This window comes from Stenotrophomonas sp. (assembly GCF_032061965.1).
In the GTDB taxonomy this organism is placed as follows: Bacteria; Pseudomonadota; Gammaproteobacteria; order Xanthomonadales; family Xanthomonadaceae; genus Stenotrophomonas.
In genome coordinates, this window is the sequence record NZ_DAMBEF010000006.1 from 15460 (window position 1) to 73130 (window position 57671).

At 63.7% G+C, this 57671-nt stretch carries 48 protein-coding genes (1 of these 48 running past the window's edge); 29 read left to right on the forward strand and 19 right to left on the reverse strand.

Translation table 11 applies throughout. The annotated features are described in order from the left end of the window. Positions 1 to 576 precede the first annotated feature (576 nt). Positions 577 to 3774: an Rne/Rng family ribonuclease gene (locus tag RT460_RS04555; protein WP_313317427.1), complete on the reverse strand. Its 3198-nt coding sequence runs from the start codon at positions 3772 to 3774 to the stop codon at positions 577 to 579. 408 nt (positions 3775 to 4182) lie between these two features. Between RT460_RS04555 and RT460_RS04560 the strand changes: the two genes are divergently transcribed. Next, positions 4183 to 5154 carry an RluA family pseudouridine synthase gene (locus RT460_RS04560; protein WP_313317428.1) on the forward strand — a complete coding sequence of 324 codons (972 nt, stop codon included), beginning with the start codon at positions 4183 to 4185 and terminating at the stop codon, positions 5152 to 5154. Positions 5155 to 5496: 342 nt separating this feature from the next. On the opposite strand, the gene zupT is transcribed toward RT460_RS04560, so the two are convergent. Genes zupT through RT460_RS04575 form a run of 3 tightly spaced genes read right to left on the reverse strand, consistent with a single transcriptional unit; the run spans position 5497 to position 7081 of the window. After that, positions 5497 to 6306, reverse strand: a complete 810-nt coding sequence (zupT, locus tag RT460_RS04565; protein ID WP_313317429.1) for a zinc transporter ZupT — start codon at positions 6304 to 6306, stop codon at positions 5497 to 5499. Between the two features lie 9 nt (positions 6307 to 6315). Continuing rightward, positions 6316 to 6732, reverse strand: coding sequence for an energy transducer TonB (locus RT460_RS04570; RefSeq protein ID WP_313317430.1), 417 nt, complete (start codon positions 6730 to 6732; stop codon positions 6316 to 6318). A gap of 1 nt (position 6733) precedes the next feature. Further along, a complete protein-coding gene (locus RT460_RS04575; RefSeq protein WP_313317431.1) occupies positions 6734 to 7081 on the reverse strand; it encodes a 4a-hydroxytetrahydrobiopterin dehydratase in 348 nt (115 codons plus the stop codon). A 91-nt stretch (positions 7082 to 7172) separates the two neighbouring features. Here RT460_RS04575 and RT460_RS04580 point away from each other — a divergent pair, with 91 nt between their 5' ends. Together RT460_RS04580 and RT460_RS04585 are read left to right on the forward strand one after the other, a co-directional pair. After that, positions 7173 to 7772: an NfuA family Fe-S biogenesis protein gene (locus RT460_RS04580; RefSeq protein WP_313317433.1), complete on the forward strand. Its 600-nt coding sequence runs from the start codon at positions 7173 to 7175 to the stop codon at positions 7770 to 7772. A gap of 12 nt (positions 7773 to 7784) precedes the next feature. Then, complete coding sequence (locus tag RT460_RS04585) at positions 7785 to 9581, forward strand: hypothetical protein (RefSeq protein ID WP_313317436.1); 1797 nt, start codon at positions 7785 to 7787, stop codon at positions 9579 to 9581. Positions 9582 to 9616: 35 nt separating this feature from the next. Here the strand turns inward: RT460_RS04585 and RT460_RS04590 are convergent, their stop codons facing one another. From RT460_RS04590 to RT460_RS04600, 3 genes are all read right to left on the reverse strand, one after another. Further along, positions 9617 to 9901 (reverse strand): hypothetical protein, encoded by a 285-nt coding sequence (locus RT460_RS04590; RefSeq protein WP_313317437.1) that lies wholly within the window; start codon positions 9899 to 9901, stop codon positions 9617 to 9619. Between the two features lie 138 nt (positions 9902 to 10039). Beyond that, positions 10040 to 10501: a cytochrome c gene (locus RT460_RS04595; RefSeq protein ID WP_313317439.1), complete on the reverse strand. Its 462-nt coding sequence runs from the start codon at positions 10499 to 10501 to the stop codon at positions 10040 to 10042. Positions 10502 to 10510: 9 nt separating this feature from the next. After that, positions 10511 to 10900, reverse strand: coding sequence for a c-type cytochrome (locus RT460_RS04600; RefSeq protein ID WP_313317571.1), 390 nt, complete (start codon positions 10898 to 10900; stop codon positions 10511 to 10513). A gap of 220 nt (positions 10901 to 11120) precedes the next feature. Here RT460_RS04600 and RT460_RS04605 point away from each other — a divergent pair, with 220 nt between their 5' ends. Genes RT460_RS04605 through RT460_RS04615 form a run of 3 tightly spaced genes read left to right on the forward strand, consistent with a single transcriptional unit; the run spans position 11121 to position 18801 of the window. Further along, complete coding sequence (locus RT460_RS04605; RefSeq protein WP_313317441.1) at positions 11121 to 12260, forward strand: efflux RND transporter periplasmic adaptor subunit; 1140 nt, start codon at positions 11121 to 11123, stop codon at positions 12258 to 12260. Then, positions 12257 to 15724 (forward strand): efflux RND transporter permease subunit, encoded by a 3468-nt coding sequence (locus RT460_RS04610; protein ID WP_313317444.1) that lies wholly within the window; start codon positions 12257 to 12259, stop codon positions 15722 to 15724. Before RT460_RS04605 ends, RT460_RS04610 begins: the two co-directional genes overlap by 4 nt. A gap of 5 nt (positions 15725 to 15729) precedes the next feature. Next, positions 15730 to 18801, forward strand: a complete 3072-nt coding sequence (locus RT460_RS04615) for an efflux RND transporter permease subunit (RefSeq protein WP_313317446.1) — start codon at positions 15730 to 15732, stop codon at positions 18799 to 18801. Positions 18802 to 19120: 319 nt separating this feature from the next. Here the strand turns inward: RT460_RS04615 and RT460_RS04620 are convergent, their stop codons facing one another. From RT460_RS04620 to ykgO, 6 genes are all read right to left on the reverse strand, one after another. Further along, positions 19121 to 20341, reverse strand: a complete 1221-nt coding sequence (locus RT460_RS04620; RefSeq protein WP_313317448.1) for a TraB/GumN family protein — start codon at positions 20339 to 20341, stop codon at positions 19121 to 19123. Positions 20342 to 20345: 4 nt separating this feature from the next. Continuing rightward, the gene (locus RT460_RS04625) at positions 20346 to 20876 is read right to left on the reverse strand and encodes an N-acetyltransferase family protein (RefSeq protein WP_313317450.1); all 531 of its coding nucleotides are present in this window, start codon (positions 20874 to 20876) and stop codon (positions 20346 to 20348) included. An 11-nt stretch (positions 20877 to 20887) separates the two neighbouring features. Next, complete coding sequence (locus tag RT460_RS04630) at positions 20888 to 21775, reverse strand: carbon-nitrogen hydrolase (RefSeq protein ID WP_313317452.1); 888 nt, start codon at positions 21773 to 21775, stop codon at positions 20888 to 20890. Between the two features lie 313 nt (positions 21776 to 22088). Further along, a complete protein-coding gene (locus RT460_RS04635) occupies positions 22089 to 23126 on the reverse strand; it encodes an agmatine deiminase family protein (protein ID WP_313317455.1) in 1038 nt (345 codons plus the stop codon). Positions 23127 to 23195: 69 nt separating this feature from the next. Further along, entirely contained in the window at positions 23196 to 23525 is a 330-nt protein-coding gene (locus RT460_RS04640; RefSeq protein WP_313317457.1) for a hypothetical protein, read from the reverse strand. A 198-nt stretch (positions 23526 to 23723) separates the two neighbouring features. Further along, positions 23724 to 23849, reverse strand: coding sequence for a type B 50S ribosomal protein L36 (gene ykgO / locus RT460_RS04645; protein ID WP_005409283.1), 126 nt, complete (start codon positions 23847 to 23849; stop codon positions 23724 to 23726). A 190-nt stretch (positions 23850 to 24039) separates the two neighbouring features. Between ykgO and cmk the strand changes: the two genes are divergently transcribed. The 8 genes from cmk (at position 24040) to galU (ending at position 32340) form a co-directional block, all read left to right on the forward strand. Next, positions 24040 to 24714, forward strand: coding sequence for a (d)CMP kinase (cmk, locus tag RT460_RS04650; protein WP_313317459.1), 675 nt, complete (start codon positions 24040 to 24042; stop codon positions 24712 to 24714). 194 nt (positions 24715 to 24908) lie between these two features. Then, a complete protein-coding gene (rpsA, locus tag RT460_RS04655) occupies positions 24909 to 26588 on the forward strand; it encodes a 30S ribosomal protein S1 (protein ID WP_313317460.1) in 1680 nt (559 codons plus the stop codon). A gap of 89 nt (positions 26589 to 26677) precedes the next feature. Beyond that, positions 26678 to 26983 carry an integration host factor subunit beta gene (locus tag RT460_RS04660; RefSeq protein ID WP_057632387.1) on the forward strand — a complete coding sequence of 102 codons (306 nt, stop codon included), beginning with the start codon at positions 26678 to 26680 and terminating at the stop codon, positions 26981 to 26983. Positions 26984 to 27071: 88 nt separating this feature from the next. Beyond that, positions 27072 to 27368 (forward strand): lipopolysaccharide assembly protein LapA domain-containing protein, encoded by a 297-nt coding sequence (locus RT460_RS04665; protein ID WP_313317461.1) that lies wholly within the window; start codon positions 27072 to 27074, stop codon positions 27366 to 27368. A gap of 6 nt (positions 27369 to 27374) precedes the next feature. Beyond that, positions 27375 to 28553, forward strand: coding sequence for a lipopolysaccharide assembly protein LapB (lapB, locus tag RT460_RS04670; RefSeq protein WP_293706827.1), 1179 nt, complete (start codon positions 27375 to 27377; stop codon positions 28551 to 28553). A 3-nt stretch (positions 28554 to 28556) separates the two neighbouring features. Then, a complete protein-coding gene (locus tag RT460_RS04675) occupies positions 28557 to 29534 on the forward strand; it encodes a glycosyltransferase family 4 protein (RefSeq protein ID WP_313317462.1) in 978 nt (325 codons plus the stop codon). A gap of 8 nt (positions 29535 to 29542) precedes the next feature. Next, positions 29543 to 31462, forward strand: coding sequence for a nucleoside-diphosphate sugar epimerase/dehydratase (locus RT460_RS04680; protein WP_313317463.1), 1920 nt, complete (start codon positions 29543 to 29545; stop codon positions 31460 to 31462). Then, the gene (gene galU, locus RT460_RS04685) at positions 31462 to 32340 is read left to right on the forward strand and encodes a UTP--glucose-1-phosphate uridylyltransferase GalU (protein WP_313317465.1); all 879 of its coding nucleotides are present in this window, start codon (positions 31462 to 31464) and stop codon (positions 32338 to 32340) included. Before RT460_RS04680 ends, galU begins: the two co-directional genes overlap by 1 nt. 322 nt (positions 32341 to 32662) lie before the next feature. On the opposite strand, the gene RT460_RS04690 is transcribed toward galU, so the two are convergent. The 3 genes from RT460_RS04690 to RT460_RS04700 form a co-directional block, all read right to left on the reverse strand. After that, a complete protein-coding gene (locus tag RT460_RS04690; protein WP_313317467.1) occupies positions 32663 to 33868 on the reverse strand; it encodes an acetyl-CoA C-acyltransferase in 1206 nt (401 codons plus the stop codon). 167 nt (positions 33869 to 34035) lie between these two features. Then, entirely contained in the window at positions 34036 to 36408 is a 2373-nt protein-coding gene (locus tag RT460_RS04695; RefSeq protein ID WP_313317468.1) for a 3-hydroxyacyl-CoA dehydrogenase/enoyl-CoA hydratase family protein, read from the reverse strand. A 34-nt stretch (positions 36409 to 36442) separates the two neighbouring features. Next, positions 36443 to 37096, reverse strand: coding sequence for a TetR family transcriptional regulator (locus tag RT460_RS04700; protein ID WP_313317469.1), 654 nt, complete (start codon positions 37094 to 37096; stop codon positions 36443 to 36445). 210 nt (positions 37097 to 37306) lie between these two features. On the opposite strand from RT460_RS04700, the gene ndk reads away from it, so the two are divergent. From ndk to RT460_RS04765, 13 genes are all read left to right on the forward strand, one after another. Next, positions 37307 to 37732: a nucleoside-diphosphate kinase gene (gene ndk, locus RT460_RS04705; RefSeq protein ID WP_057628193.1), complete on the forward strand. Its 426-nt coding sequence runs from the start codon at positions 37307 to 37309 to the stop codon at positions 37730 to 37732. A gap of 15 nt (positions 37733 to 37747) precedes the next feature. Beyond that, positions 37748 to 38953 (forward strand): 23S rRNA (adenine(2503)-C(2))-methyltransferase RlmN, encoded by a 1206-nt coding sequence (rlmN, locus tag RT460_RS04710; RefSeq protein ID WP_313317470.1) that lies wholly within the window; start codon positions 37748 to 37750, stop codon positions 38951 to 38953. Continuing rightward, positions 38940 to 39737 (forward strand): type IV pilus biogenesis/stability protein PilW, encoded by a 798-nt coding sequence (locus tag RT460_RS04715; RefSeq protein ID WP_313317572.1) that lies wholly within the window; start codon positions 38940 to 38942, stop codon positions 39735 to 39737. Before rlmN ends, RT460_RS04715 begins: the two co-directional genes overlap by 14 nt. 6 nt (positions 39738 to 39743) lie before the next feature. Next, positions 39744 to 40592 carry a RodZ domain-containing protein gene (locus RT460_RS04720; protein WP_313317472.1) on the forward strand — a complete coding sequence of 283 codons (849 nt, stop codon included), beginning with the start codon at positions 39744 to 39746 and terminating at the stop codon, positions 40590 to 40592. Positions 40593 to 40647: 55 nt separating this feature from the next. Then, positions 40648 to 41289, forward strand: a complete 642-nt coding sequence (locus tag RT460_RS04725; protein ID WP_313317474.1) for a tetratricopeptide repeat protein — start codon at positions 40648 to 40650, stop codon at positions 41287 to 41289. Continuing rightward, entirely contained in the window at positions 41289 to 42485 is a 1197-nt protein-coding gene (bamB, locus tag RT460_RS04730) for an outer membrane protein assembly factor BamB (RefSeq protein ID WP_313317476.1), read from the forward strand. The genes RT460_RS04725 and bamB overlap by 1 nt, the downstream gene beginning before the upstream one ends. Positions 42486 to 42497: 12 nt before the next feature. Beyond that, positions 42498 to 43898, forward strand: coding sequence for a ribosome biogenesis GTPase Der (der, locus tag RT460_RS04735; RefSeq protein WP_313317478.1), 1401 nt, complete (start codon positions 42498 to 42500; stop codon positions 43896 to 43898). A 562-nt stretch (positions 43899 to 44460) separates the two neighbouring features. Then, the gene (gene moeB, locus RT460_RS04740; protein ID WP_313317479.1) at positions 44461 to 45600 is read left to right on the forward strand and encodes a molybdopterin-synthase adenylyltransferase MoeB; all 1140 of its coding nucleotides are present in this window, start codon (positions 44461 to 44463) and stop codon (positions 45598 to 45600) included. A 79-nt stretch (positions 45601 to 45679) separates the two neighbouring features. Beyond that, the gene (locus RT460_RS04745) at positions 45680 to 47527 is read left to right on the forward strand and encodes a monovalent cation:proton antiporter-2 (CPA2) family protein (protein ID WP_313317480.1); all 1848 of its coding nucleotides are present in this window, start codon (positions 45680 to 45682) and stop codon (positions 47525 to 47527) included. A 63-nt stretch (positions 47528 to 47590) separates the two neighbouring features. Beyond that, positions 47591 to 48490 carry a bifunctional methylenetetrahydrofolate dehydrogenase/methenyltetrahydrofolate cyclohydrolase FolD gene (gene folD, locus RT460_RS04750; RefSeq protein WP_313317481.1) on the forward strand — a complete coding sequence of 300 codons (900 nt, stop codon included), beginning with the start codon at positions 47591 to 47593 and terminating at the stop codon, positions 48488 to 48490. A 333-nt stretch (positions 48491 to 48823) separates the two neighbouring features. Then, positions 48824 to 50281 carry an IMP dehydrogenase gene (gene guaB / locus RT460_RS04755; protein ID WP_313317482.1) on the forward strand — a complete coding sequence of 486 codons (1458 nt, stop codon included), beginning with the start codon at positions 48824 to 48826 and terminating at the stop codon, positions 50279 to 50281. Between the two features lie 112 nt (positions 50282 to 50393). After that, positions 50394 to 51959 (forward strand): glutamine-hydrolyzing GMP synthase, encoded by a 1566-nt coding sequence (gene guaA / locus RT460_RS04760; RefSeq protein ID WP_313317483.1) that lies wholly within the window; start codon positions 50394 to 50396, stop codon positions 51957 to 51959. A gap of 598 nt (positions 51960 to 52557) precedes the next feature. After that, positions 52558 to 54603 carry an EAL domain-containing protein gene (locus RT460_RS04765; protein ID WP_313317484.1) on the forward strand — a complete coding sequence of 682 codons (2046 nt, stop codon included), beginning with the start codon at positions 52558 to 52560 and terminating at the stop codon, positions 54601 to 54603. Here the strand turns inward: RT460_RS04765 and RT460_RS04770 are convergent. Then, complete coding sequence (locus tag RT460_RS04770) at positions 54600 to 55487, reverse strand: LysR family transcriptional regulator (RefSeq protein ID WP_313317485.1); 888 nt, start codon at positions 55485 to 55487, stop codon at positions 54600 to 54602. The two genes, RT460_RS04765 and RT460_RS04770, sit on opposite strands and share 4 nt — an antisense overlap. A 77-nt stretch (positions 55488 to 55564) precedes the next feature. On the opposite strand from RT460_RS04770, the gene RT460_RS04775 reads away from it, so the two are divergent. Continuing rightward, a complete protein-coding gene (locus RT460_RS04775) occupies positions 55565 to 55978 on the forward strand; it encodes a CidA/LrgA family protein (RefSeq protein ID WP_313317487.1) in 414 nt (137 codons plus the stop codon). Continuing rightward, positions 55968 to 56681: an LrgB family protein gene (locus RT460_RS04780; RefSeq protein WP_313317488.1), complete on the forward strand. Its 714-nt coding sequence runs from the start codon at positions 55968 to 55970 to the stop codon at positions 56679 to 56681. Before RT460_RS04775 ends, RT460_RS04780 begins: the two co-directional genes overlap by 11 nt. Before the next feature lie 9 nt (positions 56682 to 56690). Here RT460_RS04780 and RT460_RS04785 read toward each other — a convergent pair whose 3' ends face one another. Both RT460_RS04785 and murB read right to left on the reverse strand, forming a co-directional pair. Next, a complete protein-coding gene (locus tag RT460_RS04785; protein WP_313317573.1) occupies positions 56691 to 57578 on the reverse strand; it encodes a DMT family transporter in 888 nt (295 codons plus the stop codon). 32 nt (positions 57579 to 57610) lie between these two features. Then, positions 57611 to 57671, reverse strand: the final stretch of a protein-coding gene (gene murB / locus RT460_RS04790) for a UDP-N-acetylmuramate dehydrogenase (RefSeq protein ID WP_313317489.1). The gene runs 983 nt beyond the window's last position; the window shows 61 of its 1044 coding nt (coding positions 984-1044); its start codon lies beyond the right edge, outside the window — the gene reads right to left on this strand; the stop codon is at positions 57611 to 57613.

Genomic DNA, 57671 nt, shown 5'->3' on the forward strand with positions numbered 1-57671 from the left:
TACCGGGATCTGAAAATATTTCGTGCGTCATCCGGCTTTGCGTATCGACGCGAGCTCGGCTTTGGATGTGGTCGTGACAACTCCCGTGCGCGCTTCGTTGCCGACGGTGTCCCGCCACCGCCGTAGCCCGGGTAAGCGCAGCGCACCCGGGAATCGAGTGACGGAAGGTGTTGTCGATGGCGGGCAAAAGCCCCGGGTGCGCTGCGCTTACCCGGGCTACCGGGATCTGAAAATATTTCGTGCGTCATCCGGCTTTGCGTATCGACGCGAGCCCGGCTTTGGATGGGGTCGTGACAACTCCCGTGCGCGCTTCGTTGCCGACGATGTCCCCGGCACTGCCGTAGCCCGGGTAAGCGCAGCGCACCCGGGACTCGGGTAACCGTTGGTGATGTCGGTTGCGGACAAAAGCCCCCGGGTGCGCTGCGCTTCCCCGGGCTACGGTGGCGCGGTTTGATCCAGCCCTTGGTAGGGGGCGGGGCTGTTCGGCGTCTACCGGATCTGGAGGGAAGTACAAAAAAAGAGCGGCCCGAAGGCCGCTCTTTCATTTCGTCACGTTGCGAAAAGGCAGCTTGACGATCAGACGTTCGACTTCTTGTCGGTGTCGTCATTGGCTTCGGCTTCAGCCTCTACTGCAGCCTCGGCTGCTGCGATCGGGGCGACAGGCGCTGCCTGCTGCGCGATCTGCGGCTGTGCTGCAGCTGCATCGGCCGATGCGGTTTCAACCGGCGCTTCTTCGGTCCGCTGCGCGAACAGCTGGCCGTTCTGCGGGGCTGCCGGTGCCACCGGCGGATTTGCAACTTCCGGCGCAGTGACGACGACCGGGGCCTCGACAGCAGTCACTGGCGTGGCTTCAGCGGGAGCCGGGGTTGCCGGTGCTTCGACGACCGGCGGCGCTACTGCGGCCGGCGCTTCCACCACAGGCACTTCCGCGACGACGGGGGGTTCGCTCACGGCGGCGGGTGCCGGCGTGTCGACGGCCTGGGCCGGCAGATCCGCTTTCTCGCGCTGGGTGACCACCGGCGTGGTGATCTCAACGGAAGGTGCGGTGACGGTGCTCGGGGCGGCTTCAATCGCCGGAGCCGGAGCCGGAGCGACAGCTTCGACTGCGACTGCGGCAGCAACTACCGGAGCAACGGCAGCAGGCTTGGCTTCCGGCTTGGGCTCGATGGCAGCAGCTGCGGGTGCAACTGCGGCATCGTCATCAAAGTCGAATTCCGGCTGGCTGCTGGCCTTCGGTGCCGCTGCCTGGGTGGCCTCGGCATCGCCTTCGTTCTCGGCATCATCGTTGCCGTCGATGCTGTCTTCGTCATTGGCGCCCAACTCGGTACCTGTTGCACCTTCGCCATTGCCACGACGACGACGACGACCACCACGACGACCGCGACGGCGGCGGCTGCCGCCTTCACCTGCTGCTTCGTCGGTTGCGGCAGCGGTTTCGTCGGTGCTGCCGGTTACGGCGACGGCGAGGTCTTCGGTGCTGTCGGTCGGGGCAGCCTGCAGCGGCGTTTCAAGCACGGGCTTGTCCTGCACCGGAGCCGGGGCGGTAGCCGGGGTCGAGATGACCTCGTTGGCGACGACGACTGCTGCGGTTACCGGTGCGGCGGCAGTGGCGACTGCGGCGGGATTGCGCACGGCCTCCGCTGGCTGCTGCTGACGCGCCTGCTTTTCGGGCGCTTGCTGCTGCGACTTGTCGGCGTCCTGCTGCGGCTTGGGCTGCTTGGGCTGTTTCGGCTGCTTGGGCTGCTGCTCATTGCGCGGCTTGCCCTGCTGGGCCTGCTCGTTGCGCTGCTTGGGCTGCTGCTGGGCGTTGTTCTGGCCCTGCGCCTGCTGCGGCTTTTCGTTGCCCTGGCGGCGCTCATCACGACGGTCCTCGCGTCGTTCATCACGGCGCTGGTCGTCACGGCGGTTGCCGTTGGCATTGTTGCCGTTGCGCTGCTGGGCATTGTTGCCGGCCCCGCCATTGCGGCCGTCACGGCGCTGGTTGTTGCGATCACCGCGGTTGTTGCGGCCACCGTCCTGGCGCTGCGGCTGGGCCGGCTGCGCGGGCGCGCTGGCTTCGCCACCGAACACACGCTTGAGCCAACCCATGACGCCGCCACCGGCGGCCGGCGCTGCCGGTGCAGCTACCGGGGCAGGTGCCGGGGCGGCTTCGACCACCTCGCGGACCGGTGCCGGCTGGCTGTGCTTGACTTGGGTGACGGCCGGTGCCGGCGGGATGTTCAGCTGTGCCTTGGTCAGTGCGTGCACCGGCAGCTTGCGCGGGGTGCCACGCTGGTAGCTCGGCTTGTTGGACTCTTCACCCAGCTCGTTGTCGCGCAGGCGCGTGACTTCGTAATGCGGGGTATGCAGCTGCTCGTCGGCGACGATGACGATCGGTGCGTCGTGGCGACGCTCGATCTCGCGCAGGGCGCCGCGCTTTTCGTTGAGCAGGAAGTTGGCGATCTCGACCGGGGCCTGTACCAGCACCTGCCCGGTGTTCTCCTTCATCGCGTGCTCTTCAGCAACGCGGATGATGGACAGCGACAGCGACTCGACGCTGCGCATGCGGCCTTGGCCATCGCAACGCGGGCACACGATCTGGCTGGATTCACCCAGGCTCGGACGCAGGCGCTGACGGCTCATTTCCATCAGGCCAAAGCGCGAGATGCGGCCAAGCTGGACGCGGGCGCGGTCGTACTTCAGGGCGTTCTGCAGGCGGTTCTCGACTTCGCGCTGGTGCTTGTTCGAGGACATGTCGATGAAGTCGATCACCACCAGGCCGCCCAGGTCGCGCAGGCGCAGCTGGCGGGCCACTTCTTCGGCGGCCTCCAGGTTGGTCTGGAACGCGGTGTCTTCGATGTCGCTGCCCTTGGTGGAGCGGGCAGAGTTGACGTCGACGGCGGTCAGGGCTTCAGTCTGGTCAACCACGATCGAGCCGCCAGAGGGCAGGCGCACATTGCGCTCGTAGATCGCTTCGATCTGCGATTCGATCTGGAAGCGGTTGAACAGCGGGATGTCGTCCTTGTAATGCTTGAGCTTGCGCAGGGTCTGCGGCATCACCTGCTGCATGAAGTCGCGGGCGGTCTCGTACAGTTCTTCGGTGTCGACCAGGATCTCGCCGACATCGGCACGCAGGTAGTCACGCAGGGCGCGCACGATCAGGCGCGATTCCTGATAGATCAGGAACGGGGCAGGCTTGGTTAGCGCGGCTTCGGCGATCGAGCGCCATACCTGCAACAGGTAGTCCAGATCCCACTGCAGCTCTTCGGCATCACGGCCAACGCCGGCGGTGCGGATGATCACGCCCATGTCGTCGGGGATGTTGAGCTTGTCCAGCGCTTCTTTGAGCGCGGCGCGGTCTTCACCCTCGATGCGACGGGAAACGCCGCCGGCAGAAGGGGAGTTGGGCATCAGCACCATGTAGCGGCCGGCCAGGGAGATGAAGGTGGTCAGGGCGGCGCCCTTGTTGCCACGTTCTTCCTTGTCGACCTGGACGACGATCTCCTGGCCTTCGCGCAGGAGCTCCTTGATGCTGGCCTTGTGGTGGTCCACGCCAGCCTGGAAGTAATCGCGGGAGATTTCCTTCAGCGGCAGGAAGCCGTGGCGGTCCCCACCGTATTCGACAAAGGCGGCCTCGAGCGACGGCTCCAGGCGGGTGATGCGCCCCTTGTAGATGTTGGACTTCTTCTGTTCCTTGGACGGCTGCTCGATATCGATGTCGTACAGGTTCTGCCCGTCGACGATGGCCACGCGCAGTTCTTCAGCCTGCGTGGCATTGATCAGCATTCGCTTCATTGTGCGTTCCTCGCGCGCTGCTACCGCGCGGAACGCCATGGGGTTTCGCCTCTGGTCACGGGTGGCTACCCATTCGCGCACGCGCGGGCAGGGCAGCTTGGGCTTCCAGCGCTACGACACCACGGCAGGCCGCGGGAGCGCTTCTTTCTTGTTTTAGGTGTTTCAGGGCCGGCGGCCGCCCCGACCGGGGCCGGAGGCGTCGCACGGGACATTGGTTTCGTCCAGCACGGATGCTTTTGACATCCGGCGATGGCCGGGAACGCCGACGAGCCGCTAACATGGCCGCCCCGGGGGCGGTGGCCGCGTACTGTGCCGGATCCGTCGGGAGCGGGGCTTCTGGCCCTGACCAACTTCCAACGAAATCAAACCCTTATCTCGCCCCCCGAGTGTAGCAGAATAAATAGGCTGATGACTGACTCCGATAACCGCCAACAATCGCCTTCGGGCAAAACCAGTGTGCGCATGATCAAGGTTCCCGAAGACAGGGCCGGACAGCGCTTGGACAACTTCCTGCTCGGCCAGCTCAAGGGTGCGCCGCGCAGCCTTGTCTACAAGCTGGTACGCAGTGGCCAGGTGCGGGTCAATGGCGGGCGCGCCAAGGCCGAGCGCAAGCTGGAGGCCGGGGACGAGGTGCGGGTGCCGCCGGTCAATCTCATCGAGGCAGGAGAAAAGGCGCCGCCACCGACCAGCTTCCTTGAACGAATGGAGCAGGCCATCGTCTTTGAAGACGCCAAGTTGCTGGTGATCAACAAGCCGACCGGGGTTGCCAGTCATGGTGGTAGCGGCATCAGCCACGGCGCCATCGAGACCATGCGGGCGCTGCGCCCGAACCTGAACCTGGAACTGGTGCACCGCCTGGATCGGGATACCTCTGGGCTGCTGATCATGGCCAAGAAGCGTTCGGCCCTGGTGGAGCTGCAGGCGCTGCTGCGTGAAGACCACGGTGGCATCCAGAAGCGCTACCTGACCTTGCTGGCCGGGCGCATGCCTGATGGCGTGATGAGCGTGGACGCGCCCTTGCATGTAGGTCTGCGCCAGGGTGGCGAGCGCCATGTGCAGGTGAATGCGATCGGCAAGCCGTCGCTGAGTCATTTCAAGGTGCTGGAGCGTCGCGGTGGCCAGTCCTACTGTGAAGTCCGGATCGAAACCGGCCGCACCCACCAGATCCGCGTGCATGCCCAGCATATCGGCCATCCGGTGGCGGGTGACGACAAGTACGGCGATCCTGCGGTCAACAAGCGCTTTCGTGAGCAGATCGGGCTGAAGCGCCTGTTCCTGCATGCGGCCTCGCTGGAGTTCGCGCTGGATGGGGGCAAGACACCTTATCTATTGAACGCACCGTTGGCGCCCGAGCTGGTCGAGGCGATGGATAGGCTTTGAGGCTGGGATCGGCAGTGAAGCGGGGATTGGGGATTGGGGATTCGGGATTCGGGATTGGCAAAGGCCCACTACCTCATGTCCTAACAGCGCCCAGTTGCCGCTTTTAAAAATCCCAGTCGCTGATAGGGGATTCGGGATTTGAGATTGGCAAAGGCCCGCACCTCATGTCCTGTCAGCGGCCAGTTGCCGCTTTTACGAATCCCCAATCGCGGATAGGGGATTCGGGATTCGGGATTCGGGATTTGAGATTGGCAAAGGCCAGTACCTCATATCCTGTCAGTGGCCAGTTGCCGCTTTTTCGAATCCCCAATCCCCAATCCCCAATCCCCAATCCCCAATTCACTACCACTTGAACAGCACCAGACTGACGGCGATGGTCGCCATGCCGATGACCAGACCGTAGACGGTTTCGTGGCCCTTGGCGTAGCGCTTTGCTGCGGGCAGCAGTTCATCCAGGGCCAGAAACACCATGATGCCGGCAATCAGGCCGAACACCGCGCCAAAGGTGGCGTGCGACAGGGAGCCGGCCAGGGCGAAGTAGCCAATGGCCGCACCTATCGGCTCGGCCAGGCCGGACAGCAGGCTGGCGCCGAAGGCGTAGGACTTGCGTCCGGTGGCGAAGTACACCGGCACCGCGATGGCGATCCCTTCGGGGATGTTGTGGATGGCGATGGCAAACGCCAGTGGCAGCCCGACCGATGGGCTTTCCAGCGTGGCGAAGAAGGTGGCCAGGCCTTCCGGGAAGTTGTGGGCGGTGATCGCCACGGCGCTGAGCAGGCCTACCCGGCGGATGTTGCTGCGGTTCTTTTCCTTGAACGCCGGGTCCTGCTTGTCCAGGGTTTCGTGCGGGTTGGGGACGAAGTGGTCGATCATCACCACCAGCAGCACGCCGCCCAGGAACCACAAGGTGCCATAGGTGAAGCCAAGACGGTCGCCGTAGGCCATGGCGAAGGAGGCGACCGACTTGTTCAGGATCTCTGACAACGACACGTACACCATCGCGCCGCCGGCAAAGGCCAGGCCAAAGGCCAGCAGACGCGGATTGGGGCGCTTGGAGAACAGCACCATCAGGCTACCGATGGCCGTTGCCAGGCCGGCAGCGAAGGTCAGCCCGAATGCTATCCAGAGGTTGTCGGGGGGCAGCGGATGCATCAGCTGTGATCAGCCGCCGCGGCGGACGCGTTCTTCAATGGCGAAGCACTCGGTGGGCTTGGGGTCGGGGGGATTGAAGCTGACCGGCACCTGGATGGTGGTCGGCACCGGCTGGCCGTTGCGGGTGGCGGCGTTGAACTTCCATTCGCGCACGCGCTTCGCGGCCGAGTCATCCAGCTGGCTGTTGCCGCTGCTGCTGACCAGCGTCACGTCGGTCGGGCTGCCCTGCGGCCCAACCACGACTTTCAGCACGCTGGTGCCGCCCACGCCGGTGCAGGCCAGTTCCGCCGGATAGTCCGGTGGCGGGGTCTGTACGGCGGCCACTTCGGTCGGTGCAATGACCGGCGCATCCGGTTGGCTGGAGCCGCCACAGGCACTGAGTACGCTGGCGGTAATCAAGGAACTCAACAGCAGCTGCAGTTTCATCTCATTGCTCCGTTAGTGCCGATGCCTTGGCGGCACAGATGAAGTCGTTCTCGCTCAAGCCGCCCACATCGTGGGTGGAAAAGCGTACGACGGCACGGTCGTAGTGCACGCCCAGGTCGGGGTGGTGGTCTTCACGATGGGCGATCCAGGCCAGCGCGTTCACGAACGCCATGGTGCCGTGGTAGTTGTCAAAGCGGAATGTACGGACCAATGCCTGGCCGTTTTCCGCCAGTTCCCAGCCCTGGACCTGCGGCAGCAGCTCCGCCAGCCGGGCTTGGCCAAGGCGTTGCTCGCTGCCTTTGCGGGGAATGCAGTGGGCCTGTACCAGGGGGATCAGGTCGGGAGCCATCGGGAACCTCCATGAAGCAAGTGACTGAACGATGCCGTGCGTGGAATCAGTGTCCCATCAGCGGCAACCGAGACACGGCTAGAATACCCGCATGATCCAGATCTCAGATACCGCCCAGAACTATTTCCGCAAGCTGATCGAGCGCGAGGCCGTGCCCGGCATGGGCGTTCGCCTGACCGCCGTGGAGCCCGGGACCCCGCGCGCCGACGCCCGCCTGGAGTTTGCCGAGCCTACCGATCTGCTCGGCGACGAGTGGGCGGTCGATTGCGATGGTTTCACCCTTTATGTGGCTGCTACCAGCGTGGCCTGGCTGGACGGTGCCGAAATCGATTTCGTCACCCAGACCGCAGGTGCCCAGCAGCTGACCATCAAGGCTCCGAAGATCAAGGGCGAAGCCCCGGGCGAGGCGGCGTCCATCGTCGAGCGCGTGCATTGGGTGATCGAGAACGAGATCAACCCGCAGCTGGCCTCGCACGGCGGTCGCGTGGCGGTGCAGGAAGTGTCGGCCGATGGCGTGGTGCTGCTGCGCTTCGGTGGTGGCTGCCATGGTTGCGGGATGGCGGACGTGACCTTGAAACAGGGGATCGAAAAGACCTTGATGGGCCGTGTGCCGGGCATCACCGCCGTGCGCGATGCCACCGACCACGAGAGTGGTCAGGCGCCCTATATCCCGCGCGACAGCGCGGGCTGAGTCGAGCACTGCATGGCGGTGACATCGGTTGCCGAACTGATCAACCTGCTGGCTGCACGGCGGCAGGTGAGCATCCTGCACGACCGTCGCACCGGCATGCCCTATAGCTGGAGCAACTGGTTGCGCACGCGCGCCTCCAAGGCACTGTCTGCGTTCGCAACCACCGACGTGGTGCAGGTAATGGCAGCGCGAGCGCCTGCGCCGACACCAGGCGTTCCGGCCCCGGTGCCGTTGTGGCGGATCATCGTGGCGATGTTCTGGCATGGCGGCGAACCACCGCCGCGCGATCAACGCGGTACGCGCTGGTTTGCCGGCTTTATCAGCGCCGGCCTGCATCTGCTGTTTGCGTTGTTGCTGCTGTGGGTGGCGATGGTGCGTAGCAACGTGCCCGAGGACACCGGCGAGCAGGGCGAGCGTGTTCAAGTGGAATACATCGGGCGCGGTACGCCTGATCAACAGGGCGGGGGCGCACCCGCAAGCACTGAGCAGGCTGCAGCACAAACCGGCGCGGCCGCGAGCGGAGAGACTGCCGCCACCGATGCGCCGACCGCCGAGCCGGCCCCGGCTCCCGATGCTGCCGCGCAGGCAATGGCGAGCGTAGCGGCATCGATGGCTGACGCCGAGGCTGATTCCATGCCGGTGGACGCCGCAAAGCCGGCGCCAGCGCCGCCGGAAACTTCGGAGCAGCCGTTGCAGGTGACGGAGACGCCATTGCCTACCCGCGATTTCGTGCTGCCGCCGCCACAGGTCGCCGAAGTGGTCACGCGCCAGCAGGTACCGCAGGTGCGCGAGCGCAGTATCGAAACCGTGACCGAGCAGCCTGTGGTTGCCCGGCCGGTGCTGAAGTCCAACGTCGAGTTGCGGCAGCCGGCCATGCCTGAAGTGCAGGTCCGTGAGCGGCAGATCGAGGTTGCGCCACAGCAGGCGGTAGTCATGACTCCGACACGCACTGCGTCGCGCGAGGTGCAGGTGCGCAGTCCCGATATCGGGGTTCGCGAACGCGAGGTGCAAGTGGCACCGCGTCAGTCGGTGGCCATGGCGCAAGTGCGCCCAGGCGAGGCCCAGGTTCGCGCAGTGAAAGCGCCCGACGTGACGGTGCGCGAGCGGCAACTGCCCGGCGTGGCTGAAGCGCCGGCTGCAAGCAATGCGACACCTGCTGCCAGCGCCCCGAGTGGCAGCAGCGGACAATCCAACGCCCAAACGACAGCTGCGGCCGCCACCCAGGGCAGTAGCGCAGCTGCGCGGCCAAGTTCACAGTCCGGTACCAGCGCCGGTGCCGGCCCCAGGCCGCAGGATAGAAGTGGCGGCTGGGATGCGCCGGCGCGCGGCGATGACTGGGGTGCCTCGGCAAGGCAGACGCCCGGCAAGCAGGGCGGTCGGGCCGACCAGGGCAAAGGCTTGTTCAATGCCGACGGCAGTGTGCGCATGGCCGGCGATGCCGGGCAGTCCTCGGCGGCGCCGGCGCGCGGTGCGCCGGGTGGGGATACGGATACATGGAGCAGGGAGCGCATTGCCGAGTCCGGTACCTGGCTCAAGCGCCCCCCGTATGAGTTCACGCCGACCTCGTTCGACAAGTACTGGGTGCCAAACGAATCGCTGCTGGCCGAGTGGGTACGCAAGGGCGTCAAGGACATCAAGATCCCGATCCCGGGCACCAACACCAGCATCTCCTGTGTGGTGTCGATGCTGCAGTTCGGCGGTGGTTGCAGCCTGAGCAATCCCAATATGCAGGAACAGCCGGCCGAAGCACGGCCGCCGCCGGATATTCCCTTCAAGAAAGAGCTGCAGGAAGACAACGGCAGCCGTTGATCGCTGCTTGCTGGCACAGGGCTGGGCCAGCGTTGTCAGGAGCCCATGATGAAGAAGCTGAATCCTGCATCCGGCTGCTGCACGGTGTTGGGTAGCACCTCAACGATTTCCTCGAAGAAAATCCGTGCGTCCTCGCTGCGCAGTTCTTCCGGAATATTGAAGATGTCGTCGTTGCGCAGTTGCTCAAGCACCGCCGCGCTGGCTTCATCGGCATTCGTTGCCTCGATGAATCGCGTTGCGTAGAAGCCAACGGGGTCTTCTTCCCCGATCAATCGACCGGGAAAGTTCTCGCCGCAGATGCGGCATCTGAACAACGGCATGTTTCTGTTCTCCGCAGAGGCTCTGAGCTGTAGCGCGTACGGCGAAGCCTGCTGATGCGGGCGGGTGTGGCCGGCAACTGGTGCCGGCTCTGCTGGCTGTTCTGACGCCCCGCCTCACGGCAACAGGGCGTCAGTCATTCAGTCGACGCCGTGCAGATCGCGCAGCTGGCTAGGGCGGCTGCCGAAGTAGGCGGCCAGGTCGGAGATGTCCTGATCGCTCAGGTCCTTTGCCTGCGGCGTCATCAGCATGTGGTCGCGGGTACCGCCGCGATAGGCCTGCAGCGCATGGGCGAGGTAATCGCCGTATTGCCCGCCAAGCTTGGGATAGGTCGGATCGATCGGGTTGTTGCCGTCGGCGCCGTGGCAGTCGATGCAGCTCTGGCCGGTGGCCTTGCCCTTGGCAGCGGCCAGGTGCTCGCCGGCAGCAATGCGGCCCGCGGGCAGGCCTGCAGAAGAGCTGGCCCCATGTTCACCGCTGGCGTGGCCGGGATCGGCAGCCGATTTGCCGCTGGACTCCACCTCCGACTGGGTGCAGGCGGCCAGCCCCATGGCAGCGAACAGGGCGATGGACAAACGCAATGCGTGCGTGGCTTTCGTCATGATCGGTGCTTATTTGAGGGTGGACAGATAGGCGGAGAGGTCAGCGATGTCCTGCTGGCTGAAACTCATCGATTGCGCCTGCATCGTTGGATGCTTGCGCTTGCCCTCGCGGTATTCGGTCAGCGCCTGGGTCAGGTATTGGGCCGACTGCCCGCCGATCTTCGGTACCCGGTAGCTGGGGTAGGCGTTCTTGTAGCCGGTGATGCCGTGGCAGCCCTGGCAGGTATAGGCCAGGGTCCGGCCGGTGGCGGCATTGCCGCTGCTGGCCGCGGCCGGGGTGGCGGCGGGGGCAGGGGCGGGGGCAACGGCGGGTGTTGCAGACTGCGGATCAGCTTGGGCGGCCCCGAAGGTCAGGGCAAAAGCCAGAGCGAAACAAGCGGCGAGCGGCTGCGGGCGCATGGTTTCCTTATCCGGTGAGCGGGTCTGGGGTTCCGCCGTGGGATACGGAACGGCCCGAGTATAGCCCGCGTATTTACCGGTTCGAAACAGGCCGTCGATGCTGCATTGCGGTAGTCCACGCGAGGTCAGGGTCAACCATGACTTTCGGCGCATGGTGTAGGCGTGGGGTGGTGCAATACTTTGCTACAACACCTGCCTACGCATCCCCAGGGACAAGACGATGTCGCGACTATTCACTCTGCACGCCCGCACCGGAAGCTGCGCTGCTGCACTCCTGATCACCACATCGCTGTTGCTGGGAGGCTGCAAGGCCGGCGGCGAGGAAGCCAAGGCCAAGACGCCGGAGGAGCAGAAGGCCAGCGATGCGGTACCGGTGGAAGTGGCCAAGGCCGAGCGCCGTGCCATCGCCGCCAGCTATGCCGGTACCGCTGCGTTGGAGCCGCGCGCTGAGTCGCAGGTGGTCGCCAAGACGTCCGGCGTGGCGTTGGCGGTGCTGGTTGAAGAAGGACAGCTCGTGCACGCCGGGCAGGCACTGGTGCGGCTGGATCCGGACCGCGCACGCCTGAGCGTTGCGCAGAGCGAGGCGCAGATGCGCAAGCTGGAGAACAGCTACCACCGTGCCGAGAAGCTGGTGCAGCAGCAACTGGTCAGCGCCGCCGACGTCGACCAGCTGCGCTACGACCTGGAAAACGCACGTGCGATGTATCGCATGGCAACGCTGGAACTGTCGTACACCACGGTGGTAGCGCCGATTTCCGGTGTGGTCGCATCGCGCGATATCAAGCCGGGCAACTTCGTGCAGATCAATTCGCCGATCATCCGCATCGTCGACAGCAGCCAGCTGGAGGCCACGCTCAATGTGCCCGAGCGCGAGATCGCCAAGCTCAAGCCGGGCCAGGCAGTGACGCTGCAGGTGGATGCATTGCCGGGCAAGCCGTTCACCGGCACCGTTGATCGTGTTGCGCCGGTGGTCGACAACGGTACCGGCACCTTCCGTGTGGTCACCACTTTCTCTGGTGAAGACGCACTGCAGGCCGGCATGTTTGGTCGCCTGAGCATCAACTACGACCAGCGCGCCGATGCCTTGGTGGTGCCGCGTACGGCACTGCTGGAAGACGGCGGCAAGCCGGCGGTCTTTGTGGTGCGTGATGGCAAGGCCGTGCGTACCGAGCTGGCGCTGGGTTACGACGATGCCGGCTTCATCGAAGTCCGCAACGGCCTGCAGCAGGGCGACGAGGTTGTCATCGCCGGCAAGGCGGCGCTGCGCGAAGGCAGTGCGGTGCAGGTGATCGGCAAGGAGAAGGCCGTCGCGGCAGCAGCCAAGGCGCCGGCCGCAGCGGCACAGGCGAGCAAGCAATGAGTGCGCCCGGCGCCTCGAGTTCCGGTGGTGGCTTCGACCTGATCGAGTTCGCCACGCGCCGGCGCGTCACCATCGCGATGATGACGCTGACCCTGGTGTTGTTCGGCCTGATCTCGCTGTCCAGCCTGAAGGTCGAACTGCTGCCGGACCTGAGCTATCCCACCTTGACCGTGCGTACCGATTACGAAGGTGCGGCGCCGGCCGAGGTGGAAACCCTGATTTCGCAGCCGGCCGAAGAAGCGCTCGGCATCGTCAAGGGCCTGCGCAAGCTCAAGTCGATCTCGCGTACCGGCCAAAGCGACGTGGTGCTGGAGTTCGCCTGGGGCACGGACATGCAGCAGGCCGGCCTGGACGTGCGCGACAAGATGGAAACCCTGCAGTTGCCGCTGGAGGCCAAGCCGCCGGTGCTGCTGCGCTTCAATCCGTCGACGCAGCCGATCATGCGCCTGGCGCTGTCGTCCAAGCAGGACGCCGGCAACGACGCCGATGCCGTACGGCGCCTGATGGAACTGCGCCGTTACGCCGATGAAGACCTCAAGCGCAAGCTGGAGCCGGTCAGCGGCGTGGCTGCGGTCAAGGTGGGTGGCGGCCTGGAAGATGAGATCCAGGTTGATATCGACCAGCGCAAGCTGGCCGCGCTGGGCCTGTCGCTGGATACGGTGATCCAGCGCCTGCAGCAGGAAAACGTGAACCTGTCGGGCGGTCGCCTGGAAGAAGGTTCGCAGCGTTACCTGGTGCGTACGGTCAACCAGTTCGCCACCGTCGAGCAGATGCGCGAAATGCTGCTGACCACGGCCAGCGGTTCCAGTTCCAGCAGTTCGACCGGCGAGAACCGCCAGCTGATGTCGGCCATCCTCGGCAGTAGCGATCCGAACGTGATCGCGGCGCTGCGTAGCGACGGCAGCAGCAGCGCGCCAAGCGTGCGCCTGAAGGACGTGGCCGAGGTGCGCCAGGGCTACAAGGAGCGCGAGGCGGTGATCCGCAGCGCCGGCCATGAGGCCGTGGAGCTGGCGGTCTACAAGGAGGGCGATGCCAATACCGTATCCACCGCCGATGCGTTGGAAGCGCGGCTGGAGCAGATCCGCAAGGAAATGCCCAAGGACATCGAGATGACGATGGTGGAGGACCAGTCGGTCTTCATCCGCCACGCCATCAAGGACGTCAAGGTCGATGCGGTGATCGGCGGCCTGCTGTCGGTGCTGATCATCTTCCTGTTCCTGCGTGATGGCTGGAGCACCTTCGTCATCTCGCTGTCGCTGCCGATCTCGATCATCGCCACGTTCTTCTTCATGGGCCAGCTGGGCCTGAGCTTGAACGTGATGTCGCTGGGCGGTCTGGCGCTGGCCACCGGCCTGGTGGTGGATGACTCCATCGTGGTGCTGGAATCCATCGCCAAGGCGCGTGAGCGCGGCATGGGCATATTGGAAGCGGCGATCAAGGGCACCCGCGAGGTGTTCATGGCCGTGGTTGCCTCCACCCTGACGACCATCGCGGTGTTCCTGCCGCTGGTGTTCGTTGAAGGCATTGCCGGCCAGTTGTTCCGCGACCAGGCGCTGACCGTGTCGATCGCCATCGCGGTGTCGCTGGTGGTGTCGATGACGCTGATCCCGATGCTGAGCGCCTTGAAGGGGCGCCCGCCGCTGGAATTCCCGGCCGAGGACCCGCGCCAGCCGTGGCGTCCGGAAAGCCGTTGGAAGAAGCCGGCGGCCTACGCGGGTCGTGGCATCGGTGCGATGTTCCGGTACGGCTTCTATGCCGCAGCCTGGAGTGTGGTGCGGATCTTCCGCGGTATCTCGGCGGTGGTGGGGCCGCTGATGCGCAAGGCCAGCGATCTGGCGATGGCGCCGTATGGCCGTGCAGAAGCGGGCTACCTGCGCATGCTGCCGGCCGCGTTGAAGCGTCCGTGGCCGGTGTTGGGCTTTGCCACCTTGGCATTCGGCCTGACCCTGGCAGCCCTGCCGCTGCTCGGTGTGGACCTATTGCCGCAGCTGGCCCAGGACCGCTTTGAAATGACCGCCAAACTGCCCCCGGGCACGCCGCTGGCGCAGACCGATGCGCTGGTGCGTGAAGTGCAGCGCAAGCATGCAAACGAAGAAGGCGTGCGCCTGCTGTACGGCGTATCCGGCACCGGCACCCGCCTGGACGCCAGCCCGACCGAGAGCGGCGAGAACATCGGCAAGCTGTCGGTGGTGATGAACGACACCAAGCGCGAGCCGGAGCTGACAGAGAAGCTGCGCGAGACCATGAAGGCCTGGCCGTCGGCACAGGTGGACTTTGCCCGCCCGGAACTGTTCGCCTTGTCGCCGCCGCTGGAAATTGAAATCGAGGGCAACAACCTCGACGACATCCGCATCGCCGGCAATCGCCTGGCCGGCATGCTGCGGCAGAGCCCGCACTACGCCGACGTGAAGTCGACGGTGGAGCAGGGCTTCCCGGAAATCCAGGTCGTGTTCGACCAGGACCGCGCTGCAGCGCTGGGCTTGACCACGCGGCAGATCGCCGATGCGGTGGTCAACAAGGTCAAGGGCAATGTGGCCACGCGTTACAGCTTCCGTGATCGCAAGATCGACGTGCTGGTGCGCGTGCAGGAGTCGGAGCGTTCGTCGGTGGATGACATCCGCCGCCTGATCGTCAACCCGACCGGTGCCAAGGCCATCGAGCTGGGCTCGGTCGCCGACGTGGTCGCCACTACCGGCCCGAGCGAGATCCATCGCGCCGACCAGCGCCGCGTCGCCATCGTCTCGGCCAACCTGCGCGATATCGACTTGGGCGCAGCGATGGCCGAAGTGCAGGACATGGTTGCCAAGAACCCATTGGGCACTGATGTCGGCATGCATATCGGTGGTCAGGGCCAGGAGCTCGGCGAGTCGATCCGTTCGCTGCTGTTCGCGTTCGGCTTGGCGGTGTTCCTGGTCTACCTGGTGATGGCCTCGCAGTTCGAATCGCTGCTGCATCCCTTTGTCATCCTGTTCACCATTCCGCTGGCCCTGGTCGGCGCAGTTGCTGCCTTGCTGCTGGCGCGTTCGCCTGTGTCGGTAGTGGTGTTCATCGGTTTGATCCTATTGGTTGGCCTGGTGGTGAAGAACGCCATCATCCTGATCGACAAGGTCAACCAGCTGCGGGAAGAGGGCGTGCCCAAGCGACAGGCGTTGGTGGAAGGCGCACGCTCGCGCCTGCGCCCGATCATGATGACCACGCTGTGTGCCGTGTTCGGCTTCCTGCCGCTGGCGTTGGCCTTCGGCGAAGGTGCTGAAGTGCGCTCGCCGATGGCGATCACCGTGATCGGTGGCCTGCTGGTGTCGACCATGCTCACCTTGCTGGTCATTCCGGTGGTCTACGACCTGCTGGACCGCAAGCCGGACGAGTACTACGCCGAGCGCGGCCGCCGCGCACGCCAGGCCATGGCCCAGGCTGAGCAGGTGCTGGCGCATGAGCAGGACGCCATCGGCGGCATCAAGGACTGATACGGATGAATATCACCGAGCTGTCCATCCGCCGTCCGGTCACCACCATCATGCTGTTCGTGTCGATGGTGGTGATCGGCCTGATTGCCTCGTTCAAGCTGCCGCTGGAGTCCGAGCCAGAAGCCTCGATTCCGTTCTTCTTCGTGTCCCTGCCTTACCCCGGTTCAACTCCGGAAGAAGTGGAGCGCAACCTGCTGCGGCCGGTGGAAGAGGCCATCGCCACGATGCCCGGCATCAAGACGATGAACTCGCGTGCCAATGCCGAAGGCGGCCAGATCCAGGTCGAGTTCAGCGATTGGAACCGCGACATCGCGATGGCTGCATCGGAAGCGCGCGAGCGCATCGATGCGGTGCGCGATGAGCTGCCGGACGACTTCCGTCGCTATTACGTGCAGCGCTGGAGCACCAGCGACCAGGAAGCGATCAGCCTGCGCTTGAACAGCCAGGAAGACCTGACCGCCCGCGCGGACATGATCGAGCGCACCATCAAGCAGCGTCTTGAACGCCTGCCCGGTGTGGCGCGCGTGGAAGTGGAGGGTGTCGCCAAGCAGGAAGTGTTGATTGCCCTGGACAAGGACCGCATCAGCGCGCACGGGGTGGCGCTCAACGAGCTGGTGCAGAAGCTGCAGGCGGCGAATTTCGCGGTGTCGGCAGGGCAGATCACCGAGGACGGCCGCCGCCTGCGCGTGCAGCCCAAGGGTGAGCTGCTGGAAGTGCAGGAGCTGCGTGACCTGCCGGTCAACAACCGTGGTACACGCCTGTCCGACATTGCCGAGGTCAGCCTGCAGCCGCAACGCATGAGCTATGTGCGGCGGATGGAGGGCAAGCCCAGCGTGGGCGTGGACATCTACAAGGAGCGCTCGGCGAACCTGGTGGACCTGTCGCGCGCTGTCGGCAAGGAAGTGGAGCGGTTGGGTGAGGACCCAGCGCTGCGCGGTGTCGATATCGAAATTGCCTGGGACTCGGGCAAGGCGGTCACCAGCTCGCTGCTGGCCCTGGCCGAAGCCGGCGCCATCGGCCTGCTGTTGTCGGTGATCGTGCTGTATGCCTTCCTGCGGCATTGGCCGTCGACGCTGATGGTGTCGATGGCGATCCCGATCTGTTTCATCATGACGCTGGGCTTCATGTACTTCACCGGTATCAGCCTGAACATCATCTCGATGATGGGCCTGCTGTTGGCGGTCGGCATGCTGGTGGACAACGCCGTGGTGGTAGTGGAGAGCATCTACCAGGAGCGTGAGAAGTATCCCGGGCAACCGGAGATGGCGTCCATCGTCGGTACCCGCCATGTGGCCATCGCGCTGTCGGCCGGTACGCTGTGCCACTGCGTGGTGTTCCTGCCGATGATGTTTGGCGAGAAGAACATCATCACCATCTACCTGACCCAGTTGGCGCTGACCATTTCGTTCTCGCTGCTGGCCTCGTGGCTGGTGGCGGTGAGCCTGATCCCGATGCTGTCGGCGCGGATGAAGACCCCGCCGGCGTTGAAGTCGCCCTTGATCAGTCGCCTGCAGGAGCGTTACGCGCGCATCCTGCGCTGGACCCTTCAGCATCGCGGTTGGAGCGTGGCCGGCATCGTGCTGGTGTCCGTGCTCAGCCTGTGGCCGATGACCCATACCACCGGCGGTGGTGATGACAATGATCCGGATGAGATAAATATCTTCTACCAATGGAAGGGGTCGTATTCCAAGGAAGAGATGGGCAAGGAGGTGCAGCGCGTGGAGGATTTCGTCAACGCCCACCGCGACGACTTCAAGATCAAGCGCGTGTACAGCCGCTTTGCCGAGCAGGGCTGGGCGCAGACCCGGCTGTACTTGAGCATCGACGATCGCGAGCAGAGCAAGAAGATCGAAGAGGAAGTGCGCAAGGGCTTGCCGCAGTCGGCGCGCGCCAAGATCGGTATCGGTTGGCCCGGCGGCATGGGCAGCGACGGGCAGGGCCTGCGCTTCAGCCTGGTGGGGGATTCCAGCCAGACGTTGCGCGAGTTGGCCGATGACATCGTGCCCATCCTGTCGCGCGATCCCAAGCTGCGCGATGTTCGCGTGGACATTGGTGATGCCAATGCCGAGCTTGCCGTGCGGGTGAACCGTGAGCGTGCGGCGTCCTATGGGTTCAGCGCGCAGCAGGTAGCGCAGTTCGTGGGCATGGCGCTACGTGGTTCATCGCTGCGCGACTTCCACCGAGATGACGTGGAGATTCCGGTCAACGTGCGCTTCTCAGGCTCGGAGAACTACGGCATCGAGGATCTGTCGTCCTTCATGGTGCGTAGTGCCAGTGGCAAGGAGGTCCCGCTGTTGGCGATGGTCGACGTCAACGTCAATCCGGCGGCGAACTCGATCCAGCGCCTGAACCGCCAGACCATGCTGCGTATCGAGGCCGGCCTGGCCAAGGACGTACCGATGGACCAGGCGCGCAAGTCGGTGGAAGAAACGCTGGACCGGGTGCAGTTCCCGCCGGGCTACGGATACACCTTCAATGGCGCTGGCTTCAATATCAACTTCGACGGTATGGATCAGATGAAGAATGCGATTCTGATCGCGTTGATTCTGATGATCGTGATCATGGCGGCCGTGTTCGAGTCGTTGTTGTTCCCGGCGGCGATCATGTCCTGCGTGTTGTTCTCGATCTATGGCGTGTACTGGTTGTTCTGGCTGACCGGCACCGAGATGAACATCATGGCGGTGATTGGCATCCTGGTGCTGATGGGCGTGGTGGTGAACAACGGCATCGTGATGATCGAGCACATCAACAATCTGCGACGGCGCGGGGTGTCGCGCACGGAGGCGTTGATCGAGGGCAGTCGCGAACGGTTGCGCCCGATCATGATGACGATGGGCACGGCGATCCTGGCGATGGTGCCGATTGCCTTGAACACGACCACGGCCGATGGCATGCCGCCGTACTACCCGATGGCGCGCGCGATTGCGGGCGGCTTGGCGTTCTCGACGGTGGTCAGCCTGCTGTTCCTGCCGACCATCTACGCGCTGCTGGATGATCTGCGCACCGGTACGGCGCGGTTGACGCGGCGCGCACGCGGCTTGCCGCCGGTGGAGCAGGGGGCTGTTGCGGAGGGCTGATTGCTAGGTTGATGCGGCTGCGATTGAGGCAGCAACTGCAAAAGCAAAAGCAAAAGCTCCCCTCACCCCTACCCCTCTCCCGCATGCGGGAGAGGGGACAGCCGAAGCAAAGGCCGATGCAAAAGCCGAAGCAAAAGCGTAGTCAACAGCCCGAGCAAAAGCTCTGGGTCCTTTTGCCGCCGTAAGCCGAGGTGCCGCAGCAGACGCAGAAGCGAGAGAGCTAATCCCCTCTCCCGCCTGCGGGAGAGGGGTAGGGGTGAGGGCAGCCCTTCAGCTTTTGAAGCTTTCGATGCTCTACAGCTTCAAAAGCCCCAAACCGTCACCCAGCCAACTTCCCATAAACGCTGAAACCGGTCAGCCACAGCCCCAGCATGCTGCCCAGGTTGGTCAGCATGAAGGTCAGCACGATGCGCGTGACCCGGTTGCGATACCAGCCCTTGGCGCTTTGCGCATCATCACGCAGTTGCAGGAAATCCTGATAGGTCGGCTTGCGCAGGCGGGTCTCCACCAAGGCCGCAAATGCGCCGGTAGGAATGCTCAAGCGGAAAGGCTTGAACGGCGCGACAACAATCGCGGTCAGGATGCTCAGCGGATGGCTGGCAGCCAACAAGGCGCCCAAGCCCGCCAGGCCACCGGTATACATCGCCCAGGTCAGCAGCATGTCGGCGCCCATGCCCATCCCGCCCTTCCAGAAGCCAAAACCAATGCCGCCCAGCACGATGGCCAGAATGCCCAACGTGATCCAGGGGATGTTGCGCTTCTTCGGCACCGCTTCCAGCTGCTCGCGCAGCGGACCCGGAGCTTCGCTATCGGTTTCCAGATAGCGGGCAAGGCCGGCCAGATGGCCGGCGCCAACCACGGCCAGCACATTGCGCTGCTCGCTGTTGTGTTCTTCGCGCAGGCGGGTGGCCATGTAGCGGTCGCGCTCGCCGATGATGGCCTGGTACAGCGCGGGGCTTTCATTGGCGAACTCGCCGAAGCTCGATTCCAGCATGTCGCCTTGCTTCAGCTTCTCGATCTCGTCCTCGCCGACATCCTCGGAGGAGAACAGCCCGGCACCCAGGCCCATCACCAGCTTGATCTTGCCGAAGAAGCCCAGGCTCTGCGAGGCGCGGCGGAAGGTCAGGCCGACGTCGCGGTCAATCAGGTGCACCGGCAGGTCGCTGGCCTTGGCCAGTTCCACCGCACGCTTGAGTTCGGCACCGGGTTCGATGCCCAACTGCTCGGCCAGGCGCCGCTGATACGCGGCCAATGCCAGGTTCGCGGCAAACAGTGCCACGCGTCCTTTGCGGATCACCTCAACCAGATCCAGCTGCGCCAAGGCGTTGGGGTTGGTCAGTGCCTGCAGGCGCTGTGGGTCCAGCTCCACTGCAACGGCATCGTACTGGCCGCTGGCGATGGCTTGTTCCACCGCCTGCACGCTGGCAGCGGAGACGTGGGCGGTGCCCAGCAGGGTGTAGCGCACGCCGTCGCGTTCAACCACGCGCACAGGCTGGCCAGCCAGCAGTTCACCGGCGGATTCAACAGAGGAGTCAGTCATTGCTTCATTCATTGGAAGGGGCGCTGTCGGCACCGTCGCCGAGTGCGCGTTGCATCTGCACCGTGTCCAGCCAGCGCCCGTGCTTGCGGCCAAGGCCGCGGAAGATGCCGATCAGCTCGAAGCCGAAGCGTTCGTGCAGCTTGATCGATGCGGTATTGGTGGGTTCGCCGATCACCGCGATCATCTGCCGATAGCCGCGTGCGGTGCATTCGTCGATCAGGGCCTGCATCAAGGCGCGGCCAACCCCTTGGCCCTGGAAGCGAGCATCCACGTAGACCGAGTTCTCAACGGTCCACTGGTAGGCGATGCGCGCACGGTAGCTGTTGGCGTAGGCATAGCCAGCGACCTCGCCGTCAATGGTGGCGACGAGGTAGGGAAAGCCGCGCGTGCTGATGTCCTGCATGCGCTGCGCCATTTCCGCTTCGCTGGGCACCTCGTACTCGTAGGTGTTGACCAGCTCGCGGACTTCCACCGCATAGATCGCGGTGATGGCCGGGATGTCGGCCGGTGTTGCGGGGCGCAGTTGCAGGCTCATCGCAGGTCCAGTCAGTCGATGTAACGCTTGAGCAGATCGCCGTAGGCATCGATGCGGCGATCACGCAGGAACGGCCAGATGCGACGCACGTGCTCGCTGCGCTGCAGGTCGATCTCGCAGACCAGCAGGGTTGGGTCGGTGCCGGCTTCGGCGATGAACTCACCCTGCGGGCCCAGCACATGGCTGTTGCCCCAGAAGTTGATGCCCGACGCCCCCAGTGGCGAGGCTTCGTGGCCGACGCGGTTGCAGCTCAGTACCGGCACGCCGTTGGCCACGGCGTGGCCGCGATGGCTCAGCACCCAGGCATCGCGCTGGCGGTTCTTCTCGTCCTGCATGTCGTCCGGATCCCAGCCGATGGCGGTGGGGTAGAGCAGCAGTTCGGCGCCGGCCAGCGCCATCAGGCGGGCGGCTTCCGGATACCACTGGTCCCAGCAGACCAGCACGCCGAGGCGACCGACCGAGGTGTCGATCGGCTTGAAGCCGATATCGCCCGGGGTGAAGTAGAACTTCTCGTAGAAACCCGGGTCGTCGGGGATGTGCATCTTGCGGTACTTGCCCAGCAAGGTGCCGTCCTTCTCGAAGACCACGGCGGTGTTGTGGTACAGCCCAGCGGCGCGGCGCTCGAACAGCGAACCGACGATCACCACGCCATGCTTCCTGGCCAGCGCGCCCAGGTGTTCGGTGCTCGCGCCGGGGATCGGTTCGGCCAGGTCGAACTCATCCACCGACTCGTGTTGGCAGAAGTACGGGCCGTTATGCAGTTCCTGCAGCAGCACCAACTTGGCACCCTGCGCAGCAGCCTCGGCCACACGTGCGTCGATCACCGCCAGATTGGCGGCGGCATCACCGTGGTTACGCTCCTGGACCAGAGCGACGGTAAGGGGGCTGCGCGAGTTCATGCTGCGATCCTGCGGGGGAAAACGCGCATGTTAGCGCGGATGTGCGTCTGCGTTGCGGCTGCGGCTGAACAGAGGGCGATGCAGGCCGTGTAGGCGCTTCGTGCCGCCTTTGGTAGAGCCGAGCCATGCTCGGCCGAGCACCTGTGTAGCGCCACGGTTTGCATGCCGCCGGAACGAAATGCAGCCGGAGGGGTGACTCGGTGCAATGGCTTGAACCCCTCCTGTGCTGGTGCAGGAGGGGGAGGGGGGCGAACGGCTGGTTTCGCTGGTAACGCCTCTGCCGAGCATGGCTCGGCATTACGGTTGTCGTTGCTTAGTTCTTCAGCAGGCCTGCCGGCAGCTGCATGGTGATGCAGTGCAGGCTGCCGTTCTGCCAAATCAGCGAGCGGCAGGGCACCTGCACGATCTCACGGTCCGGGAAGGCCTGGGCCAGTACGTCGCGCGCAGCGTTGTCGGCAGCATCACCGTAGGCCGGCATCAGCACCGCGCCGTTGATGATCAGGAAGTTCGCGTAGGACGCGGCCAGGCGGCGGCCTTCATCAAGTACCGGCTCGGCCCACGGCAGGGGGAACAGGCGGTAAGGCTTGCCATCGCTGGTGCGCAGCGCGGCCAGCTCAGCACCCATGGCCTGCAGCTCGGCGTAATGCGAGTCCTGCGGGTCGTCGCAGTTCTGATAGACGATGCTGTCTGCCGAGGCGAAGCGGGCGAGGGTATCGATGTGGGCGTCGGTGTCGTCGCCTTCCAGGTAGCCGTGGTCCAGCCACAGCACGCGGTCCTGCTGCATCCATGCCGCCATATCGGCACTGAGCGAGGCGCGGTCACGGTCCGGGTGGCGTTCGTGCAGGCACTTCCAGGTGGTCAGCAGGCTGCCGGCGCCGTCGGTATCGATGGCGCCGCCTTCCAGTGCGAACGGAATGCTGCGCACCTGTGCGTTATTGAACACCTTCGCCTGGTCCAGCACGCCGACCAACTGGTCGTCGAGGCTGGCTTCGAACTTGCCGCCCCAGCCGGTGAAGCGGAAATCCAGCAGTTGGAAGCTGCCATCGGCGCGCTTGAGAGTGATCGGGCCGGAATCGCGCAGCCAGGTGTCGTCGTAGGCGGCACTGACGAAGGTAACCCGCTCCATGTCCACCCGGTTCGAGCGCAGGCGCATTTCTGCATAGGTCTCGATGTCGTCATCGGCCACGCAGATCAGCACTGGCTGGAAGCGGGTGATGGCGCTGACCAGCGCGATGTAGGTTTCCTCGACCTCAGCCAGGCGGTCTGCCCAGTCGGTGTCGGCGTTCGGCCAGGCGATCAATACGCCGGACTGGGTTTCCCATTCGGCTGGAAAGCGGAGCGTTTCGTTCATTCTTCTCGGATGCAGTCGGCCCGGTCGGGCATTGGGGCAGCAGGCCGGGGCCTGCTACCGGGAAAGGGCTCAGCGGATCGGCGGCTTGGGCCCGACTTCGTCGGGACTGGCCTGGCGGGCCACCACGTCAATCACGCGCTGGCGCTCGAAGTACACGGTGAAATTCGGGTAGACCCAGCGGTTGATGGTCGGCCACTGGCGCTTCTGGCCACCGCGCGGATCCATGCGCTCGCTGGGCGCGCCGAAGCGGGCTTCCACCTGGGCCATGCTCTGGCCGCGGGTCGGGATCGCTTCGGCAGGTTTTTCCTGCGCGCGCTCGATCAGCAAGGTGTCGGCCAGCGCCGCCGGTGCGGCAGCCAGTGCGGTAATCAGGCCGAGAATCTTCAAGGTTTGCTTCATTGGTCTCATCTCCCCAGAGGACAGGCTGCGATTACAGCAAAAAACGAAGCCGAAAGTACGGGTTCATGTCGTTTTTAGTGAGCACGCTTCGCATTGCGCCAGCGCCGCGTTCGGCCCGGTACGCAAAAAGCCGCCCGGGGGCGGCTTTTTGACGTTGCCCGACCCTTGCGGATCAGGCGCTGGCTTGCGCCAGTTGGCTCAGCGCTGGCGAGCCTTGAAGCGCGGGTTCGACTTGCAGATCACGAAGATCTTGCCGCGACGGCGTACAACCTTGCAATCACGGTGACGGGCCTTCGCCGACTTCAGGGAGGACAGAACTTTCATGGCATACCTCGGCGGATAACTGTTGGGATCTCAGGAGCGCGGCCGCGGATATGCAGGATGACGCTCGTTCAAGCCCGCCATTCTACTGGGTAATTCTATGCGCGTTCAAGTGCTTGCATTGAATTGGCCGTCGATGCTGCGCTGCGGGGCGTTAGAATAGCCTGATTCCTCGTTCAAACCAGGCAGCCAGATGAGCCAGCTCACCCCCGTTCTCACCATTGATGGCCCGTCCGGGGCAGGCAAGGGCACCGTCAGCCGCATTGTGGCGCGGCAGTTGGGCTGGCATTACCTGGATTCGGGCGCGCTCTACCGCGCGGTGGGTGTGGCTGCGAGCTGGGCCGATCTGGATACCTCGGATGCGTCGGCCTTGGTGCGTTGTACCTTCGATACCAAGGTGCAATTTGCTGAACAGGGAGAAAACCTGCGGGTGTTGGTCAACGGCACCGATGCCACTGACGAGCTGCGACTGGAGACCACTGGGGCGCTGGCATCGGCTATTGCTGCCATCCCCGAGGTGCGTGCAGCGCTCAAGGAGCGGCAGCGCGCATTCAGGGTTGCGCCGGGTCTGGTCGCCGATGGCCGGGATATGGGGACCGTCATCTTCCCGGATGCCCCATTCAAGGTTTTCCTGACTGCCAGCGCCGAGGAGCGCGCCCAGAGGCGGCATAAACAGTTGAAAGAAAAAGGGGTTTCGGTTAACTTTGATGACCTCCTGCGCGAGATCATGGCCCGCGACGCCCGTGATGCACAGCGCGCAGTGGCGCCCCTGAGGCCGGCCGAAGACGCCGTTCTCATCGACACCAGCGGTATTGGCATCGACGAAGTCGTTGCCAAGGTGTTGGCACTGGTTTCCAAGGAAGCCTGATCCAACCAGCGTTGAGTGCGGTCGAGCAGTCGGCCGCAGTCGCACCAAAGATGTTGCAACAACCCCGCGGCGCAATGGTGCGTGGTGGGTTTTTTCATTCACATGCGGCCGCTGTTTCAGGGTCGTCCAACAGGCTGGACAGTACGGGTTTCCGCAACAGATCCGCTGTCCGTGTGTTCAACTGAGTAAATCTAATGACCGAATCATTTGCAGAACTGTTTGAAGCCAGTCAGGCCAATCTGGCCAAGCTGAAGCCCGGTGCCATCGTTGTCGGTACCGTCGTTGATGTCCGCGGCGACGTGGTGGTGATCAACGCCGGCCTGAAGTCCGAAGGCATCGTGCCGATCGAACAGTTCCGTAACGACGCTGGCGAAATCGACGTGGGCGTGGGCGACCAGGTTAAGGTCGCACTGGACTCCATCGAAAATGGCTTCGGCGAAACCGTCCTGTCGCGCGAGAAGGCAAAGCGCGCCATGGTGTGGGACGAGCTGGAAGAAGCGTTGGAAAAGAACGAAACCATCACCGGCCGTATCAGCGGCAAGGTCAAGGGTGGTTTCACCGTGGACATCAAGGATGTCCGCGCATTCCTGCCTGGTTCGCTGGTCGATGTGCGCCCCGTGCGCGACCCGGCCTACCTGGAAGGCAAGGAGCTGGAATTCAAGCTCATCAAGTTGGACCGCAAGCGTAACAACGTGGTCGTGTCGCGTCGTGCAGTTGTCGAGAGCGAGCACTCGGAAGAGCGCGAGCAGCTGATGGACAAGTTGCAGGAAGGCGCCATCCTGAAGGGTGTCGTCAAGAACCTGACCGACTACGGCGCATTCGTGGACTTGGGCGGTATCGACGGCCTGCTGCACATCACCGACATGGCATGGAAGCGCGTGCGCCATCCGTCCGAAGTCGTGAACGTCGGCGACGAGCTGGACGTGCGCGTGCTGAAGTTCGACCGCGAGCGCAACCGCGTTTCGCTGGGCCTGAAGCAGCTGGGCGAAGATCCGTGGGATAACATCTCGCGTCGTTACCCGGCCAACAGCCGCGTGTTCGGTAAGGTCTCCAACGTGACCGATTACGGCGCATTCGTCGAAATCGAGCCGGGCGTCGAAGGCCTGGTGCACGTGTCCGAGATGGATTGGACCAACAAGAACGTCAACCCGTCCAAGGTTGTGCAGGTTGGTGACGAAGTCGAAGTGATGGTGCTGGACGTTGATGAAGAGCGTCGCCGCATCTCGCTGGGCATGAAGCAGGTTGCTGCCAACCCGTGGGAAACCTTTGCCGCCATCTACAAGAAGGGCGACAAGGTTTCGGGCCAGATCAAGTCGATCACCGATTTCGGTATCTTCATCGGTCTGGACGGCGGCATCGATGGCCTGGTTCACCTGTCGGACATCAGCTGGAACACCACTGGCGAAGACGTGGTTCGCAACTTCAAGAAGGGCGACACCCTGGACGCAGTGGTCCTGGCCGTCGATCCGGAGCGCGAGCGCATCTCGCTGGGCGTCAAGCAGCTTGAGCAGGATCCGTTCGGCCAGTACATGGCTGCCAACCCGAAGGGTTCGAAGGTCGAAGGCGTCGTGAAGGAAGTTGACGCCAAGGGCGCAACCATCGAGCTGGCTGACGGCATCGAAGGTTATGTGTCGGCACGTGACGTCGCCAACGAGCGCGTCGACGATGCGACCCAGTTCCTGAAGGTCGGCGACAAGGTCGAAGCCAAGTTCGTGGGCATGGACCGCAAGGGCCGTACCCTGCAGCTGTCGATCAAGGCCAAGGACGATGCCGAAATGCGCGAAGTGCTGGAGGAATACCAGTCTGCTTCCGGCGGCACCACCCAGCTGGGCGCACTGCTGCGCGCACAGCTGAACGGCAACAAGTCCGAGTAATCGGCCTGTTGTAAGTAGTTGTGACCTGAGCGGCCCGGACTGATGTTCGGGCCGCTTCAGGGTAAGACCCTGCCATTGACGAGTACGCAATGACCAAATCCGAATTGATCGAAATCCTTGCGCGCCATCAGGCGCACCTGAAGGCCGATGATGTCGATCTGGCGGTGAAGTCCTTGCTGGAAATGATGGGTGGGTCGCTGTCCTCGGGTGATCGCATCGAGATCCGGGGTTTTGGTAGTTTTTCCCTGCATTACCGTCCGCCGCGCCTGGGTCGCAACCCGAAGACGGGTGAATCGGTTGCCCTGCCGGGCAAGCACGTGCCGCATTTCAAGCCGGGCAAGGAGCTGCGCGAGCGCGTCAGCTCGGTGGTGCCGCTGGAAAGCGATCCGGCCTGAGCCCTGCCGGCGTATCTGCGGCGATTGATGCTGCGGTTTTTTGTCTGCCCCGGTAAGCTAAAGGCTGTTTCCGAGGAGTCAGCCGGCCATGAAGGTCTTTCGTCTATTGATCCTGCTGGCCGTATTGGTCGGTGGGCTGGTGGTTGGGTCGTTGAACTCCCAGCCGATCGAGATCAGCCTGGCGTTCTGGGTGCTCAAGACCACCTCGGGTCTGGCCATCATCGCCTCTCTGTTGCTGGGCGCACTGGTAGGCGGTGGCCTGGTCATGGCCTCCCTTGTCGTGCCGATGTATGCCAAGTTGCGCCGTGCCAACAAGGCAGCGCTGGCTACGACGACCGAGCCGGTCGCGCCGGTGCAGACCCCTTCTCCTTTCGACGGGCGCTGATCGAAGATGGCTTTTATCAGTGAGTGGTTCTGGTTCTTCCTGTTCCTGCCCATCGCCGCGCTCAGTGGCTGGGTGATCGGGCGGCGTGGTGGTCAGCGCCATAGCGAGAACCAGGTCAGCCGTCTTTCCAGTACCTATTTCCGTGGCTTGAACTACCTGCTCAACGAGCAGCCGGACAAGGCCATCGAGCTGTTCCTGCATATCGCCGAGCTGGACAAGGAAACCTTTGAAACCCAGGTGGCCCTGGGGCATTTGTTCCGGCGCCGTGGCGAGGTGGATCGCGCCATCCGGCTGCACCAAGGGTTGGTGAATCGGAATGACCTCAGCGATGCGCAGCGGGTGCAGGCCCTGCTGGCGCTGGGCGAGGACTACATGAAGTCCGGTCTGTTGGACCGTGCCGAAACCGTGTTCACCGAGCTGGCGCAGCTGGACCAGCGTGCCCCGCAGGCCCTGAAGCATCTGATCAGCATCTATCAGGCGGAGCGGGACTGGGAGAAGGCGATCGAAAACGCCACCCGCTACGAAGCGGTCACCGACGAGCCCATGGGCAAGCTGATCGGGCAGTTCGAGTGCGAACTGGCCGAGCGCTACCGCGCCGCCGGACGCTTGGAGGATGCGCGTGCGGCCATCAATCGGGCCAATGCGGCTGATGCGATGAGCGTACGCGCCGGCATCATTGAAGGCCGGTTGGAAAGTGATTTCGGCAACGATGAGGCCGCCGTGCGCGCGTTTGAGCGTGCGGCACGCAATGACCCGGACTATCTGCCGGAGATCCTTCCGCAGTTGCTCAAGAACTACCGCAACGTGGGCGATATCGCCGGTGCCCGGGCCTTCCTCGCGGAGATGACCGAGCACTATCGCGGGATTGCGCCGGTGCTGGCGTTGACCCGTCTGATGGAAGAGCAGGAAGGGCCGGCCCCGGCCCGTGCATACCTGGGGCGGCAGCTGAAGGATCGCCCATCGGTGCGCGGTGAATCCGCGCTGATTGACCTGACCTTGGCCGAAGGTGCAGATCCTGTGGCAACCCTGCAGGACCTGAAGCACATCACCGATCAGTTGCTGGTGCGCAACCCGGCGTACCGCTGCACGCGTTGCGGCTTCGGTGCCCGTACGCATCATTGGCAATGCCCGAGCTGCAAGGAGTGGGGAACCGTCAAGCCGCTGCTGAACTTCGCGGTGCTGTAACCGGTGCTGTCCTTGCCTGTTTGCTTGCTGCTGGTGTTCGCGGTTGCGGCGTTGGTTACGTGGGCGGCGATCCGCTACGCATTGAAACGCCAATTGTTTGATCTGCCGGGGGAGCGGCGGAGCCATCGCATCTCCACGCCTCGCGGGGGCGGGATCGGGATTGTCGTCTCGCAGTTGCTGGCCTGCGCCTTGGGCGCGGTTTGGTTGCCGCATGCAGCCATGGTGTTGCTTGTCTTTGCGCTGGGCTTGGTGCTGGTGGCCGGTATTGGCTGGTGGGACGATCACCGGCCGCTCCCGGCACTGCCGCGCCTGTTCGTGCACCTGGCTGCGGCGTTGTTGCTTGGCTGGCTGGTCTGGCACGGCACGGCCAATGTCTGGAAAACGCTGTTGTGTACTTTGCTGGCAGTGTCGTTGATCAACATCTGGAATTTCATGGATGGCATCAACGGCTTGGCCAGCAGCCAGGCGATCATCGTAGCTGTCGGGGCAGGGCTTCTATTGCCCCCTCCCTATGCGGCAGCGGGCTGGGCGCTCGCGGTGGGCTGTGCCGGGTTTCTCCCATTCAATTTCCCCCGCGCCCGTATCTTCATGGGTGATGTGGGCAGCGGCGCGTTGGGCTATCTGGTAGCCGGGCTGCTCTCACTTGGGATATGTGTCACAGATATGGCATTGCCCCTCTGGCTCATGCTGCCTGCGGCTTTCTTCATCGACGCAGGTTTCACCTTGCTAGGGCGCATTGTCCGGGGGGAGCCTTGGATGCAGGCCCATACCCAGCACCTTTACCAGTGTTGGGTAAAAAATGAATGGAGCCACGTATTTGTGACATCCTTGTACATGCTGTTCAGCATTGTCGGAACTATACTCGCGGCGCTGTTTGCAGGGCTTTCCCCGGAGTGGGGGTGGGCAGGGGGCTTTACATGGGTAGCCGTGGGTACGGTGGCCTGGTTCTTCCTGCGTGCTAGAACGCATCAACCAGGATGATGAAAAACATGTCAGGCCAACAAAGAGATGCCGTTGGAAGTGGCGCGCGTTATGCCGTCATGTTGCATGACCTGGCCATGGTCTGGTTGTGCTGGCAGGTGCTTTTCATGGCCCGCTACGCATTGCTTGACCATTCGCCTCACCTGCCACTGTTTTCCATGGATGTGGCCGTGGTCATCGGCCTGCAGGCGCTGGCATTCTGGAAGGTGGGTCTGTATCGCGGGCTCTGGCGTTTTGCCAGCGTTGCCGATCTGATCAACATCTTCAAGGCATCTTTCATCGGCTTGCTGGCGGTGGTAGTGGTATTCAGCTACCGCCGACTGGAAGGTATTCCGATGTCCGTGCTGGTGGTCTATCCCTTTGCGTTGTCAGCATTGTTGGGAACCCCGCGCCTGCTCTATCGGGCCTGGAAGGACTATCAAGCCGTCAATTCGGATGCGCGCGCCCGGCGTGTTCTGGTATTGGGTGCTGGGCTTGCTGCCGAAACCCTCGTCAAGGACCTGCGCCGGTCCGGCGCGTATATCCCGGTGGGGCTGCTGGACGATTCGCCGTCCTTGCAAGGCGCCAACCTTCACGGCGCTCCAATCCTTGGCAAGCTGGCCGATGTGGTGACCGTGGCCAAGGAGGTTGATGCCAAGCTGCTGGTCATCGCGATTCCGACGCTGGATGCAGCCGGCATGCAGCGGGTGGTGGGCTTGTGCGAGGCGACCGGCCTTCCTTTCCGGACGGTGCCCAAACTCAGTGACGTGCTCGAGGGCAGCTCATTGCCTGGGCAGCTCAAGGAAGTCGCGATCGAGGATCTGCTCGGCAGAAAACCCATCCTGCCGGACTGGGGGCTGCTGCGCGGTTGGTTGCGTGGGCGTACCGTGCTGGTTACCGGGGGCGGCGGCTCGATCGGCTCGGAGCTTTGCAGGCAATGCGCCCGCCACGGCGTGTCGCAGGTGGTGGTGCTCGAGATCAGCGAACTGCTGATGATCAATATTCTGGCGGAGCTGCGCCGCAATTATCCGGAGATGACGGTGAGCGGCGTGCTTGGCGACTGCGGGGATCCCGCGGTAATTCGGCATGTGCTTGATACGTATGAGCCCGATACGGTGTTCCACGCGGCGGCATACAAGCAGGTTCCGTTGCTGGAAAACCAGTTGCGAGAGGCTGTGCGCAACAACACCTTGGCCACCGAGTGCGTCGCCACGGCATGTGTGGAGCACGGCGTGGAAAATTTCGTGTTCATCTCCACTGACAAGGCAGTGGACCCGGTCAATGCGCTGGGTGCGAGCAAGCGCTATGCGGAAATGATCTGCCAGAGCCTGAACAAGCGTCCGGGCAAGACCCGCTTTGTGACCGTGCGCTTTGGCAACGTGTTGGGCTCGGTTGGCAGCGTTGTACCGCTTTTCCGCGAGCAGATCAGTAAGGGGGGGCCGATCACGGTGACCCACCCCGATGTGACGCGCTATTTCATGACGATTCCAGAAGCCTGCCTGTTGATCCTGCAAGCCGCCGCATCGTCTTCACGCGGTGCCATTTACATGCTGGACATGGGCGAACCGGTCCTCATACGCGACTTGGCCGAGCAACTGATCCGGTTGGCGGGCAAGCAGCCCGGTATCGATATTCCTATCGTCTATACCGGCTTGCGTGCCGGTGAAAAGCTGCATGAAACCTTGTTCTATGCGGATGAGAATTGCCAGCCGACCGCCCACCCGAAGGTGCTGGAGGCAGGGCCGCGCGAATTCTCCGTGGATCTTGTCCTGGGCAACGTGGCCGAGTTGAGAAGGGCGGTGGCGTCCTACGATCTTGTGAGATTGCATGACATCCTGTGCAGCACGGTGCCAGAATTCGTGCCGCTGGATCCACCGGTCAGTCGCGATGTGGTCCCCAGTGCCAAGATCGTACCGTTTCCCTCGAAGGAAGCTGGAAGGAATAATTGATGCAGACTCGAGTAAAAAAAGCCGTTTTCCCGGTTGCTGGCCTGGGTACCCGTTTCCTGCCTGCGACCAAGACGGTGCCGAAGGAGATGCTTCCGATCATTGATCGTCCGCTGATCCAGTACGCGGTCGACGAGGCGATCGAGGCAGGGTGCGACACGCTGATTTTCATCACCAACCGCTACAAGCATGCGGTGGCTGACTATTTCGACAAGGCCTATGAGTTGGAGCAGAAGCTCGAGCGTGCCGGCAAGCAGGAGCAGTTGGAACTGATCCGCCACGTGCTGCCCAAGGGTGTGCGCGCGGTGTTTGTGACCCAGACCGAAGCGCTGGGCCTGGGCCATGCGGTGCTTTGTGCCAAGGCGATTGTCGGTGACGAGCCGTTTGCGGTGCTGCTGCCTGATGACCTGATCTGGAACCGTGGCGAAGGCGCCTTGAAGCAGATGGCTGACCTCAATGAGGCCAGTGGTGCCAGCATCATCGCGGTGGAAGACGTGCCGCATGACAAGACTGGCAGTTACGGCATCGTGGCCACCGACAAGTTCGATGGTCGCAAGGGGCATATCACCCAGATCGTCGAGAAGCCCAAGCCGGAAGACGCGCCCAGCGATCTGGCAGTGGTCGGCCGTTATGTGCTCAGCCCAAAGATATTCGATCTGCTGGAGGCGACCGGCACTGGTGCCGGTGGCGAGATCCAGTTGACCGATGCGATCGCGCAGCTGCTCAAGACCGAGCAGGTGGATGCGTACCGCTTCGAAGGCACGCGGTTTGACTGCGGTACGCACCTGGGGCTGGTCGAAGCGACCGTTCGCTTCGCCTTGGAGAACGGGAAGCTGGCCGGGCCGGCGCGGGCGATGATGCAGAAGATGCTGGCGGAGTAGGCGCTGGGCGTTTCCGAGCCTGGTGTTGTTTGCCGGGCATGGTGCGTATTAAAGGCAGCCGGAAGGCTGCCTTTTTGTTTGTGGCGTTTTGCAGTTGTCTGGTGCGGGCGAAAGGCCGCCCCTCTCCCCAACCCCTCTCCCGCAAGGGGAGAGGGGCTAATCCGCCGCAAGCGCAAGCATCCTGTGCAACTGCAACTGCAGCTGTAGCCCCTCTCCCCTTGCGGGAGAGGGGTTGGGGAGAGGGGGCTCTTCGCAGTAAACGTGGCAGAAAAAGAAGGCGGCCTTGCGGCCGCCTTCTTCAATCAATCTTGCAACAAACCGCTTACAGCGATTCGAAAATGCCTGCAGCGCCCATGCCGGTACCGATACACATGGTCACCATGCCGTACTTCTGCTGGCGGCGACGCAGGCCGTGCAGCAGGGTGGCGGTACGGATCGCACCGGTGGCACCCAGCGGGTGGCCCAGGGCGATGGCGCCGCCCAGCGGGTTGATCTTGGACGGGTCCAGGCCGCAGTCACGGATAACTGCCAGCGACTGCGCGGCAAAGGCTTCGTTGAGTTCGATCCAGTCCAACTGATCCTGGCTCAGGCCAGCCTGCTTCAAGGCCTTCGGGATTGCCGCGATCGGGCCGATACCCATCACTTCCGGGCGTACGCCGGCGACCGAGAAGCTGACGAAACGTGCCAGCGGAGTCAGGCCGTAATCCTTGATCGCCTGCTCCGAAGCCAGCAGCACCGCACCGGCGCCATCGCTCATCTGCGAAGAGTTGCCGGCAGTGACGGTGCCACCGAACTGACCGTTGCGGAACACCGGGCGCAGCTTGGCCAGGCCTTCAGCAGAAGAGTCTAGGCGCGGGCCTTCGTCGGTGTCGGCGATCAGGTTGCGGGTGATGATGCGCTTGCCATCGGCCAGGTCAGGCTGGTGCGAGACGATATCGTAGGGGCTGATCTCGTCCTTGAACTCGCCGTTCTGGATCGCGGCGATGGCCTTCTGGTGCGAAGCCAGGGCGAACGCATCCTGCTCTTCGCGCGAGACCTTCCATTCTTCTGCCACCTTTTCGGCGGTGATGCCCATGCCGTAGGCAATGGCGACGTGATCGTTGTCGAACACGCTCGGTGCCATCGCGATCTTGTTGCCCATCATCGGCACCATCGACATCGACTCGGTGCCACCGGCCAGCATCAGGTCGCTGTTGCCCAGGCGGATCTGGTCGGCGGCCATGGCCACGGCCTGCAGGCCGGACGAGCAGAAGCGGTTCACCGTCTGCGCGGCGATGGTGTTGGGCAGGCCGGCCAGCAGCACGCCGATGCGTGCCACGTTCATGCCTTGCTCGGCCTCGGGCATGGCGCAACCGATGATGGCGTCGTCGATGCGGTTGACGTCAACGCCTGGGGCCTGGGCGACCACGGAGCGAAGCACGTGGGCGAGCATGTCGTCCGGACGGGTGTTGCGGAACATGCCCTTGGGCGCCTTGCCAACCGGGGTGCGGGTGGCGGCGACGATGTAGGCATCCTGGATTTGTTTCATGGTCTTCTCCGGAGGCCGGGATTGGGGATTCGGGATTCGGGATTCGCAAAAGCGACGCCTTGTTTCCGAATGCTTCTTGCCCGGTGGATTTGGGAATTTTCAAGGAATAGGGGAGTCGCAGTTGCGAATCCCCGATCCCCAATAACGAATCTCAGTAACGGGGCAGCTCAGTTCCGCAGCGGCTTGCCGGTGGTCAGCATGTGCGCGATGCGGGCCTGGGTCTTTTCCTGCTGGGCCAGTTCAACGAAGTGCTTGCGCTCCAAGGTCAGCAGCCACTCTTCGTCGACCACGGTGTTGCGATCGACCTTGCCGCCGCACAGCACGGTGGCGATGCGCTCGGCGATCTCGTAGTCGTAGGGGCTGATGAAACGGCCTTCGAGCATGTTGACCAGCATCATCTTGAAGGTGGCGATGCCGACGTCACCTGCTACGCGGATGCGGCGTGCCGGCAGCGGCGGACGGTAGCCGCCTTCGGCCAGTGCGGTGACTTCGGCCTTGGCGATGTGCAGCAGCTCGAAGCTGTTGAACACGACCTTGTCGGTGCCGCGCATCAGGCCCAGTTCCTTGGCGTTGACTGCCGAGTTGGAGACCTTGGCCATGGCCACGGTTTCAAAGGTCTTCTTCAGCTCGGCGAACACGTCGCCGTCCGCACCGGCGGCCTGCGAGGCACGCACGGCGATTTCCTTCAGGCCACCACCGGCCGGCAGCAGGCCGACGCCAGCTTCCACCAGGCCGATGTAGCTTTCCAGCGCTGCAACCGACTTGGCCGCATGCATCTGGAATTCGCAACCGCCGCCCAGCGCCAGGCCGCGAACCGCGGTGACAACCGGCACGGTGGCGTACTTGATGCGCTGGCTGGTGCGCTGGAAATTGGCAACCATCGCCTCGAACTCGGCGAACTTGCCGGCCTTCAACGCGCCAAGCGCGCCGGACAGGTCGGCACCGGCGGAGAAGGGTTCCTTGTTCTGCCAGATCACCACGCCCTTGAACTGCTTCTCCGACAGGCCGATGGCGTGCTGGATGCCGTCCAATACCTGGTCGGAGACGGTGTTCATCTTGGTCTTGAAGCTGATGACGCCGATGCCGTCACCGTCGGTCCACAGACGGATGCCGTCGTTCTCGAACACGGTGTCGCCCTGCGCGAACTTCTCACCCAGCAGTGCATCCGGGAAGCGCTGGCGCTGGTAGACCGGCAGCGACGAGCGCGGCACCAGTGCGTTCTGCGTCGGGCTGTAGCTGCCTTCGGCGGCATGCACGCCATCACGGCCATCCAGTACCCAGGCCGGCAGCGGCGCATTGCTCATGCTCTTGCCAGCAGCGATGTCGTCGGCGATCCACTGCGCCACCTGCTTCCAGCCGGCGGCCTGCCAGGTCTCGAACGGGCCCAGCGACCAGCCGTAGCCCCAGCGGATGGCCAGGTCGACGTCGCGCGCGGTTTCGGCGATATCGGCCAGGTGATAGGCGCTGTAATGGAACAGGTCGCGGAAGGTCGCCCACAGGAACTGTGCGTGCGGGTGCTGGCTCTCGCGCAGCTTGGCGAACTTCTCGGCCGGGTTCTTGATCTTCAGGATCTCGACCACTTCCGGCGCGGCAACGCGGTCGGCCGGACGATAGTCCTGCTTCTCAAGGTCGATGACCATGATGTCCTTGCCGACCTTGCGGAAGATGCCGGCGCCGGTCTTCTGGCCCAGTGCCCCCTTGCTGATCAGCGCGCCCAGCCATGCCGGCGCGTTGAAGTACTTGTGCCACGGGTCGTCAGGCAGGGTGTCGCCCATGGTCTTGATGACGTGGGCCATGGTGTCCAGGCCTACCACGTCGGAGGTGCGGTAGGTCGCCGACTTCGGGCGCCCGACCAGCGGGCCGGTCAGGCCGTCCACTTCATCAAAGCCCAGGCCGAACTGCTGGGTGTGGTGGATGGTGGACAGGATCGAGAACACGCCGATGCGGTTGCCGATGAAGTTCGGGGTGTCCTTGGCGTAGACCACGCCCTTGCCCAGGTTGGTGGTCAGGAAGGTTTCCAGGCCTTCCAGCACCGCCTTGTCGGTGGTCTTGGCCGGGATCAGCTCGGCCAGGTGCATGTAGCGCGGCGGGTTGAAGAAATGCACGCCGCTGAAGCGGTGGCGCAGTTCTTCCGGCAGTACGTCGGCCAGCTTGTTGATGCCCAGGCCTGAGGTGTTGGACGCCAGTACCGCGTGTTCGTTCACGAACGGCGCGATCTTCTTGTACAGGTCCTGCTTCCAATCCATGCGTTCAGCGATGGCTTCGATGATCAGGTCGCAGTCGCGCAGCTGCTCCAGGCCGGAGTCGTAATTGGCCGGGGTGATGGCCTCGGCCAGCGCCTTGCTGGCCAGCGGTGCCGGGCTCAGCTTGCCCAGGTTGGCAATGGCCTTGAGCACGATGCCGTCGGCAGGACCTTCCTTGGCGGCCAGGTCGAACAACACCGTGTCGACGCCGGCATTGGTCAGGTGGGCGGCGATCTGCGCACCCATGACGCCTGCGCCAAGGACGGCGGCGCGGCGGACAAGCAGGGAATTGGACATATCGATAAACCTTTGGTCTGCGATGACGGTTGGATCAGGAAACAGCGGGGGAGGCCGGGTTGCGCACGCTGGCGCGGAAACCGGCTTCGGCGAAATGGATCAGTTCCTGCGCGGCCTTGCTGCGGTGCTCGGCCTCGCTGATGTTGGCTGGGCGCTTGATCAGCCCGAAATCGGCCATGGCGTAGGTCAGCGAACCGGCCAGGAAGTCCAGGCGCCAGTACAGCTCTTCCTTGCTCAGGCCCGGCACGCAGGCGCCGATGGCCTTGCCGAACTCGCGCAATACATGGCCGTAGTGGTCGGACAGGAACTTGCGCAGGTTGTCGTTCTTCTCGGCATAGGCGCGGGCGATGACGCGGACGAAGGCGCCGCCGCTCTGGCGGTCCTGGGCCAGGGCCAGGGCCGGCTCGACGAAGGCGGCCAATACCGCGCGCAAGTCGCCCGGATGAGCGCTGCGGGCCTGTTCCAACTGGCCCAGGCGGGCGGCGGTCATCTCGTCCATGCGGCGGCGGAACACTTCATTGACCAGGTTGTCCTTGGACCCGAAGTGGTAGTTGACCGCGGCGATGTTTACATCGGCGTGACTGGTTACCTGGCGCAGCGAGGTGCCGGCGAAACCGTACTGGGCGAACAGTTCCTCGGCCGCGCCGAGGATGCGGTCCTTGGTGGAGAAGCTGGCGGGTTTGCCCATGGCTGGCTCAATCAATCAAACGATTGTTTGGATCCTACGCCCGTCGACTTGTTCAGGTCATGCTGCGACGCAGCATCATTCATCTGCCGCTGTGCAAAGGCCGGGGTCACCCGGTAGAATTAGCCACCGCAATTCAGGCTAAGCCCGCGTCCGCACGCGGGTTTTTTTAATGTACCCTCGGGCCGACCGGCCCAATATCGGAGAATTCCCATGGCGCTGGAGCGCACTCTTTCCATCATCAAGCCCGACGCCGTTGCCAAGAACGTGATCGGCGAAATCTATGCCCGCTTCGAAAAGGCCGGCCTGAAGGTCGTGGCTGCCAAGTACAAGCAGCTCTCGCGCCGTGAAGCCGAAGGCTTCTACGCCGTGCACCGCGAGCGTCCGTTCTTCAACGCACTGGTCGAGTTCATGATCTCCGGCCCGGTGATGATCCAGGCCCTGGAAGGCGAGAACGCCGTCCTGGCCCACCGCGACCTGCTGGGCGCCACCAACCCGAAGGACGCTGCTCCGGGTACCATCCGCGCCGATTTCGCTGATTCGATCGACGCCAATGCCGCCCACGGTTCGGATTCGGTCGAGAACGCAGCCAACGAAGTGGCTTACTTCTTTGCTGCCACCGAAGTGGTTTCGCGTTAATTAGAGGTTGAAGTCGTGAACGAGGTCGTACAGACACCCGCCATCCAGCCGCTGCCGAAAACGGTCGCTACCGCTGGCAAGCAGAACCTGCTCGACCTTGATCGCGCGGGCCTGGAAAAGTTCTTCGTCGAAACCCTCGGCGAACAGAAGTTCCGTGCCCATCAGGTGATGAAGTGGATCCACCATCGCTACGTCACCGATTTCGACCAGATGACCGACCTCGGCAAGTCGCTGCGCGCCAAGCTGCAGCAGCATGCCGAGGTCGTCGTCCCGAATATCGTGTTCGACAAGCCCTCGGCCGATGGCACCCACAAGTGGTTGCTGGCGATGGGCGTGGATGGCAAGAACGCCATCGAAACTGTGTATATCCCCGACAAGACCCGCGGCACGCTGTGCGTGTCCTCGCAGGTTGGTTGTGCATTGAACTGCACGTTCTGCTCAACCGCGACCCAGGGTTTCAACCGCAACCTCAGCACCGCCGAAATCATCGGTCAGGTGTGGATCGCTGCGCGTCACCTGGGCAATGTGCCGCACCAGATGCGCCGTCTCACCAACGTGGTGATGATGGGCATGGGCGAGCCGTTGATGAATTTCGACAACGTCATCCGCGCGATGAGCATCATGCGCGATGACCTTGGTTATGGTCTGGCCAACAAGCGCGTGACCTTGTCCACCTCGGGCCTGGTGCCGCAGATCGATCGCCTGTCGGTCGAGAGCGATGTGTCGTTGGCGGTGTCGCTGCATGCGCCCAATGATGAGCTGCGCGAAACGCTGGTGCCGCTCAACAAGAAATATCCGATTGCCGAGTTGATGGCTTCCTGTGCACGCTACCTGCGTGGCAACAAGAAGCGCGACTCTGTGACCTTTGAATACACCTTGATGAAGGGCATCAACGACCAGCCTGAGCACGCCCGGCAGCTGGCGCGCCTGATGCGCCAGTTCGACAACGCAGTGCAGGCCAAGGACTCGGGCAAGGTCAACCTGATCCCGTTCAATCCGTTCCCGGGTACCCGCTATGAGCGCTCGGACGAAGAACAGATCCGTGCCTTCCAGAAGATCCTGCTCGACTCGCAGGTGCTGACCATGGTGCGCCGCACCCGTGGCGACGACATCGATGCCGCCTGCGGCCAGCTCAAGGGGCAGGTGATGGATCGCACCCGTCGCCAGGCCGAGTTCAACAAAACCCTTCAATCACTGGATGCCGGGGATGCGCTGGTCTAAGTACCTGCTGCTGTTGTTCGTTGTTGCGCCCTTGCTTGCCGGCTGCGGGCGTGAATCCCGTATCGGCGGGATCAAGGGTGAGAAAAAGGTAGGGCCAGACTACAGCGTGCGCGACGACCGGCAGGCGCGCGAGCGTATGCAGTACCGCGAATTCCTGCGTTTGGCTGGGGACCGCGTCAGCAAGGGTGATCTTGACGGGGCGATGAAGTTTGCGCGTTCGGCGGAAAAGCTGGACGCCCGTTCACCGGACGCATTCACCATGCAGGCGGTCATCCAGGGGGCTGGTGGCCAGTCCGAGGCGGCGGGTGTGCTGTATCGCAAGGCCGCCGACCTGGCGCCCCAGCGCGCTGACGTACTGGGAAATTGTGGTGCCTGGTTATGTGCCAATGGCCATCCGGCGGAATCCCTGGTGTGGTTCGACCGGGCCCTGGCTGATCCGTCCAGCAATGCCCGCGCCGCATCCCTTGCCAATGCGGGTGGGTGCGCGCTGGACGCTGGTCAGAACGAGCGCGCCGAGGCCAACCTGCGCGAGGCGCTCGAGCTGGCCCCGAACAATGCCTATGCGCTCGAATCCATGGCCCGCAACGAGGTGCTCCATGGGCGCTATTTCGAGGCCCGGGCCTTCTACCAGCGACGTCTGGCGGCTGCGCCGGCCACAGTTTCCGTGTTACAACTTGCCATTCAGATTGAAGAGCGACTCGGCGACAGGACGGCGGCCGGTCGATTCCAACAGCGGTTGCGCGAGGAGTTTCCCTCGGGCGCAACCTTGAATCCCCAAGGCTGACGCATTGTGATCAATGATCCGGGTGTAAATGCTCTAGATGGTGCGGTGGGATGCGGCGACCAGCTGCGCAAGGCTCGTGAGGCCGCCGGTTTGTCGCTTGAACAGGTTGCTGGACAGTTGCGGATGCCTGTACAGGTAGTTGCGGCGCTGGAAGCTGAGCAATGGGACCGCCTGGGTGCCCCGGTATTCGTGCGCGGGCAGTTGCGCAGTTATGCGCGCCTGCTGAAGGTCGATCTGGGGGGGCTGCTGGCGCAAGCGCGGATTGCCCCCGTCGAACCGCCGACCCTCGTCAGTCACACCCATACCCCGCGGGTCCGGCGCGTGGCTGAAAGCCTCGGGCGTCGCGCGGTTTACGTGGTCATTACCGCCGTGCTGGCAGTGCCGGTGTGGTACGTGATCAGTGGCAATTCCAACAGCCAGCCGCCGAGTACGGCGTCCCTGGATGAGGTGCCGGCCGCGCCCGCCAGTGCGGATCTGGCTGCCTCTGCGCCGAGCGCAGCTGCGCCGCAGGTGCGTCAGGCGCCGGCTGACAATGGCCCTTATATCGCCTCGATGGCGCCGGTGTCCCGGCCTGCGGTCGCGGCAGTCGCTTCGGCATTGGTCCTGGAGTTCAAGGGCGACAGCTGGGTGAACATCCTCGCTCCTGATGGGGCGACGGTAGAAAAGGCGCTGGTGCGCGCAGGCGAAACCCGTAGCTTCAATGCCGGTCAGGTAGGCAGCATGGTGCTGGGCAATGCTGCTGAAGTGGAGGTTAAACAGGCCTCCGGGGCGGTCGATCTGACCCCGTACAAGCGCGGCAATGTGGCCCGCTTTACGGTATCCTCTGACGGTTCCGTGGCGCCGGTTTCACACTGAAGCAAGGCGTTGATCAATACAACAAGGCTCCCCGCAGGGCGGAGCGAGAGTACGCATGGCGATTGACGACCTGCTCGACGAGCACGAACAAGGCGAACGTGTCCGCACGTGGCTGCGCAAGAATGGCGCCGGTATTTTCGGCGGAATAGTCCTCGGTATTGGTGCTATTGCCGGTTGGCAGTGGTGGCAAAAAGAGCAGGTTGGCAAGCTGGCCGAGGCGAATGCCCGCTACGAGGCGGTGTCCCGCAGCCTGCAATCGGCCAAGCTCGACGAGGCCGCCAAAGAGGTTGCCGCCCTCGAAGGGGGCAAGGCTGGTATCTATGCGGACCTGGCCTCGCTGGAGTTGGCCAAGGCGCAGGTCGAGGCTGGCAAGAACGAAGATGCCATCAAGACCCTGCAGGCACTGAAGACCGAAGGCGAATTCAAGGCCCTGATCGACCAGCGCATCGCGCGCCTGTTGATCGAAACCGGCAAGCCCCAGGAAGCGTTGAATCTGCTGGGAACGGTTGACGACAGCGCCGGCCTGGAAGTGCGTGGTGACGCCTTGCTGGCGCTGGCCAAGCGCGACCAGGCGCGTGACCTGTACAGCCAGTCGCTGGCCAAGCTGGACGTTGCCGCGCCGCAGCGTCGCCTGCTGGAAACCAAGTTGATGGATGCCGGCGGCACGGTGGCCGATCCCGCAGCGGAGAACAATTGATGAAGCTCAAGCAAGTAGCAGGCGTTGTGCTGGTGGCAATGGCGCTGACCGGTTGTTCGACCGTCAAGGGCTGGTTTGCCGGCAAGGACGCCGAAGCCAAGAAGGCCCTGGAGCCGGCTGAGCTGGTCAAGTTTGAGCCGACCGTAAGCGTGAACAAGGTCTGGTCGGCCAATGTCGGCAAGGGCGAAGGCCGTGTCGGCGTTCGTCAGGGCCCGGCGGTCGCTGATGGCCGTGTCTATGCCGCGGCACTGGAAGGTGGCGTGCATGCGCTGGACCTGCAGACCGGCAAGGAAGTCTGGGAATACACCCCTGCCAAGGAAAAGAAGAAGCCCAAGCTGCGTCTTTCCGGTGGTCCTGGTGTGGGCGATGGCCTGGTGGTGATCGGTACGCTCGATGGCCAGGTGATTGCACTGGATGCCAGCAATGGTGCCGAGAAGTGGAAGGCCAAGGTGCCGGGCGAAGTAATTGCTGCGCCCGCCGTGGCACAGGGCCTGGTGTTCGTGCGCAGCAACGATGGCCGTACCACGGCCTTGGATGCAGCCAGCGGCGAACAACGTTGGTTCAATACCCAGGAACTGCCTTCGTTGACCGTGCGCGGCAATGCGCCGGTGGCAACTGGCCCGGGCGTGCTGTTCATCGGCAACGATGACGGCACCCTGAGCGCGCTGGCCATGCAGGATGGTCGTCCGCTGTGGGAGCAGATGGTGGGTACGGCAGAAGGCCGTACCGAGCTGGAGCGCATGTCCGATATCGACGGCGCGCCGGTACTGGAAGGCAATACGCTGTATGTGAGCAGCTTCAAGAACCAGACCATGGCCATTGAAGGCCCGACTGGTCGCCCGATGTGGTCGCGCGATCACGGCGGCGCCGGCGGCGTGGCAGTGTCTTCCGGCAATGTGGTTGTTACCGATGGCAAGGGTGCGGTGTACGGCCTGGACAAGGCATCGGGTTCGGCAATGTGGTCGCAGCAGGCGTTGGCGCGCCGCTCGTTGACCGGCGCTGCCATCCAGGGCGACTACGCCGTGGTTGGCGATTACAAGGGATATCTGCACTGGTTGCGGTTGAGCGATGGCGAGCTGGCTGCACGCGAAAAGAGTGGCGGTGACGCCATCCTGGCGCAGCCCATCGTCGCTGAAGGCATCCTGCTGGTGCAGAACGTTGATGGAAAGCTGACCGCATTCCGGTTGGCCCAATAAGGAGTTATAGCGATGCTGCCTTTGGTCGCCCTGGTTGGACGGCCGAACGTCGGCAAGTCCACGATTTTCAATGCGCTGACACGTACGCGCGATGCGCTGGTCCATGACCAGCCCGGGGTTACCCGCGATCGCAACTACGGTGTTTGCCGCACGGACGAGGACAATCCCTTCCTGCTTGTGGATACCGGCGGCATTGCCGGTGAAGAGGAAGGGCTGGCTGGCGCTACCGCGCGCCAAGCCCGAGCCGCCGCCGGTGAGGCGGATCTGATCGTATTTGTTGTTGACGCGCGTGATGGCACGTCGGCCCTGGATGACGAGATCCTGTCTTGGCTGCGCAAGCTTGCGCGGCCGACGTTGCTGTTGATCAACAAGATCGACGGCACGGATGAACATTCGGTTCGTTCCGAATTTGCACGTTATGGTTTCAGCGAGATGCTGATGATCTCTGCCGCACACCGGCAGGGTATTGATGATCTGGTCGAGGAAATCGTCGGACGCCTGCCGGAAGAAGGCACGGCCGAGACCTTGGACAACGATCCTGATCGTATCCGTATCGCCTTCGTTGGCCGCCCGAACGTGGGCAAGTCGACTTTGGTGAACCGTATCCTCGGCGAGGAGCGGATGATCGCCTCCGAAGTGCCGGGCACCACGCGCGACTCGATCGCGGTGGACCTGGAGCGCGACGGGCAGCTGTATCGCTTGATTGACACCGCCGGCCTGCGCCGCAAGTCGCGCGTGGATGAAGTGGTCGAAAAGTTCAGCGTGGTCAAGACGCTGCGCTCGATCGAGCAGTGCCAGGTGGCTGTGCTGATGCTGGACGCCCATGAGGGCGTGACCGATCAGGACGCCAGCGTGCTGGGCGCGGTGCTGGATGCCGGCCGCGCCCTGGTCATCGCGATCAACAAGTGGGACGGCTTGAGCGAGTACGACAAGCAGCAGGCGGAAACCCTGTTGTCGCTGAAACTCGGTTTCGTGCCGTGGGCAGAGAACGTCCGCATTTCCGCGCTGCATGGCTCGGGCCTGCGTGAGTTGTTCAAGGCCGTTCACCGGGCGCATGCCTCGGCCACGCACGAATTCAGCACGGCCGAGGTCAACAAGGCGCTGGAAATTGCCTATGAGGCCAATCCGCCGCCGAGCATCCGCGGGCATGTGTCCAAGTTGCGCTATGTGCACCCGGGCGGCAGCAATCCGCCGACCTTCATCGTGCATGGCACGCGCTTGAAGGAACTGCCGGATTCGTACAAGCGCTACCTGGAAAACTTCTTCCGCAAACGCTTCAAGCTGGTGGGTACGCCGGTGACTTTCCTGTTCCGTGAAGGTGCCAACCCCTACGAGGGCAAGAAGAACGTATTGACTGATCGCCAGGTCAAGGCCAAGCGGCGCTTGATGAAGCACGTCAAGGGCAGGAAGTGATTCTGGCGCTGGATTGGATTCCAGTGGACTGATGCATGCGAACAGAAGCGGCCGAAAGGCCGCTTTTGTTTTTTTGGGCGTTTGAATGCAGGGCAGGGTGCTGGGCCTCGGATTCAGGGCTTTGCGGTTTGGAGTGGAGGGGCGCGGCGTGCCTGCGATCGGCACAACAATGATTTCGTCATTCCCGCGAAGGCGGGAATCGCTCTGGCTCTTTCTGGGATCTCGTCCGGCTCAACGCAGGGGGGGCTTCGGATCCAGGGTTTTGCGGTTTGACGTGGCACGGCGTGCCCCTGATCGGCGCAACAATGATTTCGTCATTCCCGCGCAGGCGGGAATCGCTCTGGCTTTTGCTCTTGCTGGGAAGTCGTGGCTGATGCATGAAAAGGGAGTTCCAACTGAAGCCAGGGTGAGAGCCAGAGCGAAGGCCAAGGCCAGAGCGATTCCCGCCTGCGCGGGAATGACGAGCTCAGATCAAAAGGTCCCAGGCCAAAATCCCCAATCCCCAATCCCCAATCCCCAATCCCATCGCGCCGTCCGTGCGCATTTAGCCGATAATCCCGCCATGAGCATCCGTGAAGTAACCCCGGAACAGGCGCGCGTACGTCAGGCCACTGGCAGCGTGTTGATCGATGTGCGTGAGGCGCATGAACGCGCCGGTGGCATGGCCGAAGGTGCGCTCGGCGTCGCCAAGGCCGATCTGCTTGCCAATGCCGCGCAGCACCTGTCGTCCCCTGATCAGGAAGCCCTGCTCATCTGTCAGACCGGCAAACGCTCGGCAGATGCGGCGCTATCGCTCCAGCAAGCCGGGTACAGCAATATTTACTCGGTAAGCGGAGGCACCGCCGCCTGGCGTGTCTCTGGCTTGCCGTTGGTGCAGCCGTTGCTGGATGCCGACGATCGTGATTTCTACGACCGTTACTCGCGGCATCTGTTGTTGCCGCAAGTGGGCGAGGCGGGACAGCGGCGTTTGCAGCAGGCGCGGGTGTTGGTGCTTGGTGCTGGTGGACTGGGTTCACCGGCTGCGTTCTACCTGGCAGCGGCTGGGGTAGGGCACTTGCGTATTGCCGATGACGATCGCGTCGAGCGCAGTAATCTGCAGCGACAGATCATCCATACCGAAGCAGCCCTGGGTACAGCCAAGGTGGCGTCGGCCCGACAGCGGATGTTGGCGCTCAATCCGCATATCCAGGTCGAGGCGATTGCCGAACGGGTCACTTCGGACAACGTCGATGTGCTGGTGCAGGACGTCGACGTGGTACTGGATGGCTCGGACAATTTTCCGCTGCGGTATCTGCTCAATGATGCCTGTATCAAGCATGCCAAGCCGCTGGTATATGCGGCGATCGAGCGCTTTGATGGGCAGGTAAGTGTGTTCGATGCGGGCCGGCAGCGTGGTGTTGCCCCTTGCTACCGCTGCCTGTTCCCCGAGCCACCGCCACCTGAATTCGCGCCCAACTGCGCCGAAGCCGGTGTGCTGGGCGTCCTGCCTGGCCTGGCCGGGGTGATGCAGGCCACCGAGGTGCTCAAGCTGCTGCTGGATATCGGTGAGCCACTGGTGGGGCGTCTGTTGCGCTTTGATGCATTGCAGATGCGCTTCCGCGAAACCCGGATATCCGCCGATCCTGCCTGTCCCTTGTGTGCGCCGGGGCTGCCTTTCCCGGGATACATCGATTACGCAGCGTTCTGCGCGCACTCGCCTTGAGTTGAAGCCGCGCCACGGTGACCAGGTCTGCACGCATTTTGCTTTATCGTGCGCGTAGACGATCACACGGTGGTGCGGCATGGCGGCGGAGTCCTCGACGGAACTGGTGAAGGTGGTGGCGCTGCTTGGCGCGGCCGTGGTGGTTGTGCCCTTGTTTCGGCGCCTGGGGCTGGGTTCGGTACTGGGATACTTCGTCGCTGGCCTGGCCATCGGGCCGTTCGGATTTGGCTGGTTCTCCGATCCGCAGGCCATCCTGCATGTGGCCGAACTGGGCGTGGTCATGTTCCTGTTCGTGATCGGCCTGGAAATGCGTCCATCGCACCTTTGGAGCCTGCGTGGCGAGATCTTTGGCCTGGGTACGGCGCAGATCGTGACCTGTGCGGTGGTGCTGACCGGCGTCGCGGTGTTGTTCGGGTATCGCCCGCAGATCGCCTTCATTGCCGCGGCGGGTTTTGTGCTGACGTCGACCGCGGTGGTCATGCAGTTGCTGGGTGAACGCGGCGACCTGACGCTGCCGTCCGGGCAGAAGATCGTGTCGATCCTGTTGTTCGAGGATCTGCTGATCGTGCCGCTGCTGGCCGTGGTCGCGTGGATGGCGCCAGCGCAAGTTGGTACGCAGGAAGGATCGCGCTGGGTAAGCATCGCCATCGGTGCTGGCGTCATCGTCGGCCTGGTGCTGGTGGGGCGCTATCTGCTCAATCCCCTGTTCCGCATTCTTGCTGCCGCCAAGGCGCGCGAGGTGATGACTGCCGCCGCGCTGCTGGTGGTGCTGGGCGCCGCGCTGTTGATGCAGCTGGGCGGCTTGTCGATGGCGATGGGCGCCTTCCTGGCCGGGGTGCTGTTGTCGGAGTCCACCTTCCGCCACCAGATCGAAGCGGACATCGAGCCTTTCCGCGGCATCCTGCTGGGCTTGTTTTTCCTCAGCGTTGGCATGGCGTTGGATCTGTCGGTGGTGGCATCCAACTGGAAGCTGATTGCCCTGCTGGTGCCGGCCATGATGTTGGCCAAGGCGCTGTGCATCTACGGCGTTGCGCGGGTGATGGGCAGCGACCATCGGCAGGCGCTGGACCGCGGCGTACTGATGGCGCAGGGCGGTGAGTTCGCGTTCGTATTGTTTGCCGCTGCAGCCTCGGCCGGCGTGATCGATGCCAGCATCAACGCCAACCTTACCGCGGTGGTGGTGTTGTCGATGGCGCTCACGCCGTTGTGCATGCTGGTATACCGCCTGCTGGTGAAAGACGGGCAGGTGGCCATCGAGGATGTGGATGCGGCCGACGGGTTGAACGGCAGCGTGCTGGTGATTGGTTTCGGCCGTTTCGGCCAGGTATCGAGCCAGTCGCTGCTGGCGCGCGACGTGGACGTGACCATCATCGACAACGATATCGAGATGATCCGCAGTGCCGGCCGGTTCGGTTTCAAGATCTATTACGGCGATGGCACCCGGCTGGACGTGCTGCGTGCTTCCGGCGCCGAGACCGCCCGTGCCATTGCCGTATGCGTGGATGACCGCGTTGCAGCTGATCGCATCGTGGAACTGGTACGTCATCAGTTTCCGCAAGCCAAGCTGTTGGTCCGCTCATACGATCGCGAGCATTCGCTGGCGCTGATCCATGCCGGGGTCGATTTCCAGATACGCGAAACCTTTGAATCCGCCGTTGAGTTTGGCCGGGCTGCACTGGTGCAGTTGGGGGCGGATGAGGATGAGGCCGACGTGGTGGCGCGCGAGATCCGCCGCCGTGATGCCGAGCGCTTCGAGCTGGAGATGGCCGGTGGCGGGTTGCAGGCCGGCACCGGCCTGCTCTATGGCAACACCCCGGGGGCGCCCAAGCCGACACCGTTCACGCCGCCGCGGCGTGAGGCCAAGACGCTCAATCCCGACGCCGTCGCCGGCGCAGAGCAGGGTGGAGGGGATACGGGAGAGCCATGACGGGGTGTGGCCTTGGCCGGAATCAGGGACAATACCCACCCCCGTATTCACCGCCGCCGCCCAATGACTGTCCTCGCCGACACCCCCCCGCAGACCTCCCGTATCCTCGACGGCCGCCGCATCGCCGAAGAACTGCTCGATGACTTGAAGGTGCGGGTCGATGCGCGGCTGGCGGCCGGTGGTACGCGGCCGGGGCTGGCGGTCGTGCTGGTTGGCGGCGACCCGGCGTCGGCGGTCTATGTGCGCAACAAGCGTCGCGCTGCGGAAAAGGTGGGCATCGAAGCCTTCGACTACGACCTGCCGGCGGGTACCAGCGAGGCGGAGCTGCTGGATCTGATCGACCAGCTCAACGCTGACCCGAAGATCCACGGCATCCTGATCCAGCTGCCGCTGCCGGGCATCCCTGATGCCAACCGGCTGATCCAGCGGATCGACCCGCGCAAGGATGTGGACGGTTTCCATCCGCAGAACGTCGGCCACCTGGTGCTGCGTGAGTTCGGCCTGCGCCCCTGCACCCCGCGCGGCATCACCACGCTGTTGGGGCACACCGACCAGCCGGTGCGAGGGCGCAACGCCACCATCGTTGGCGTCAGCAACCATGTCGGTCGGCCGATGGGGCTGGAGCTGTTGATTGCGGGTTGTACGGTTACCAGTTGCCACAAATTCACGCCCAAGGACGTGCTTGAGCAGGCAGTGCGCAATGCCGACATCCTGGTTGTTGCGGTGGGTATCCCCCAACTTATCCCGGGTGAGTGGGTGAAGCCGGGTGCGGTCGTCATCGATGTGGGCATCAACCGTCTGGATGATGGCCGCCTGGTGGGCGACGTGGGCTTTGAGGCTGCGGCCCGTCGCGCAAGCTGGATCACCCCGGTCCCGGGCGGCGTTGGCCCGATGACCGTGGCCACGTTGATGCAGAACACGATCGAAGCGGCCGAGGCCAGCGTCGAAGGTCTGACGCGCTGAAGCGCGTCGTGCCGAGCCATGCTCGGCAGGGGCTTTCCCGGTAATGCCCCAATGTAGTGCCGAGCCATGCTCGGCAGGGGCTTCCCCGGTACAGCATCAATGTAGTGCCGAGCCATGCTCGGCAGGGGCTTTCCCGGTAATGCCCCAGCCGAGCATGGCTCGGCTCTACAGGTGAAGCTATCCCCCCAGCCGAGCATGGCTCGGCACGACGTGGCGGCCCTCTATCCCTGAACACCCCCTCGCCAGCGCGACACTGCGTCGCAGCTGCCCCCTGCCATCGGCGGCCAAACAAGGGTAAAATGTCGCGCTTCCCCACATATACCGGGCACGCCGATGCTGCGCATCCAGGCTGAAGCACTAACGTACGACGACGTTTCCCTCGTCCCCGCTCATTCCATCGTCCTGCCCAAGGACGTCGACCTCGGCACGCGGTTGACCCGCGACCTGCGGTTGAAGCTGCCGATCGTCTCGGCTGCCATGGACACCGTCACCGAAGCCCGTCTTGCCATCGCGATGGCGCAGATCGGCGGCATCGGCATTCTGCACAAGAACCTGACGGTCGAGCAGCAGGCGGCTGAAGTGGCCAAGGTCAAGAAGTTCGAGTCCGGCGTGATCCGCGACCCGATCACTGTTGGCCCGGAAACCACCATCCGCGACGTGCTGGCACTGACCCGCGCGCACAACATCTCCGGTGTGCCGGTGGTGGGTACCGACGGCCTGCTGGCCGGCATCGTCACCCATCGCGACATGCGCTTTGAAACCGAACTGGACGATCCGGTCCGCCACATCATGACCAAGAAGGATCGCCTGGTCACGGTGAAGGAAGGCGCTGCCTCGGACGAAGTGCTGCAGTTGCTGCACAAGAACCGCATTGAAAAGGTGCTGGTGGTCAACGACGCGTTCGAACTGCGCGGCCTGATCACGGTCAAGGACATCCAGAAGAAGAGCGACAACCCCAACGCAGCCAAGGACGCCGCAACGCGTCTGTTGGTGGGCGCTGCGGTGGGCGTGGGTGGCGACACCGACCGCCGCGTCGAGGCACTGGTTGCCGCCGGCGTGGACGTGCTGGTGGTGGACACCGCGCACGGTCATTCGCAGGGCGTGCTGGACCGCGTGCGCTGGGTCAAGAGCAACTTCCCGAATGTGCAGGTCGTCGGCGGCAATATCTGCACCGGCGAAGCGGCACTGGCGTTGCTTGATTGCGGTGCCGATGCGGTCAAGGTCGGTATCGGCCCGGGCTCGATCTGCACCACCCGCGTGGTCGCCGGTGTCGGCGTGCCGCAGATCACCGCGATCGACCTGGTGGCCGAAGCGCTGCAGGATCGCATCCCGCTGATCGCTGACGGTGGCATTCGTTATTCCGGTGACATCGGCAAGGCGCTTGCCGCTGGTGCATCGACGGTGATGATCGGTGGTCTGCTGGCCGGTACCGAGGAATCACCGGGCGAAACCGAACTGTTCCAGGGCCGCTCCTACAAAAGCTACCGTGGCATGGGTTCGCTGGCGGCGATGGAGAAGGGGTCCAAGGACCGCTACTTCCAGGATGCTGCAACTGCCGACAAGCTGGTGCCCGAAGGCATCGAAGGCCGCGTGCCGTATCGCGGACCGGTCGGTGGCATCATCCACCAGCTGATCGGTGGCCTGCGCGCGACCATGGGCTATGTCGGTTGCGCCACCATCGAAGAAATGCGCACCAAGCCGAACTTCGTCAAGATCAGCGGCGCCGGCCAACGTGAGAGCCACGTCCACGACGTGCAGATCACAAAAGAGCCGCCGAACTACCGCGCTTGAAGCAGGAGCGAGTGAAGAGGAACGAGGAACCAGTGTCCCGTTCCTCTTTCTCTATATGTTCCCGCGCTTGCACTCACTAGTTCCTAGTTCCCAACTTCCAGTTCCTGGCCCCATGACCAACATCCATAACGACAAGATCCTCATCCTCGATTTCGGCGCGCAGTACACGCAGCTGATCGCGCGTCGCATCCGCGAGTTCGGCGTGTATTGCGAAATCTGGGCCTGGGACCATGATCCTGCCGAGATCGCTGCCTTTGGTGCCAAGGGCATCATCCTGTCCGGCGGCCCGGAAACCACCACGCTGCCCGGCGCACCGGCTGCGCCGCAGGAAGTGTTCGACAGCGGCCTGCCGCTGCTGGGCATCTGCTACGGCCTGCAGACCATGGCCAAGCAGCTTGGCGGCGGTACCGAAGCCGCTGACCAGCGTGAGTTCGGTCATGCCGAAGTGAAGCTGCAGGGCAATGACGCGCTGCTGGGTGGCCTGTCTGACCACAATGGCGAACCGCGCCTGGATGTGTGGATGAGCCATGGCGACCACGTCACCCACGTGCCGCCGGGCTTCGCCATCACGGCGGTGACCGATCGCATTCCGGTGGCCGCGATGGCCAACGAGGAAAAGCGTTGGTACGGCGTGCAGTTCCATCCGGAAGTGACCCACACCAAGCAGGGCTCGGCGCTGCTCAAGCGTTTCGTCACCGATATCTGCGGCTGCGCCACCTTGTGGACCGCTGCCAACATCATCGACGACCAGATCGCCCGCGTGCGCGAGCAGGTTGGCAGCGATGAGGTGATCCTTGGCCTGTCCGGCGGCGTCGATTCCTCGGTGGTTGCCGCACTGCTGCACAAGGCCATCGGTACCCAGCTGACCTGTGTGTTCGTTGATACCGGCCTGCTGCGCTTCCAGGAAGGCGACCAGGTCATGCAGATGATGGCCGAGAACATGGGCGTCAAGGTCGTGCGCGTGAACGCGGCCGACCGTTATTTCAAGGCACTGGAAGGTGTCAGCGATCCGGAAGCCAAGCGCAAGATCATCGGCAACCTGTTCGTGGAGATATTCGACGAAGAGTCGAACAAGCTCAGCAATGCCAAGTGGCTGGCGCAGGGTACGATCTATCCGGACGTGATCGAGTCGGCCGGCAGCAAGACCGGCAAGGCACACGTCATCAAGAGCCACCACAACGTCGGCGGCCTGCCGGAAGACATGAAGCTCAAGCTGGTCGAGCCGCTGCGCGAACTGTTCAAGGACGAAGTGCGTCGCCTTGGCGTCGAGCTTGGTCTGCCGCGTGCGATGGTCTACCGCCATCCGTTCCCGGGCCCGGGCCTGGGCGTGCGTATCCTCGGTGAAGTGAAGCGTGAGTACGCCGAGCTGCTGGGCAAGGCCGATGCGATCTTCATCGAAGAACTGCGTGCCGCTGACCTGTACGACAAGACCAGCCAGGCGTTCGCGGTATTCCTGCCGGTCAAGTCGGTGGGCGTGGTAGGCGATGCGCGTGCTTACGAATGGGTGATCGCATTGCGTGCAGTGGAAACCATCGACTTCATGACCGCGCATTGGGCGCACCTGCCGTACGATTTCCTCGGCCGCGTGTCCAACCGCATCATCAATGAACTGCGCGGCGTCTCGCGCGTGGTCTACGACATCTCCGGCAAGCCGCCGGCGACGATCGAGTGGGAATGATGCCGCTGCGGCGGTGTGATCCCGTCCGGCGCTGAAGGAAACAAGCCCACGTTCTACGTGGGCTTTTTGTTTGCTGATAGCCCTGCTTGGCGACTGCAACCGTAGCTGATGCAAACGCACCGCGTTCGGGAGCCCGATAGCCGATCAGGGGGGGGCGCTGCGCTTACCCGGGCTGCCCGGATGTGGACAACACATTGCCCGGTTTGCGAGTGGCTGCGCTTGGTTGAACGGTGGCAACCCCAATCGGGGGGCTGTTCACATTGAGGAGGCCCTTCGCAGCGGTATGCAGTTTGCGGTGCCAATTCAGCAATTACCGATTCGTGGCTCTCAGCTGCCGCTTCGTCCCCGGGGCGAACCTCGAGGCACAGACAGAACGAGGCTCGTCGACGCCGTCTTGGTTGCTCTTACGATCAACCGCTGCCAGACGGTAGCGGGCAGGCGACCATCGGTAGTGAAATTTCACTTGGGCGCGGCAGGGCCTCGGGCATCATGTCAGCACCCGCTGGAGTGGCGGAGGCAGTTGCCGGGGGAGAACGTGGTGCAAAGGCAGGACACGGGGCGGACGGGAGCGCAGACGGAGCGTCTGGCGGACCTGTATGTGCAGCTCCAGGCAGTGCTGGATGCACTGCCACAGATGGCAGCGATGGTTCACGACGGCGTGCCCGTGCAGGCCAATACGTTGTGGCGGCATTTTTTTGGTGGCGATGCGATGCTGGGTAGCTCGCGTGATTGGCTGGCCCGCGTGCATGGCGACGACAGGTGCGTGGCCTTGGCGGCCTGGACCGCGTTTCTGGCCAATGGACACGTCCCGGCCTTTGAATGTCGCCTGCAGGACGATCTGGGTGCCGACCACTGGGTTGAGGTGCGCCTGGGCAGTCCCGGTACCGATGTGCCGTTGCGCGTGGTGACGATGACCGACGTCAGCGCACGTCGGCGGCTGCGGCAGTCGCTGGAGCAAAGCATCCACGTACAGGACCGCATGCTTGATGCGAGTGTGGACTGCATCAAGATGATCAATCTCGACGGCTCGCTGCGGCATATGAACCGGTCCGGCTGTGTCGCGTTGGGCGTGCCGGTGGACGAGCGTGACTTCGGTATGCAGTGGCTTGAACTGTTGCCACCGGAGACCCGTGCCAAGGGGCGGCGTGCCTTGGCCCAGGCGGTGAATGGTGAAGCTGCCCGTTTTGCGGGCAAGAGCGTCATCGAAGGCCAGCCTGCACAGTATTGGGACAACATCCTCACGCCGATGATCAATGCCGACCAGGAGGTCACTGGCATCCTGTGCGTGTCGCGCGATGTCACCCGCCAACAGGAGGCCGAGCAGCGCCTGCGCATCGCCTGCGAGGTGGACGAGCTGACGGGGCTGCCGAATCGGCGGTCCTTCAACCGTCGCCTGCGCAATACGCTGCAGAAGCATCGCGAGCGCGAGAGCCTGCTGGGCCTGATGATCATCGACCTGGACCACTTCAAGCACGTCAATGACACGCTGGGGCATCCGGCGGGGGATCACCTGCTGCGTGTCCTGGCCAAGCGGGTTTCGGCGTTGATGCCGGAAGGGACGCTGGTGACGCGGCTGGGCGGTGACGAGTTTGCGATCCTGTTGGAAGACATGCCCAACGAAGAAGCATTGGCACGGGAAGCCGAACGCATCAGCCAACTTGCCGATTGCACGGTGAGCTATGCCGGGCAGGTGATCAATACCGGGATGAGCATTGGCTGCGCGCAGTTCCCGCGTGATGCGCGCGACCCGGCGGGCCTGCTGAAGGCGGCCGACACCGCACTGAACGATCTGAAAGCCAATGGCCGTGGCGGCGTGCGCCAATACAGTCGTCGGTTGATGGCAATTGCCGAACTGGCGGCCAGCCAGCGCCTGATGGCGCGGCAGCTGGTCCGTGATGGGGGCGTGGTACCGCATTACCAGCCCAAGGTGAATCTGCACGATGGCAGCGTGGTCGGCTACGAGGCCTTGCTGCGCTGGCAACGCGGTCATGATGGGCCGGTGGGCGAGGATTGCCACCTGGACGAAGCGTTCCGCGACTACGAACTGGCCTCGCGTCTTGCCGAGCTGATGCACATGCAGGTGCTGGCCGACATCTCCGCCTGGCAACGGCAGGGGTTGCAGGTATTGCCGGTGGCGATCAACGCCGCGCCCGTGGAATTCCTGCGTGACGACTTTGCCGAGAACCTGATCGACAAGCTGCATCGTTTCGATGTCGATCCGGCGCTGGTGGAGCTGGAAATCACCGAGCAGGTGCTGACCGACCGTGGCTCGGCGTTCGTGGCGCGAGCGCTGGGGTTGTTGAAGGCCGCCGGCGTACGTATCGCGCTGGATGATTTCGGTACCGGGCATTCGTCGCTGGCCCATCTGCGTGACTTCCCGATCGATGTGCTCAAGATCGACCGCAGCTTTGTCGCACGCATGGTGGGTGAGCCGTCGATCCGCGCCATCGTCGAGGCGGTCGGGAAGCTGGGGCCCAGCCTGCAACTGGAGCTGGTCGCCGAGGGCGTGGAAAATCCCTGTCAGCGCGAGATCCTGCTGGATGCAGGCTATCGGGTTGGGCAAGGGTTCCTGTATGACCGCGCTGTTGGCGCCGCGCAGGTGGCTGCACGATTGCAGCCCCAACGGCGTGTGCATTTGGCTTAGTCGGCTTGGCCGTGCTGCTCGGCCACCAATGCCAACCACGCCTGGGCGGCGGCGGACAAGAAGCCGCCGCGGCGCCAGGCCAGGGCCATCTTCCAGTCCAGTTCCGGTTCGTCCAAGGGCACCAGCGCCACATCCGGGCGCTGCCTTGCCTGGGCAATCATCCGTGGCAGCATCGCCACGCCCAACCCCGCCGCGACCAGGGCGACGATGAAATCCGGTTGGGCGCTGCGGCTGACCTCTCGCGGGGTGAAGCCGCGTGCCATGCAGGCCTGGATGATGCGACGGTTGAGCATGAAGCCTTTTTCGAACAACACGAACGGAACCTCGGCCAGATCCTGGAGGTGCAGGCTGCGCCGCTTGGCCAGCGGATGAGCGCTGGGCAGTAGCGCGACCAGCGGTTCGGTACGTACCGGTTGCCAGTCCAGGTCGTCGGCCACTGGCAGCAGGCTGGCTGCCAGCTCGATTTCGCCGGCGCGCAGGCTTTCCTCCAGCGCCTCGCTGCCACGTTCAAGTACGCGCAGTTCGATCTGCGGATAACGTTGACGGAACTGGGCGAACACGGGGGCGAACAGGACATCGCTGCCCAGCGAGGCCAAGCCCAGATGCAGTTCACCGCGCTGCAGCCCGCGCAATTCCTGCAGTTCTCGCAGCATGTCCTCGCGCTCGCCGAGCAGGGCTAGGGCCCGCCGGTAGACGATCTGGCCGGCCGGGGTCATCCGCACGCCATGGCGCGAGCGCTCCAGCAGTACTTCGCCCAGCTCATCCTCCAATTGCCGTATCGCCTTGCTCAGTGTGGGCTGGGTAGCGAATACCGCCTCGGCGGCGGCGGAAAAGCCATCGTGGCGGACCACTTCGACCAACATGCGGAGTTGTCGGATATCCATTCTTAATTGGAATCCATTGGATGAATTGAATTCATTTTAATTATGGATGGTGCCGGCGTACATAGGAGGGCATGGAAATGCTTTTGCTCTCATTGCGTCGCGGCCGGCTGGGCCTGAAACGCTGGATGCGTCGCAGTACCTGGCTGCAGATTGGCGCGCTGGTTGGCGTCTGGCTGCTGGCCGAGTGGCTGATGCGGCGCCTTGGGCTGCCGGTGCCGGGCGGCATCGTTGGGTTGTTCGTGCTGCTGCTCGCGTTTGCCCTGCATTGGTTGTCGCCACGCTCGTTCGCACAGGGCGCGCAATGGTTGCTGGCCGAGATGCTGCTGTTCTTCGTGCCGGCGGCGATGATCCTGCTCGACAACCGGCAGATGTTCGGTTGGTTGGGTATCAAGCTGCTGCTGGTGGTAGTGGGCGGCACCGTACTGGTGATGGCCGCCACCGCACTGACCGTGGAGTGGTTGTTCCGCCGGAGTCAGCGCCATGAACATTGAAGCCATCATCACCCATCCGGCCCAGCTGCTATGGCCGCTGTTCTGGGCAGGTGTCACCGTCGCCGCCTACGTGCTGGCCAAGGGCCTGTACCGCCGCGTTCGCCAAGGCTGGGCGTCGCCGTTGATTACCGCGCCGCTGGCATTGTTGGCACTGGCCTTGCTGCTGCATGCCAACTACCACGACTACCTGCGGGGCACGCACTGGCTGATGGCCATGCTGGGCCCGGCCACGGTCGCCTTTGCGGTGCCGATCTACCAACAGCGGGCGCTGATCGCGCGGCATTGGAAGGTGCTCGGCGCAGGTGTCCTGGTTGGCAGCGCTACGGCCATCATCGCGGCGTGGTTGATGGCCAGCGCGCTACACCTGTCGCCCGAGTTGCGGTTGAGCTTGGCACCGCGCTCGGTGACGACACCCTTTGCGATGGATGTATCCGGGCGCATTGGCGGCATCCCCGAACTGACCGCCGTGTTCGTGATCATCACCGGCATCTGCGGCTCCTTGTGCGGGCAGCTTTTGCTCAAGTTATTGCCGGTGCGCAGTGCGATGGCCCGTGGTGCGCTGTTCGGCATGGGCGCACACGGTATGGGCGTGGCCAAGGCGCGCGAGCTGGGCGAAAGCGAAGGGGCAATCGCGGGGCTGGTGATGGTAATGGCCGGCTTGGTCAACGTTGCCGCCGCGCCCGTGCTAGCCGCGTTGCTGTAACCGTTTGGCTTACTCGCCGGGCTTGGCGGCAGCGACCGGTGCGTGCGTGGCTGCGCGGCGGGTCAGCACGGCTTCGCGATGGGCGATGTAGGCGTTGGAGGCCAGGATGATCAGGGCGCCGATCACCGTCCAACGGTCCAGGGTCTCGCCGAACAATAGCCAACCCATCACTACCACCAGCGGCAGCTGCGTGAAGCTGATCGGCGTAAGCGCCGAGACTTCGCCCAGCTTCAAGGCCCGCGTCCACAGCAGCTGTCCAATCGTGCCCATCACGCCGGTAGCCGCCAGCCATAGCCAGGCAATGCCGGTAGGCCAGACCCAGACGAACAGGGCCGGGATCAACGACAGCGGCACCCAGAACACATAGGTGTAGAACACCACGGTGTCCGGCCCATCGACGCGGGTGAGCTGCTTGATCTGGATGGCGACCAGTGCGCTGAGCACGGCGGCGAGCACCGCGATCAGGCTGCCGGCTTCAAAGCCATGCGAACCGGGGCGCACGATCACCAATACGCCTATGAAGCCGGCGATGACAGCGGCCCAGCGGCGGATACGTACTTTCTCGCCAAGCCACAACACCGCGGCAATGGTGACGAAGAGTGGCGTTGAATAGGACAGCGAAACCGCCTGCGATAGCGGCAAGTGGCCCACCGCCCAGAAGCCGCACAGCATCGAGGCCAGGCCGATCGCGCTGCGCAGGAAATAACGTGGCAACTGCTGGGTTCGCAATGGCGCATGGCCGGGACGGATCAGCATGGGCAACAGCGCCAGCAGGCCGAAGCTGTTGCGGAAGAACGCCACTTCCTGGGTCGGCACGTAGCGGGTGGCCAGGCGGATCGCCACGGCCATGAGGCCGAATGCCATGGCGCTGCCAAACATCAGCAGGGCAGCCCGCATGGCAACCGAACGTACCGGGGCGCTTGCCGCGTTCACCAGCGGGCGCCGATCAGGCGCGGCTCCGGTTCAATCGGCACGCCGAATTTTTCCAAT

Coding starts and splice junctions, on each gene's coding strand:
- guaA (WP_313317483.1), top strand. CDS start 50,394: ATGACCAACATCCATAACGACAAGATCCTCATCCTCGATTTCGGCGCG.
- RT460_RS04570 (WP_313317430.1), bottom strand. CDS start 6,732: ATGAAACTGCAGCTGCTGTTGAGTTCCTTGATTACCGCCAGCGTACTC.
- moeB (WP_313317479.1), top strand. CDS start 44,461: ATGAGCATCCGTGAAGTAACCCCGGAACAGGCGCGCGTACGTCAGGCC.
- RT460_RS04555 (WP_313317427.1), bottom strand. CDS start 3,774: ATGAAGCGAATGCTGATCAATGCCACGCAGGCTGAAGAACTGCGCGTG.
- RT460_RS04660 (WP_057632387.1), top strand. CDS start 26,678: ATGACCAAATCCGAATTGATCGAAATCCTTGCGCGCCATCAGGCGCAC.
- galU (WP_313317465.1), top strand. CDS start 31,462: ATGCAGACTCGAGTAAAAAAAGCCGTTTTCCCGGTTGCTGGCCTGGGT.
- RT460_RS04625 (WP_313317450.1), bottom strand. CDS start 20,876: ATGAGCCTGCAACTGCGCCCCGCAACACCGGCCGACATCCCGGCCATC.
- RT460_RS04770 (WP_313317485.1), bottom strand. CDS start 55,487: ATGGATATCCGACAACTCCGCATGTTGGTCGAAGTGGTCCGCCACGAT.
- RT460_RS04690 (WP_313317467.1), bottom strand. CDS start 33,868: ATGAAACAAATCCAGGATGCCTACATCGTCGCCGCCACCCGCACCCCG.
- cmk (WP_313317459.1), top strand. CDS start 24,040: ATGAGCCAGCTCACCCCCGTTCTCACCATTGATGGCCCGTCCGGGGCA.
- ykgO (WP_005409283.1), bottom strand. CDS start 23,849: ATGAAAGTTCTGTCCTCCCTGAAGTCGGCGAAGGCCCGTCACCGTGAT.
- RT460_RS04695 (WP_313317468.1), bottom strand. CDS start 36,408: ATGTCCAATTCCCTGCTTGTCCGCCGCGCCGCCGTCCTTGGCGCAGGC.
- RT460_RS04775 (WP_313317487.1), top strand. CDS start 55,565: ATGCTTTTGCTCTCATTGCGTCGCGGCCGGCTGGGCCTGAAACGCTGG.
- RT460_RS04590 (WP_313317437.1), bottom strand. CDS start 9,901: ATGCCGTTGTTCAGATGCCGCATCTGCGGCGAGAACTTTCCCGGTCGA.
- RT460_RS04600 (WP_313317571.1), bottom strand. CDS start 10,900: ATGCGCCCGCAGCCGCTCGCCGCTTGTTTCGCTCTGGCTTTTGCCCTG.
- RT460_RS04580 (WP_313317433.1), top strand. CDS start 7,173: ATGATCCAGATCTCAGATACCGCCCAGAACTATTTCCGCAAGCTGATC.
- RT460_RS04745 (WP_313317480.1), top strand. CDS start 45,680: ATGGCGGCGGAGTCCTCGACGGAACTGGTGAAGGTGGTGGCGCTGCTT.
- der (WP_313317478.1), top strand. CDS start 42,498: ATGCTGCCTTTGGTCGCCCTGGTTGGACGGCCGAACGTCGGCAAGTCC.
- RT460_RS04630 (WP_313317452.1), bottom strand. CDS start 21,775: ATGAACTCGCGCAGCCCCCTTACCGTCGCTCTGGTCCAGGAGCGTAAC.
- lapB (WP_293706827.1), top strand. CDS start 27,375: ATGGCTTTTATCAGTGAGTGGTTCTGGTTCTTCCTGTTCCTGCCCATC.
- RT460_RS04725 (WP_313317474.1), top strand. CDS start 40,648: ATGGCGATTGACGACCTGCTCGACGAGCACGAACAAGGCGAACGTGTC.
- RT460_RS04610 (WP_313317444.1), top strand. CDS start 12,257: ATGAGTGCGCCCGGCGCCTCGAGTTCCGGTGGTGGCTTCGACCTGATC.
- RT460_RS04575 (WP_313317431.1), bottom strand. CDS start 7,081: ATGGCTCCCGACCTGATCCCCCTGGTACAGGCCCACTGCATTCCCCGC.
- RT460_RS04680 (WP_313317463.1), top strand. CDS start 29,543: ATGTCAGGCCAACAAAGAGATGCCGTTGGAAGTGGCGCGCGTTATGCC.
- zupT (WP_313317429.1), bottom strand. CDS start 6,306: ATGCATCCGCTGCCCCCCGACAACCTCTGGATAGCATTCGGGCTGACC.
- RT460_RS04615 (WP_313317446.1), top strand. CDS start 15,730: ATGAATATCACCGAGCTGTCCATCCGCCGTCCGGTCACCACCATCATG.
- RT460_RS04640 (WP_313317457.1), bottom strand. CDS start 23,525: ATGAAGCAAACCTTGAAGATTCTCGGCCTGATTACCGCACTGGCTGCC.
- RT460_RS04715 (WP_313317572.1), top strand. CDS start 38,940: ATGCGCTGGTCTAAGTACCTGCTGCTGTTGTTCGTTGTTGCGCCCTTG.
- RT460_RS04635 (WP_313317455.1), bottom strand. CDS start 23,126: ATGAACGAAACGCTCCGCTTTCCAGCCGAATGGGAAACCCAGTCCGGC.
- RT460_RS04780 (WP_313317488.1), top strand. CDS start 55,968: ATGAACATTGAAGCCATCATCACCCATCCGGCCCAGCTGCTATGGCCG.
- rpsA (WP_313317460.1), top strand. CDS start 24,909: ATGACCGAATCATTTGCAGAACTGTTTGAAGCCAGTCAGGCCAATCTG.
- RT460_RS04605 (WP_313317441.1), top strand. CDS start 11,121: ATGTCGCGACTATTCACTCTGCACGCCCGCACCGGAAGCTGCGCTGCT.
- RT460_RS04585 (WP_313317436.1), top strand. CDS start 7,785: ATGGCGGTGACATCGGTTGCCGAACTGATCAACCTGCTGGCTGCACGG.
- RT460_RS04620 (WP_313317448.1), bottom strand. CDS start 20,341: ATGACTGACTCCTCTGTTGAATCCGCCGGTGAACTGCTGGCTGGCCAG.
- RT460_RS04595 (WP_313317439.1), bottom strand. CDS start 10,501: ATGACGAAAGCCACGCACGCATTGCGTTTGTCCATCGCCCTGTTCGCT.
- RT460_RS04700 (WP_313317469.1), bottom strand. CDS start 37,096: ATGGGCAAACCCGCCAGCTTCTCCACCAAGGACCGCATCCTCGGCGCG.
- RT460_RS04785 (WP_313317573.1), bottom strand. CDS start 57,578: ATGCGGGCTGCCCTGCTGATGTTTGGCAGCGCCATGGCATTCGGCCTC.
- RT460_RS04560 (WP_313317428.1), top strand. CDS start 4,183: ATGACTGACTCCGATAACCGCCAACAATCGCCTTCGGGCAAAACCAGT.
- RT460_RS04665 (WP_313317461.1), top strand. CDS start 27,072: ATGAAGGTCTTTCGTCTATTGATCCTGCTGGCCGTATTGGTCGGTGGG.
- folD (WP_313317481.1), top strand. CDS start 47,591: ATGACTGTCCTCGCCGACACCCCCCCGCAGACCTCCCGTATCCTCGAC.
- ndk (WP_057628193.1), top strand. CDS start 37,307: ATGGCGCTGGAGCGCACTCTTTCCATCATCAAGCCCGACGCCGTTGCC.
- guaB (WP_313317482.1), top strand. CDS start 48,824: ATGCTGCGCATCCAGGCTGAAGCACTAACGTACGACGACGTTTCCCTC.
- bamB (WP_313317476.1), top strand. CDS start 41,289: ATGAAGCTCAAGCAAGTAGCAGGCGTTGTGCTGGTGGCAATGGCGCTG.